This is a genomic window from Streptomyces sp. WM6372 (genome assembly GCF_001279655.1).
GTDB lineage: Bacteria > Actinomycetota > Actinomycetes > Streptomycetales > Streptomycetaceae > Streptomyces.
In genome coordinates this window covers 113,429-154,795 of record NZ_LGDB01000215.1, presented here as the reverse complement: position 1 = coordinate 154,795, position 41,367 = coordinate 113,429, and the positions used below count along the sequence as shown (strand labels likewise).

The window sequence follows — 41,367 nt, the reverse complement described above, 5'->3', positions numbered from 1 at the left end:
GTGCCAGGGGGTGCGGGGGGTGGGGGTGTTGGGCGGGGTCGTCGTGATGTGGAGTTCGGCGTCCAGGCCCAGGACCGCCGTCGTCGTCGCGCCCGCCGGTTCGAGGATGCCGGCCGGGGCGCCCGCGTAGAGCATCTGCGACTCCGCCCACGCCGGCGGGCCCCCGAGGCCCGTCGTGCCGACCGTGCCCGTGTCCGCGCGGCCCGACAGGAGGCGGCCCGCGACGCCGACCGCGCCGTAGCCCGCCCGGCCGCCGGTCTCCGTGACGCTGGAGACCTGCGGCTTGCCGGTGCCCGCGGTGACCAGGGCCGTACGGACGACCCCCGAGTCGGGGCGCCGGAAGTAGAGCCGGACGCCCGCGCCCTCCGGAGCCGCCGACAGCGGGACCGTGGTGGCCGGCAGGCCCGTCGGGAACGGCCCCTGGAGCGGGGCGCCCGGGTCGGGCTGGGTCCAGGCCAGGACCGACTTGGTGGTGGTGGCGTACACCTGGCGCCGCCCGGCGGCGTCGACCGCCGTCACCGGGTCGCTCTGGAGGTCCTCGCCGCCCAGGTGCTGCCAGGCGCCGAAGACGCCGTCCGGCTGCTGCTCGCGGGCGCGCAGGGTGCGGCGGGAGTCGCGGACGTAGACGGTCAGCCGGCCGTCCGGGGCCACGGCCGCCGAGGGCGCGCTGATCGACGAGGTGCCCTCCTCGTCGGCTCCCTCGGGGGTGCCGAGCGACTGCCACGGCCCGAACGGGCCGTCGGGCGCGGACTGGACGGCGTACACGATCTCGCGCCGGTAGTCCGCGGGCCCCGTGCCGAGGACCGTACGGGTGGCGAGGACCGCGACGCGGCCGTCGGGGAGGCGGGCGGTGCTCGCGCCCGGGTCGATGCCGCTGCCGGGGAGCAGCTCGGGGCCGGTCCAGGCGGCGCCCGCGCCGCCCGTGCCCGGCCGGGTCCAGACGGCCATCTGACCGTCCAGGGCGGCGAAGGCGTACAGCCGGCCGCTGGTCCCGGCCGCCACCCAGGAGGTGTTGTCGGCACGGGCGTAGCGCAGCGACTGGGCCCAGTTGCGGCCGGTGGGGCTGCTCGCCACCTTGCGGTCGCCGCAACCCGAGGGGCTGCCGCAGTAGTTCTCGTGGTCGAGCCAGGCGTACGTCTTGAGGAAGCCGATCTTCGTCTCGGCCGTCTGCGGGTCCAGCGCGTGCGGGAGGGTGCCGTTGTGGTAGCCGAGGTAGTTCTGCACCGAGAACCGCGGGCGGTCCTTGACCTGGGCGGCGTACGCGGCGGTGGCGGCCTGCACGAAGCGGGCGCCGTACAGGTGGTCCTGGTGGTCGGTGTACTTGCCGGTGTCGTGGTAGCGGCCCGGCGTCGGGTCCTGCATGCGTATCGTCGTCGGCTTGTACAGCGCGAGCAGCCCGGCTATCGACTGGACCACCTGGTCCTTGGTGTACGTGGACTGCTGCTTGACCGGGGTTCCGGAGGTCAACTGGGCGCCGAGCGCGGGTATCTTGCCGTTCCACAGCCCGCGCAGGCTGTCCGGGTTCTCGGCGGTGGGGTTGCGGGCCTCGCGCATCTGCAGCCAGACCAGGTTGACCTGCGGCCGGGCTATGAGCACGTCGAGCTCGGCCTGGCCGCCGCCCGCGGTGGGCATGACCGTGCGCTTCCAGGCGCTGGTGCGGTCCCCGGTGACCATCTGGGCGTACGCGCAGCGGATGCCGTTCTGCCGGGCCTCGGCGTAGTGGGCGCGGTCGGCGGGCTGCTCGGGGTCCTTGGCGCCGGCCCCGTTGGCCTCGTTGCGGCCGTCGGCCTCGCCGGAGGTCAGGTACACGGTGGTGAGCTGGAGGCCGGCGGTCAGCGAGCGGCTGAGGTCCGGGTTCATGAAGAACAGGTCGTCGTCGGGGTGGGCGACGACCTGGACGACCGATCCGGAGGTGGTGCTCGCGGTCAGCGCGACGTCCGGGCTCCGGTCCTGGGTGGCGGTGGCCTCTGCCGACGTCTGCTGGCCGGTGGCGACGGCGAGCACGCCGGTGGCACCGACGGTGAGTACGGGAAGGAGGGCAGCGAGGAGGAAGCGGCGACGGGCAATCGGCATCGGTCACGCCTTGGGGTCGTTCCGGGCGGGAAGAACGGCAGTTCAGTCAGCTCATCCACTGAGAGGCCAAATCGGGGGACTTGGTTCACCGTTGTGCCCGATCGCTCCCGCTTTTCGGAAATGCCGTCCGGCCGGTTTCGGACATGCCGTCCCGCCGGAGGGAGTCAGCGGCCCGCGTTGCGCGGGCCCACCGGCAGCCAGGGCGCCAGGTGCGCGTCAGCGTCGTCCGCCGACGAGGTCACGTACAGCCGCGCGTCGAGCCCCACCACCGCCAGGCTGACCGTGTTCCTGCCGGTCATCGTGGACGACGGCGCCCCGACGAACATCAGCGGCGACCGCTCCCACGGCCGCCCCGGGCCGAGGCCCGAGCCCAGCAGCCCGCCCGCCGAGCGGCCGGCCAGCACGTGCCCGCTCGCCGTCACCGAGCCGAAGCCCTGGAGCCCGCCGAGGTCGGTGAGGTGGTTCACCTTCAGCCCGCCGTCGCCCGTCACCAGGGCGGTACGGACATTGCCCGACCCCGGCTTGCGGAACCACAGCCGCACCCCGCCCTCGCGCCCCTCCGCGGTGAGCGGGAGCGTGGTGTCCGGCAGCCCGGTGGGGGTGGCCGGCCCCAGCGGGGCGCCCGGCTTCGGTTGGGTCCAGCCCACGACCGATTTGGTGGTCGCCGCGAACACCATGCGCCGCCCGGCGCCGTCGGTGGCGGTGACCGGGGTGCCGTGCAGGTCGGCGCCGCCGTACGGGGTCCACGGGCCCCAGCCGCCGTTCGCCGCCTGCACCCGACCGCGCAGGGAGCCCGCGCCGTCGCGGACGTACGCCGCCAACTGCCCGGCGCCGTCGACCGCGACGGCGGGGGCGCTGATGTCGGAGGTCCAGTTCTCGTCGGCGGCTTCGGGCGTGCCGAGCGACTGCCAGTCGCCGAACTCCTGCGTGCCCGGGCCCTTCTGGACGGCGTACACGACCTCGCGCCGGTAGTCCGCGGGCCGCGCGCCGAAGGAGGTACGGGTGCCGAAGGCGGCGATCCGCCCGTCCGCCAGGGTGACGGTGGCCACGCCCGGGTCCATGCCGGTGCCGGGCAGCAGGCGCGGGCCGCTCCAGGCGCCGATGGGGCCGGACCGGTGCCAGAGCGCGACCTGGCCGTCGAGCACCTTGAAGGCCCACAGGCCGTGTTCCTTGTCGGAGGTCAGCCAGGACGTGCCGGTGCCGCGGGCGTAGTTGACGGTCGAGGTCCAGCCGTTGCCGGCGGGGTGGTCGGCGACCTTGAGGTCTCCGCAGCCGGCGTCGCTGCCGCAGTGGTTCTGCTTGTCGAGCCAGGCGTAGGTGTCCAGGATGTCGAGCTTCTCCTTGGCCTCGTCCGGGTCCAGGGCGCTGGGCAGGGAGCCGTTGAAGTAGCCGACGTAGTTCTGCACCGCGAAGTGCGGGCGGTCCTTCGCGTCCACGTCCTTCGCGTACGCGGTGAGGGCGGCCTGCACGAAGCGGGCGCCGTAGAAGTGGTCCTGGTGGTCGGTGTACTTCTTGGTGTCCGGGAAGCGGCCGGGGGTGGGGTCCTGGGCGCGGACGGTGGTCGGCTTGTACTGCTCCAGGACGCCGACGAGGGTGCGGACGACCTGGTCCTTGGAGTACGCGAAGCGCTGCTTGACGGGGGTGCGGGAGGCGAGCTGGGAGCCGAGCGCGGTTATCTTGCCGTCCCACAGGCCGTGCAGGCTGTCGGGGGCGCTGTCGTAGACGGTGCCGGCCTCGCGCAGCTGCAACCAGACGAGGTTGACCTCGGGCTTGGCGACGAGGACGTCGACCTCGGCCTGGCCGCCGCCCTTGGTGGGGACGACGGTGCGCTTCCAGGCGCTGCCGCGGTCGCCGGTGGCCATCTTGGCGTAGGCGGCGCGGATGCCGTTCTGGCGGGCTTCGGCGTAGGCGGGCTTGTTGGCGGGGGTGGAGGCCTGCTTGCCTTCGGTGGCGTTGATGCCGTCCGCCTCGCCGGCGGTGAGGTAGACGGTGGTGACGGGATGGCCGGCGGCTATGGAGTACCGCAGGTCCGGGTTCATGAAGTACAGGTCGTCGTCGGGGTGGGCGACGATCTGGAGCACCCGGCCGGGGTCGGGCGCGTCGACGGCGGCCGGGGGTACGGGGCCGTGGCGGTCGCCGATGCCGCTGAGGGCCTCGTTCCCGCGGAGCACGAGCATGCAGGCCGCCGCGACGGCGGCAACGGCGGCGACCCCCTTGACGATCCGGCCCCGACCTCGGCCCCGGCCCCGTGCGCCCCGGCGCCCCGAGGCCTCGGCGGTACGGGCGCGCCGCGCGGCGCGGCGGCCGCCGGGTGCCGGTGCCGCTACGGATGCGGGTGCCGGTGCCGGTGCCTGTGCCTGGGCCGGGTCCTGGACGCCGCCGCGACGGCGGGCGGCGCGTCCGCCGCCCGTGCCCGCTTCGCCGCGCCGCGGCTGCTGTGACGGGGCCCCGCCCGGGCCGCCCGGCCACGGCCGGTCCGGCGGCGTGGGGTGTCCTTCGGGCATGCGGGTCCTTCGGGCCGTGGGGCGGGAGCGGCCCGGAGGGAGGGCACAGGGTCCGAATGTATACAGATAATCCGATAAGCGGGATCATGGTACGCGCTCGGTCACGCCGTGAGTCGAACGCCTGCTCCGGATAGGCTCACCCCAGGCACGCTCCGCCAGTGGCGGCGACGGCGACGTACGCGGGAGGCGGCGGGATGACAGTCCCGGGACGCAGGAGCAGTACCTTCATGCGGCTGCTGCGCAGCGGCTTCACCGATCCCTCGGCGGCCGCCCGGCTGCTCGATTCCGACGCGCTGGCCTCCGTACGCACCGATCCGGTGCTCCTCGACGCCCTCGGGGCCACCGCCGATCCCGATCTCGCCCTCCTCGGGCTCGTCCGGCTCGCCGAGGCGCAGAGCGAGGACGAGCGGCCCGTACTCCTCGACACCCTGGTCAGCGCCAAGCCGCTGCGCGACCGCCTCCTCGGCGTGCTCGGCGCCTCCGAGGCGCTCGCCGACCACCTCGCCCGCCACCCCCGCGACTGGCACGCGCTGGTGACGTACGAGGCCGCCGATCTGCACCCCGGGCTCGCCGAGTTCGAGCAGGGGCTCGCGCAGGCCCACGATCCCATCGCCCTGCGCGTCGCCTACCGCCGCTGCCTGCTCTCCATCGCCGCCCGCGACGTCTGCGGCACCATCGACGTCGCCCAGACGGCCGCCGAGCTCGCCGACCTGGCCACCGCCACCCTCCGCGCCGCCCTGCGGATCGCGTCCGCCGCCGCCCCCGAGGACGCCGCCGCCTGCCGGCTCGCCGTCATTGCCATGGGCAAGTGCGGCGGCAACGAGCTCAATTACGTCTCCGACGTCGACGTCATCTTCGTCGGGGACGCACCGGCCGGCGCCGACGAGGGCAAGGCCGTCCAGGCCGCCACCCGCCTCGCCTCCCACCTGATGCGGATCTGCTCCGAGACCACCATCGAGGGCACCATCTGGCCCGTCGACGCCAACCTGCGCCCCGAGGGCCGCAACGGCCCCCTCGTCCGCACCCTCGCCTCCCACCTCGCCTACTACCAGCGCTGGGCCAAGACCTGGGAGTTCCAGGCCCTCCTCAAGGCCCGCGCCGTCGCCGGCGACGCGGACCTCGGCGCCCAGTACATCGACGCCATAACGCCGTTGGTCTGGCACGCCGCCGAACGCGAGAACTTCGTCGCCGACGTCCAGAAGATGCGCCGCCGCGTCGTCGACAACATCCCCGCCGCCCAGGTCGACCGCGAGCTCAAGCTCGGCCCCGGCGGCCTGCGCGACGTCGAGTTCGCCGTCCAGCTGCTCCAGCTCGTCCACGGCCGCAGCGACGCCGGCCTGCACTCCGGCAGCACCCTCGACGCCCTGCACGCCCTCGCCGCCGGCGGCTACGTCGGCCGCACCGACGCCGCCCAGCTGAACGACGCGTACCGGTTCCTGCGCGCCATGGAGCACCGCATCCAGCTCCACCGGCTGCGCCGCACCCACCTCGTCCCCGAGGACGAGGCCGACCTGCGCCGCCTCGGCCGCTCCCTCGGCCTGCGCACCGAACCCGTCGCCGAGCTCAACAAGGCCTGGCGCCGCCACGCCTCCGTCGTCCGGCGCCTGCACGAGAAGCTCTTCTACCGGCCGCTGCTCGACGCCGTCGCCCAGCTCGCCCCCGGCGAGGCCCGGCTCTCCCCGCGCGCCGCCGGCCAGCGCCTCGAAGCCCTCGGCTACGCCGACCCGGTCTCGGCCCTGCGCCACCTCGAAGCCCTCGCCTCCGGCGTCACCCGCAAGGCCGCCATCCAGCGCACCCTGCTCCCCGTCATGCTCGGCTGGTTCGCCGACTCCGCCGACCCGGACGCCGGCCTGCTCAACTTCCGCAAGGTCTCCGACGCCCTCGGCAAGACCCCCTGGTACCTGCGCCTCCTGCGCGACGAGGGCGCCGCCGCCGAGAACCTGGCCCGCGTCCTGTCCGCCGGCCGGCTCGCCCCCGACCTGCTCATGCGCGCCCCCGAGGCCGTCGCCCTGCTCGGCGACCCCGGCGGGCTCGGACCCCGTACCCACGAGGCCCTGGAACAGGAGGTGCTCGCCGCCGTCGGGCGCGCCGACAGCCCCGAGGCCGGCGTCGCCGCCGCCCGCGGGGTCCGCCGCCGCGAGCTCTTCCGTACGGCCGCCGCCGACATCATCCGCTCCTACGGTACGGAGGACAGCCCGGCCGAGGAGGACCCCGGGGCCCTCGTGGACCGGGTCGGCAGCGCCGTCTCCGAACTCACCGCCGCCACCATCGCCGGGGCCCTGCGCGCCGCCGTCCGCGACCACTGGGGCGAGACCCTGCCCACCCGCTTCGCGATCATCGGCGTCGGCCGCTTCGGCGGCCACGAGCTCGGCTACGGATCCGACGCCGACGTCCTGTTCGTCCACGAACCCCGCGAGGGCGTCGACGAACAGGAGGCCGCGAAGGCCGCCCAGACCGTCATCGCCGAAATGCGCAGGCTGCTCCAACTCCCCACCGCCGACCCGCCGCTGCTCATCGACGCCGACCTGCGCCCGGAAGGCCGCTCCGGCCCCCTGGTCCGTACGTTGTCCTCGTACGCCGCGTACTACCGGCGCTGGTCCCTGACCTGGGAGAGCCAGGCCCTGCTGCGCGCCGAACCGGTCGCGGGCGACACCGAGCTCGGCGCCCGCTTCATCGAGCTGATCGACCCGCTGCGCTACCCGATGGAGGGTCTCGGCGAGGACGCGGTCCGCGAGATCCGCCGCCTCAAGGCCCGCATGGAGTCCGAGCGCCTCCCGCGCGGCGCCGACCCCACGCTCCACACCAAGCTGGGCCGCGGCGGCCTCAGCGACGTCGAGTGGACCGTCCAGCTGATCCAGATGCGGCACGCCTGGTCGGAGCCCGGCCTGCGCACCACCCGGACCCGCGAGGCCCTGGCCGCCGCCCACGCGGCCGGGCTGATCCCGACCGAGGAGGCACAGATCCTGGACGAGGCCTGGGTACTGGCCACCCGGGTCCGCAACGCGGTGATGCTGGTCCGCGGCCGCGCCGGGGACACCTTCCCCTCGGAGGCCCGCGAACTGGCTGCCGTCGGCCGCTACCTCGGCTACGCGGAGGGCACGGTCGGCGAACTCCTCGACGACTACCGCCGCATCACGCGCAGGGCCCGGGCGGTGGTGGACGACCTCTTCTACGGGGCGTAGCGCCAGGGGCTAGGCACTGTCCGGCGGATCATGCGTCGGGGTCGAGGGTCCGGAGGTCGTAGAGGTAGGAGCGGTCGTTTTTGAAGCTGCGCCAGACGGTGGCGGGCGGTTCGGGTTCGTCGGCGTGGCTGTTGAGGGGATGGGCGGTGACGAGGCCGTCAGCGATCTCACAGTGCCAGCCGTCGGTCGGCGACCAGACACACCACACGTTCCCGTCCGTTCGGCGGTAGGCGGGGCGGCCGTTGCGCTCGCCGTCGCGTTCGAAGTGGTAGCGGAGCCCGTCGATGTGACGCACGAAGGTGAAGGATGAAAGTGCCGTCATGGCTTCCGCACTGTATGGGACGACGCTGCCGGCGGCTGAGGAGTCCTGGGCGTGACCAGGTGCTGGGCCTATGACCGGGCGTGACCAGGAAGGCCATGGGCCGGCATCCACACATGCTCCGGTCAATCCGGCCCGCGAAGTCGGCGTCCGCCTGGACGGCACGCAGAATCCGGTCCCCGTGCCGTCCGCGGACCAACGCCGGTGCCGCTCGTAGACGGTCTTCCAGCTGCCGAAACGCTCCGGAAGGCCCCGCCACGGTATGCCCGTTCGCACCCTGAACAGGATCCCGTTGATCACCCTGCGGTGATCGCTCCACCGGCCGCCACGCTGCCCCGACGCTGGCAACTACGGCTCCAACCGGTCCAACTCGGCATTCGTCAGATCACCCCGCCCCCATGCCGGGATCAACGCGCCAGAAATCCGACAGTCACATGATCCGCCGGACGGTGCCTAGTGGACCGGCGGGTAGTACGGCTCGGGCTGCGGCTGGCTGGCGCAGGAGTGGTTGTTCCATTCGCGCTGGTAGGCCCTGTCGTACCCGGTCTTGTAGCCACGGTCCCTGGACTGCTGCACGTCGCTCGGGTTGGGCCACCACAGCGGATAGTTCTTCTGGCGGCACTGCCGACCGTCGTCCGCCCCACGGGCCTCGCCCTGCCTCAGCCCCTCGCAGTAGGCCCGGGCCTTCTGATTCGTGGAAACGTGTCCCGTGGCGTAGTCCCAGACCGTGCCGTCCAGTCTGCAGAGTGTCGTGGTCGGCGCGATGGAGACCTGGCCGGACGGGGGTTCCGCCGCGACGGCGCCCGGTCCGAGGGTGAGCGAGGCCGAGAGCGCAAGTCCTGTCAACGCGAGTAGTGGTGAGTAACGCATGACGTGCCTCCCTCTCCAGTTCACTCCTGCGGGCAGGGTCTCGCCACTCGGCTACGCCGCCTGCGCGTCCGCGGGCGGGCAGTCGCGGCAGCGGCCCGGGACGGGGGAGCGGAAGGCGCGGTCGCAGCCGTCGCACGTGCGGAGGGGATGGACCTCGCGGTCGGGCGCTACGGGGCGTGCCGTGCCGGGGTCCGGCAGCCGGGGCGGGAGCAGTTCCCGCAGGCGGTGGGCGAGCAGCGCGGCGGGGGAGTGGATCGCCGTCGGCGGGAGGGAGCGCGTCAGGGCCGCCGCGACGGCGCTCGGCGGCAGCCCGCGCTCCAGCCACACGGCCGCGGCGGGCGCCAGCCGTACGGTGTCCCGCGCGGACAGCACGAGCCGGGGATCCCGCAGCCGGAGCCTGGCCAGCAGCTCGCGGGCCTGGACGATGACTTCCGGCTCGGGGGTCGGATCCGTGATGTCGGCTTGCTCCGGATCCGGATCCGGACCCGGACCCGGACCCGGCTCCGGCTCTGGCGCGGGTGCGACGGGTGTCGGGGCGTGCGGCTCGCGGATTTCCTGCGCCGACCTCGCGGGCGGGTTGTTGTACGAGACCGTGCAGGTCACGATCTGACCGGTGGGGAGCCTCTCGCGGTAGCGGGCCAGGTAGCCGTGTTCCTCCAGCTCACGCAGGGCGGCGGCGATGCGGACCTCGCCCTCGGGGAAGCGATCGGCGAGGGCCTTGATGGTGACCCTCGTGCCCGTCGGGAGGGACTGGATGTGCGTGGCCAGACCGATCGCGCTCATGCTCAGCTCGCGGTGCTGGGCGAGATGGTTGCCGATCTTGACGTAGCCGCGGCGGTGATCGTGGTTGATGTGCCGGATGCCCGACGAGGCGCGCGAGGGCGCGCTAAACTGCTGGTCAGCCATGGAAGGGTCGTTGCCTTCTCTTGGTCAGGCCCTCGGCGGGATTGGCGTCCCGCACGAGGGCCGAATTGCGTTTATGGGGTTGTCGGGGGTTAGCGTGCCGGACGGATTGGCATATGCGCCAGCCGGGTTGGGGTGATTCACCCGTCCGAGTGAGAGGGGAGGGGGAGGTGAGGAGAGGTCATTTCCCCCGGTTGTTTGTCTTTAGGCGTCGAGCGTCACCGGCTATCGCCCCACCGGACCGTGGAAACCTCGATCCGGTGAAATCGGACTTTCCGATTCCCGTGCCTCGGTGTGTGCATCCGTGCATAGCCTGAAGGGAGTTGCAGGCCAACGGAGGTGGCAGTGAGCGCAGAGGGCACCGACGAGTCGAGCTGGGCACTCGACCCGGAGGACGAATCCGGGGCGGTCGTCGCGGCGGTGGGGCGCCAGTTGAAAATGTGGCGGGAGGCGGCCGGATTCGACCGATCCGCTTTCGCTGAACAGATGGGCTACGGGGCGGACCTGACCCGCAAGATCGAGAGCGGCACCCGCATTCCGCGCCCCGAGTTCCTGGACAAGGCGGACGCGGTTCTCGGTGCGGGCGGGAAGATCGCCGCGATGAAGGTGGACGTCGAAAAGGCCCGATACCCCAAGAAGGTTCGGGATCTGGCCAAGTTGGAATCCCAATCGGTGGAGATCGGGTCGTACGACAACGGCGTGGTCCCGGGCTTGCTTCAGACCGAGGAGTACATCCGTGCCCTCTACGCGGTGAGGCGCCCGGCCTACTCGGAGGATCAGACCGAGCGTCTGGTCGCGGCGAGGGTGGCCCGCCAGGACATCCTCCGGCGGCATCCGGCCCCATTGCTGACCGTCGTGCAGGAAGAGGCTGTCCTCCGGCGGCCTATCGGGGGCAAGATGGTGCTGCGCCGCCAACTGGAGCACCTGCTGGAGGTCGGCCAGTTGCGCAACGTGGAGATCCAGGTGATGCCCACTGCGGTGGAGGAGCACGCCGGTCTCGCGGGATCGCTGAAGATCATGCGCCTTATGGACGGAACGACCCTGGGACACAACGAAGTTCAGCTGGTCAGCCGCTTGATCACTGAACCCAAAGAGGTCCAGATCCTGGACATGCGCTATGGCATGATCCGAGCACAGGCTCTGACGCCTCGCGAGTCTTTGACGTTCATCGAGAAGGTACTAGGGGAGACATGAGCATTAAGCCGTCGGCCGAGGACCTCTCCACGCTGACGTGGGTCAAGAGCAGCTACAGCACCAACGACGGCCCCGACTGCATCGAGGTCGCCTGGACCAAGAGCAGCTACAGCGCGAGCGACAGCAACGACTGCATCGAGGTCGCCCGGACTCCCGGGACCGTCCTCGTCCGGGACTCCAAGCGGCCCGACGACGGCCGGCTGGCCGTCGCCCCCGCCGCCTGGGACGGGTTCGTCGCCTACGCCACCGCGTGAGAAGCCCGGGTTCGGCCGTCAAGGCCGTCATCCGCCACCGGCGGCCGGATCCGGAGTGCTGGGAAGTCGTCGTCAGGGCGGCCTGCAATCCCCTAGGCGGCAGCTGGGACGCGGCCAAGACGGTGGCCCAGGCCGGTTCCGCCGTCTCCGGGCACGCCGACCGGCTGGCCAAGGCCCTCGCCACGCGGCTCGGCAACGTCGAGGAGCTCGCGCTCGCCCTCGCCGGGATGGGGGACCTCCGGGCGCTGTCGGCGCTGGAGCGCATCGCGAAGGACGGCCGACTCCCGTACGCCCGCCCCTGGGCCCCCCACCTCGCCGCGCTGCCCGCTGCGGAGCTGCTCCCCGCGATCCTGCCCGGCCTGCGGAGCGAACCACCCCCGTACCAGGCGGGGTTCATGCTCGAACTCCTCGCGCTCTGGGGCACGGCCGCCGCGCCCGCCGTGCCCGAGGTGGTCCGGTACCTGGAGACCCCCTACGCCTACGACGCCCTGCGCGTCCTCGGCCGGATCGGACCCCCGGCCGCCGTGGCCGCGGACGGGCTGGCCGCGTACGCCACCGGCCACGCCCCACGGACGAGCCGCCTCCACCAGCGGCGGGCCGCGTGGGCGCACTGGCGGGTCACCGGCGACCCGACGCTCGCCCTCGACGTGTGCGGCGCGGCCGTGGGATCCGGGACCGCCGGCCACGGCCTGCCCTTCCTCGCCGATCTCGGCCCGCTGGCCGCCGAACACGCGGACACCGTGCGCGGCCTGATGGAATCGCCCGGGGCATGGACCCGGGTCGCCGCCGCGCACGCGTACTGGCGGATCACCGGGGATCCGGGACCCGCCGTGCCGGTGCTGCTGGCGGAGGTGGACCCGGACTGGACGGGCCAGCCGGCCTTCCCGACCCGGGAAGCCATCCGCCGTCTCGGCGCGATCGGCGCCCCGGCCGCCGCGTCGGCGCCCCTGCTGCGCCGGATCCTGGCAGCGGAGAAACGTCTCAGTCACCCCTACGACGGCGTGCGGATCCTCGTCGACGAGGCGTACGTCCGCACCCTCACCGAGGCGTTGGCGCGGATCGGCGCGGGCGCGGACGCCCCGGCAGCGGCCCCGGAGCCCGCGCCGGAGTCAGTGCCGGAGCCCGCGCCGCAGCCCTCGCCCGGGCCCCGGCGCGGGGTGCTGGGGCGATGGCTGGGCCCGCGCGGAGCGCGCACCAGCTGACCGCTCCCGTACGCGCCCCGCACGGTGCGGGCGTACGCCGCGAACGCGGCACACACCCGCCGGCCCCGCGCCGCAGGCCTCAGGCCGCTTCGCCCCGCAGGGAGCGGGCGTACGTCAGGAACGCGGCCAGGCCCAGGTCGAAGGCGGCGTCCGCGCGGCCCGGGCCGACGGCCGTCAGGGCGTCCGCGAGCAGCGGCGTGTCGGGCGACGGCTCCCACATGGCCTCGGGGGCGGTCAGGTCCAGGGCCGAGCCGAGGACCAGGTTCTCCAGTGCCGTCAACAGCGGCATCACCCGGCCGCGGGTGAACCCCGCCGCCAGCAGCATGCCGACCGCGCGCTCGTACTGCGCCAGCACCCGCGGGGCCCGCACCGGCGTGGTCATGAGCAGCGGGATGGCCCGCGGCGAGGCCGCGAAGGCGGCCCGGTACGAGCGCGCCCAGGCCTCCAGGGCCCGGTCCCACGGCTCCAGGTCCAGGGTTTCGCCGGCGATCCGGTCGCATACGAGCTCCCGCACCAGCTCCACCACCCCCGCCCGGCCGTCCACGTGGTGGTACACCGACCCGGTCTGCACACCGAGCGCCCGGGCGATCTGAGGGACGCTGAACTCGCCCTGCTCCTCGACCAGTTGCAGTGCGGTCGCGGCGATCCGCTCCCGGTCGAGGAGGGGGGTGCGCGGCCGTGCCATCGGTTTCTCCCGCCGTGAGGTCTTCCCGTACGCCAAAACCGGAGGCTACATTGCCGCGAACCGAAGAACCGAAAGCCTTTAGGTTTTGGTCTCCCCGAAGGGTGCCTCCGCATGCCCGAAACGCCGGAACCGCCGACCGACAGACCCGCCCTGCGCCGCGCGGCGCTCGGCACCGCCGACATCTCCTTCTTCGTCGTCTCCGCCGCCGCCCCGCTCACCGTCATGGCCGGCGTGGCCCCCGTCGCGATCCTGCTCGGCGGGATCGGCGCCCCCGCCGGGTACCTGCTCGCCGGGCTCACCCTCGCCGTCTTCGCCGTCGGGTTCACGACCATGAGCCGCCACGTCCGCAGTGCCGGCGCCTTCTACGCGTACATCACCCGCGGGCTCGGCAAGCGCGTCGGCATCGGCGCCGCCCTGCTCGCCCTCGTCGGCTACAACGGCATGGAGATCGGGGTCTACGGCCTCCTCGGCACCACCACCGCCGACACCGCCCACGCCCTCGGCGGCCTCGACGTCCCCTGGCTGCCCGTCTCCCTGGCCGGCCTCGCCCTCATCTGGTACGGCGGCTTCCGCTCCATCGACTTCGGTGCCAAAGTGCTCGGCGTCCTGCTCGTCGCCGAGACCGGGATACTCGTCCTCCTCGCGGGAGGCGTCCTCCTCCAGGGCGGCGCCCACGGGCTCTCCGCCGGCTCCTTCGCCCCCGGGGCCGTCCTCGTCCCCGGCACCGCCGCCGTCCTGGCCTTCGCCTTCGCCGCGTTCACCGGCTTCGAGTCCACCGTCATCTACCGCCGCGAGGCCCGAGACCCCGACCGGACCATCCCGCGCGCCACCTACATCGCCGTCGCCTTCCTCGGCCTCTTCTACGCCTTCATCGTCTGGACCGTCATCCAGGCCTTCGGCGCCGAGGAAGTGGTCGCGGCCGCCGGCGCGGACCCCGGCGGCCTCTTCTTCGCCGCGATCACCACGTACGTCGGTCCCTGGGCGGCCGACCTCATGCACGTCTTCATCGTCACCAGCGTCATCGCCTCCCTCCTCGCCTTCCACAACGCCATCAACCGCTACGCGCTCGCCCTGGCCGAGGAGGGCGTACTGCCCGCCGCCCTCGGCCGGGTCCACCCGCGCCACCGCTCCCCGTACCTCGCCGGGCTCGCCCAGACCGCCCTCGGCTCGGCGATCGTCCTCGCCTTCGCGCTGGCCGGGGCCGACCCGTACCAGCAGCTGCTGCTCTGGGTGAACACGCCCGGCATGATCGGGCTCATGGCGCTGATGCTGCTCGCCGCGATCGCCGTACCCGTCTACTTCCGGCGCACCGCGCACGCCGAGGGACCCTGGCGGACCGTGGTCGCGCCCGTGGCCGCCGCCGTCCTGCTGGCCGTCGCGATCTGCCTCGTCGTCTCCAAGGTGGACCTGTTCACCATGGCCTCCACCACCGTGAACACCGTCCTCGTCGCCCTCGTCCCCGCCGTGTTCCTGGCCGGGCTCGGGCTCGCGCAGCGCCTGAAGACCCGCCGCCCCGAGACCTACGCCCGGTTCGCCGCCGAGCCGGCCGAGCCGACCAAGCCGGCCGAGCCCGCCGAAGCCGCTCAAGGACCCGCCGAAGCCCCTCAAGGAGAAGAGCCGTGCCCGCTGCCGACACCGTCCTCACCGCAGTCCGCGTCCGTACCCTCGACCCTGCCCGCCCCGAGGCCCGCGCGGTAGCCGTCCGCGGCGGCGAGATCCTCGCCGTGGGCGACGAGGCCGACGTACGCGACTGGCGCGGCCCCGCCACCGAGGTGCTCGACCTCGGCGGCGCCACCCTCACCCCCGGCCTGACCGACGCCCACAGCCACCCCGTCTGGGGCATCGAGATGGCCACCGGAACCGACCTCTCGGCCGTCCGGGACCTCGACCAGCTCCGGGCCGCCCTGCGCACCGCACCGCGCCCGGCCGGCTGGGTCATCGGCCACGGCCTCGACCACAACGCCTTCGGCGGCCGCCCCGTCGACAAGGCGCTGATCGAGGAGGCCCTGGCCGGAGCCCCCGCCTTCCTGCGCCTGTACGACGGCCACTCCGCCCTCGCCTCCGGCGCGGCCCTGGACGCCGCGGGCATCACCGGCCCGCGTACGTTCGACCAGCGCTCGGAGATCGTCTGCGGTCCGGACGGCCGCCCGACCGGCCACCTCGTCGAGCACGCGGCGATGGCCCTGGTCGGCGCCCTCGCCCCGAAGCCCTCGCCGTCCGAGCGGCGCGGCCGGCTCACCGCCCTGCTCGGCGAGATGGCCGCCACCGGCCTCACCGGAGCCCACGTCATGGACCTCGGCGACGGCGACGTACCGGCCCTGCTCGCCGGCGTCGAGTACGAGGGCGACCTGCCGCTGCGGCTGAACCTGGCGCCCTGGTGCATGCCGGGCGCCACACCGCGGGAGCTGGCGGAGCTGATCGAGATCCAGGGGCTGCGCGGCCGCCACTGGCAGGTGGGCGGCGTGAAGTTCTTCATGGACGGCACCGTCGAGGGCGGCACCGCCTGGCTGGAGCACGCCGACTGCCACGGCCGGGGCACGGACGCCTTCTGGCCCGACCCCGAGGCCTACTCGGCGGCCGTACGGACCCTCGACGCGGCCGGGGTGCGCACCGCGACCCACGCCATCGGGGACGCGGCGGTCCGCCACGTCCTGGACACGGTGGCCTCGCTGGGCGCCCGCGCCCGGATGCGGCACCGGATCGAGCACATCGAGACCGTCCCCGACGACCAGTTGAAGCGGTTCGCGGAGCTCGGGGTGATCGCCTCGATGCAGCCGCCGCACACCGCGTACACCCGTGCCGACCACAGGGACGAGTGGTCGAAGCGGCTGGGCGCGGACCGGGCCGCCCGGGCCTGGCGCTGCCGGGACCTGCGCGACGCGGGGGCCGTACTGGCCCTGGGCTCCGACTGGCCCATCGCCCACCACGACGCCCGCCGGGTCCTGGCCATCGCCCGCAGCCCGCTGGGCGCGGCCGCCGCCGGACCCGCCCTGACGGGGCTGATGGCCCTGGAGGGCATGACCTCGCACGCCGCGCTCGCGGCGGGGGAGCAGCGGGTGGCGGGCCGGATCGCCGCCGGCTTCCGGGCGGACCTGACCGCCTTCGCGCTGGACCCGGTGGACACGGCCCCGGACGAGCTGGCCGAGGCCCCGATCCGGCTCACGATGTCGGGCGGCCGGATCACGCACGGCAGGGAGTTCTAGGCCTTGCGGAACCGGTTCAGCAGGGCGGCCGAGGCCGGATGCGGGCCCGTCTCCTCGGGCTCGCGCGGCAGCCGGTGCGGCATCGCGCCGTACCAGCCGCGCGAGACCGTGTAGCCGAACGCGAGGCAGAGCATGCCGCCCGCGGCGTCCAGCCAGAAGTGGTTGGCGGTGGCCACGATGACCACGAGGGTGGCCACCGGGTAGAGCAGGCCCAGGATCCGGGCCCAGGGGGCGGAGGCGACCGCGAAGATCGTCAGTCCGCACCAGAGCGACCACCCTATGTGCATGGAGGGCATGGCCGCGTACTGGTTCGACATGTGCTTGAGGTTGCCGGAGGCCATGGAGCCCCAGGTGTGGTGGACCAGCACGGTGTCCACGAAGCTCTGCCCGTTCATCAGCCGGGGCGGCGCGAGCGGGAAGAAGTAGTAGCCGAGCAGGGCCACGCCCGTGGTGGCGAAGAGGACCATCCGCGTGGCCGCGTAACGCCCCGGATGGAAGCGGTAGATCCACACCAGGACGCCGATGGTCACGATGAAGTGGAGCGTGGCGTAGTAGTAGTTCATGCCGACGATCAGCCACGTCACCGAGTTGACGGCGTGGTTGACCGACTGCTCCACCGCGATGCCGAGGGTCCGTTCGAGGTCCCACAGCCAGTCGGCGTTCGCGAGGGCGGCCGCCTTCTGCTCGGGCACCGCGTTGCGGATGAGCGAGTAGGTCCAGTAACTGACCCCGATGAGCAGGATCTCGAACCAGATCCGCGGCCGGCGCGGGGCGCGCAGCCGGGGCAGGAGAGCGCGCTGAGCCCCCGGACGGGCCTCACTCCCGGTCACGTGGGGTGACGAGACTTCCGTCCGGGTTTCCAGTGTCTTCACGCTCGATTCACCCATGGGGAAAGAGTCTGCCAGATGCGTTCTCGCCTTCGATCATCCCTCGGGAGGGTCTCGGGCGCAGCCGCTCACCCCTGGGGTGTAGACGGTCCCCTACGTTGCCGCGGACCGGAGGCGGTGGATCCGCGGACCACCAGCTCGGGCAGGAAGACGAACTCGCTGTGCGGGGCCGGCGTACCGCCGATCTCCTCCAGGAGCGTACGGACCGCCGCCTGCCCCATGGCCTGCACCGGCTGCCGGATGGTGGTGAGCGGCGGATCGGTGAACGCTATGAGAGGGGAGTCGTCGAAGCCGACGACCGAGACGTCCTGCGGCACGCGCAGCCCCTGCTGCCGGGCCGCCCGGATCGCCCCGAGCGCCATCATGTCGCTGGCGCACACGATGGCGGTGCAGCCGCGCGCGATGAGCGCGGTCGCCGCGGCCTGCCCGCCCTCCAGGGTGTACAGCGAGTGCTGGATGAGTTCCTCGACCTCGGCCTCGTCGAGGCCGAGCCGCTCCTTCATCCCGAGCCGGAAGCCCTCGATCTTCCGCAGGACGGGCACGAACCGCTTGGGTCCGACCGCGAGCCCGATCCGGGTGTGCCCGAGCGCGGTCAGGTGGGTCACGGCGAGCTGCATCGCGGCGCGGTCGTCGGGGGAGACGAAGGGAGCCTGCACCTTGTCGGAGAACCCGTTGATGAGGACGTACGGGACGCCCTGCCCGCGGAGTTGGTCGTAGCGGCCCATGTCGGCGGTGGTGTCGGCGTGCAGCCCCGAGACGAAGATGATGCCGGAGACCCCGCGGTCGACCAGCATCTCGGTGAGCTCGTCCTCGGTGGACCCGCCGGGCGTCTGCGTGGCCAGCACCGGGGTGTACCCCTGCCGGGTCAGCGCCTGGCCGATGACCTGCGCGAGCGCCGGGAAGATGGGGTTGTCCAGCTCGGGGGTTATCAGACCGACGAGTCCCGCGCTGCGCTGGCGCAGCCGCACCGGGCGTTCGTAGCCGAGCACGTCGAGGGCGGCCAGCACCGATTCACGGGTGCCCGCGGCCACACCGGGCTTGCCGTTGAGCACGCGGCTGACTGTGGCTTCGCTGACCCCCGCCTGGGCTGCGATGTCGGCTAGCCGTGCGGTCACGGGATTGGACTGTACCGGTCCCCGGCTCACAACGCCCACCACGTGCACGCATCGGGCGGCAGAAGCACGGTCCGGCCGTCCGTCTCGACCGGGGCACTGGAGAGTACGGGGCGGCCCGGCGAGGGGAGTTCGAGCGGCTCGGAGCGACTGTTGAGGGTGCAGGCGAACCCGGGCCGGGTGAAGAGGAGCACGCCCTCGGGCGCGGACAGCCAGGTCAGCGGGCCCGCGTCGGGGGAACCGAGGCCGGGCAGCGCGCGGCGCAGCTCCAGGGCGGCCCGGTACAGCTCCAGGGTGGAGTGGGGATCGCCGGTCTGGGCGGCGACGCTGAGGGGGGCCCAGTCGGCGGGCTGCGGGAGCCAGCTGCCGGCCGGCCCGAAACCGTACGGGGGCTGCTCGCCGGACCAGGGCAGCGGGATCCGGCACCCGTCGCGCAGCCCCTCCTGCCCGGCGGAGCGGAGGAAGGCGGGGTCCTGGCGCACGGCGTCGGGGAGGTCGGCGACCTCGGGCAGGCCGAGCTCCTCGCCCTGGTAGACGTACGCGGACCCGGGCAGGGCGAGCATCAGCAGCGCGGCGGCCCGGGCGCGGGCCAGGCCCTGGGCGCCGCCGCCGTACCGCGTGACGTGGCGTACGACGTCGTGGTTGGACAGCACCCAGGTGGTGGGGGCTCCGACGGAGGCGGTGGCGGCCAGGGACTCGTCGATGACGGTCCGCATCGCGCGGGTGTCCCACGGACAGTTCAGGAAGCGGAAATTGAAGGCCTGGTGCAGCTCGTCGGGCCGGACGTAGAGCGCGAGCCGCTCGGAGGTCGGCGCCCAGGCCTCGGCGACGCCGATGCGGGGGCCCTCGTAGGAGTCGAGCAGCCGCCGCCAGGAGCGGTGGATCGCGTGCACGCCGTCCTGGTCGAAGAAGGGGAGCGGCTCGGTGCCGATCAGGGTGGCCTGGGCGCCGCGGCCGATGTCGGGCATGCCGGCGGCCTTGACCATGCCGTGGGCGACGTCGATGCGGAACCCGTCGACGCCGAGGTCGAGCCAGAAGCGCAGGACGGAGGCGAACTCCTCCGCGACCTCGGGGTGCTCCCAGTTCAGATCGGGCTGCTCGGGTGCGAAGAGGTGCAGGTACCAGGCGCCGTCGGGGGTGCGGGTCCAGGCGGGGCCGCCGAAGACGGACTCCCAGTCGTTGGGCGGGCGCTCCCCGCCGGGTCCGCGGCCGGGGCGGAAGTGGTAGCGGGCCCGGGCCTCGGCCCCGGGGTGGGCGAGGGCCTCCCGGAACCAGGCGTGCCGGTCGGAGGTGTGGTTGGGCACCACGTCCACGATGACCCGCAGGCCCAGCGCGTGGGCGGCCCGGACGAGCTCGTCGGCGTCGGAGAGGTCCCCGAAGAGCGGGTCGACGGCGCGGTAGTCGGCGACGTCGTAGCCGCCGTCGGCCTGGGGGGAGACGTAGAAGGGGGTGAGCCAGACGGCGTCGACCCCGAGCCGGGCCAGGTGGGGCAGGCGCGAGCGCACCCCGCGGAGGTCGCCGACGCCGTCGCCGTCGCTGTCCGCGAAGGACCTCACGTACACCTGGTAGATGACGGCATCGCGCCACCAGTGGCCGCTTGCGGTGGTCTTGCTGGAAGCGCTTGCAAGCCGTGAGGCGGTCAGCTCATGGGTCATATCGGGGTCAACGCGCGTACATGCCCCCTGGTTGCGGCCTGGTTCCGGGCCCGCACACCCGAAGGACGTTCGAACGAACAGCAAGCTGCGGCAACCGTCAGGACACACGGATGTAACGATCAGCGTCTCTTGCAGAAAATTGCCGCAAGCTCTTTCGGTCGGCTTTCAGGCTTGTTACGTTCCCTGCAACTCGGGACCGCGAGGGCGCGGCCGGGATCATCGAAGGAGTTCATATGCGGCGTGGCATAGCGGCCACCGCGCTGGTCGCGACCCTGGCGCTCGCGGCGACGGCTTGCGGCGGTGACACCAAGGACGGCGGCGGCGAGACCAAGGCCGGCGGGGAGCTCTCCGGCACGGTCACGTGGTGGGACACCTCGAACGACGCCGAGAAGGCCAGCTTCCAGAAGATCGCCGAGGCGTTCACCGCGAAGCACCCGAAGGTCACCGTCAAGTACGTCAACGTCCCGTACGGCGACGCGCAGAACAAGGTCAAGAACGCCTTCAGCAGCGGTTCCGAAGCCCCTGACGTGATCCGTGCCGACGTCGGCTGGGTCGCCGACTTCGCCTCGCTCGGCTACCTCGACGAGGTCCCGGCCGAGACGGCCAAGAAGGTCGACGCCGAGTTCCTGCCGCAGGCCGCGGCCAGCGGCAAGTACGAGGGCAAGACCTACGCCGTCCCGCAGGTCATCGACACCCTCGGCCTCTTCTACAACAAGAAGATGCTCGCCGACGCCGGCGTCCAGCCCCCCAAGACCCTGGAGGAGCTGAAGACCGCCTCCGCCGCGATCAAGGCGAAGAGCGGCAAGGCCGGCCTCTACCTGCGCGGCGACGACTCGTACTGGTTCCTGCCGCTCATCTACGGCGAGGGCGGCGACCTCGTCGACGCGAAGAACAAGACGGTCACCGTCGACAACCCGGCCGGCGTCAAGGCGTTCAAGACCGCCCGCGACCTGGTCACCTCCGGTGCGGCGATCACCAACGCCACCGACGGCTGGACCAACATGCAGACCGCCTTCAAGTCGGGCGAAGCCGCGATGATGATCAACGGTCCGTGGGCCGTCGCCGACACCTACGCCGGCGACCAGTTCAAGGACAAGGCCAACCTCGGCGTCGCCGCCGTCCCGGCCGGCTCCGCCAAGGCCGGCGCCCCGCAGGGCGGCCACGACCTCGCCGTCTACGCCGGGTCCAAGAACCGCGCCGCCGCGCACGCCTTCGTCGAGTACATGACCTCGCAGGACGTGCAGGTGCAGTCCACCAAGGAGCTCAGCCTGCTCCCGACCCGGACCGCCGCGTACGAGCAGCCGGACGTCAAGTCCAGCGAGATGGTCCAGTTCTTCAAGCCGGCCGTGGACAAGGCCGTCGAGCGCGCCTGGATCCCGGAGAACGGCTCCCTCTTCGAGCCGCTGAAGGTCGAATACACCAAGGCGATCACCGGGGCCTCCAGCCCGGAGGACGCGGCCAAGGCGGCCGGCGTCGAGTTCCGCAAGATCCTCAAGGGCTGGAAGTAGACAAGAAGATGGCTGCTCACACCAGCCAGTCGGTGGCGAAGGCCGCGGGCGGCGACGGGGAAGACTCCGTCGCGGCCCGCGGCCGGAGCCGCAGGACTGACAGCGCGAAGCAGGGTGGACTGGGGCGCGCCCTCGCCACCCACTGGTACGCCTGGGCCATGATCGCCCCGGTGGTGCTCGTCCTCGGCGTGATCATCGGCTGGCCGCTCGCCCGCGGCATCTACCTGTCGCTGACCGACGCCAACGAGCGCAACGTCGCCCGTACGATCGGCGCCAATCACATCGAGGCCACGTACACGTTCGTCGGGCTCGACAACTACGCCGACGTCCTGGCCGACCCGGTGTTCCTGCAGCGGCTGGTGTGGACGGTGGTGTGGACCGTCCTGTGCGTGTCGATCACCTTCACGCTCGGACTGGCCCTGGCCACCATGCTGAACCGGGAGTTCCGGGGCCGCGCCGCCTACCGGATGGCGCTCATCCTGCCCTGGGCCGTCCCCGGCTTCGTCTCCGTCTTCGCCTGGCGGTTCCTGTTCAACCGCGACAGCGGCATCCTGAACAAGATCCTCGACGGCGGGGGCATTTCGGCGATTCCGTGGCTGGACGACCCGACGTGGGCGAAGTTCTCGGTCGTCGCCGTCAACGTCTGGCTCGGCGTCCCCTTCATGATGGTCGCCCTGCTCGGCGGACTGCAGTCGATCCCGGCGGAGCTGTACGAGGCCGCCGAGATGGACGGCGCCACGGCCTGGCAGCGGTTCCGGCACATCACCCTGCCCGGGCTGCGGTCGGTGAGCATGACGGTGATCCTGCTCTCCACCATCTGGACCTTCAACATGTTCCCGGTGATCTTCCTGCTGACGCGGGGCGGACCGGGCGACTCCACCGAGATCCTGGTGACCCAGGCATTCCGGGAGGCCTTCGTGGCCAGCCCGCGCGATTTCGCGGGCTCCGCCACCTGGGGCGTGCTCATCCTCGCCCTGCTCATGATCTTCGCGCTGGTCTACCGGCGCTCGCTGCGCAAGCAGGGAGAGGTGTGGTGACCGTGGCGACGACCAACGTTTCCGTACGCAAGCGGGGCGAGCGCTCCCCGCTCGCCTCCGCCGGACTGCACGTCACCCTGATCGTGGCGTCCGTGATCGCCGTCTTCCCGGTGCTGTGGGTCCTGCTGACCTCGATCAAGCCCGCGAAGCACGCCATCTCCACGGACTTCGTGAAGGAACCGACCCTGGAGAACTACCGCTACCTGGTGGAGTCGAGCTCCTTCTTCACCTGGTTCGGCAACTCCGTGCTCGTGGCGGGCATCACCACCGTCCTCGGCGTGTTCATCGCCGCCACGACCGGCTACGCCGTCAGCCGGTTCAAGTTCCCGGGCATGAAGCCGCTGATGTGGACCCTGCTCATCACGCAGATGTTCCCGATGGCCATCCTGATCGTCCCGCTCTACAACCTCATGGGACAGCTCGGACTGCTCAACCAGCCGCTCGGGCTGATCATCACGTACCTCACCATCGCCGTGCCGTTCTGCGCCTGGATGATGAAGGGGTTCTTCGACACCATCCCGATCGAGATCGACGAATCCGGCCGCGTCGACGGGCTGAACCCCTTCGGCACCTTCTGGCGCCTGATCCTGCCGCTGGCCAAGCCCGGCCTCGCCGTCACCGGCTTCTACTCGTTCATCACCGCCTGGGGCGAGGTCGCGTACGCCTCCGCCTTCATGGTCGGCGACGAACACCTCACCCTCGCCGGCGGCCTGCAGACCTTCGTCACGCAGTACACCTCCAACTGGGGTGCGATGAGCGCCGCTTCCGTGCTCATCGCCATTCCGGCGGCCATCTTCTTCCTCTTCGCCCAGCGTCACCTCGTCGCCGGGATGACGGCAGGCGCGACCAAGGGCTGACGCCCCTCCCGCGACCCAGGGCTGACCTCCCTGCCTGCCCCCTCTCACCCCCGGCCCGATCTCTCCAAGGACGACATGACCCAGCACCTCGCCGACGCACTGACTTCGGACAGTGGCCTTCCCACCACCACCGGCACCCGGCCCGGCTGGTGGAGAGAAGCGGTGATCTACCAGGTCTATCCGCGCAGCTTCGCCGACTCCAACGGGGACGGCATGGGGGACCTCGAAGGCATCCGCAGCCGTCTGCCCTACCTCAAGGAGCTGGGCGTCGACGCCGTCTGGCTCAGCCCCTTCTACGCCTCCCCGCAGGCCGACGCCGGCTACGACGTCGCCGACTACCGGGCCATCGACCCCATGTTCGGCACCCTGCACGACGCCGACGCCGTGATCCGCGAGGCGCACGGGCTGGGCCTGCGCATCATCGTGGACCTCGTCCCGAACCACTGCTCCGACCAGCACGAATGGTTCAAGCAGGCACTGCGGGAAGGGCCCGGCACCCCGCTGCGCGAGCGCTTCCACTTCCGCCCGGGGCAGGGGGCCGACGGCTCGGAGCCGCCGAACGACTGGGAGTCGATCTTCGGCGGCCCGGCGTGGACCCGGGTGCCGGACGGGGAGTGGTACCTGCACCTCTTCGCCCCCGAGCAGCCCGACTTCAACTGGGAACACCCCGCCGTCCAGGACGAGTTCCGCTCGATCCTGCGCTTCTGGCTCGACCTCGGGGCGGACGGCTTCCGGATCGACGTCGCCCACGGCCTGGTCAAGGCCCCCGGGCTGCCCGACCTCGGCCGCGACGAGCAGCTCAAGCTGCTCGGCAACCAGGTGCTGCCCTTCTTCGACCAGGACGGGGTCCACGAGATCTACCGCTCCTGGCGCAAGGTGCTGGACGAGTACGCCGGCGACCGCATCGGCGTCGCCGAGGCCTGGACCCCGAGCGCGGACCGCACGGCCCTGTACCTGCGCCCCGACGAGCTGCACCAGGCCTTCAACTTCCACTACCTGAGCACGGGATGGGACGCGGTCGCGCTGCGCGCCACCATCGACGACTCGCTCGACTCGATGCGGCCGGTGGGGGCGCCGACGACGTGGGTGCTGTCCAACCACGACGTCGTACGCCACCGCACGCGCTTCGGCAGCCTGGAGCGGGCGCGGGCCGCCGCGCTGCTGATGCTGGCGCTGCCGGGGTCGGCGTACGTCTACCAGGGCGAGGAGCTCGGCCTGCCGGAGGTGACCGACCTCCCGGACGAGGTGCGCCAGGACCCCTCCTTCTTCAAGGAGAACGGCCAGGAGGGTCTCCGCGACGGCTGCCGCGTGCCGATCCCGTGGTCGGGCGACCAGGCCCCGTACGGCTTCGGTGACGGCGGCAGCTGGCTGCCGCAGCCGGCCGAGTGGGCGGGGCTGAGCGTCGAGGCCCAGACGGGCGACCCGGCCTCCACCCTGGAGCTGTACCGGGCGGCGCTGCGGATCCGCCGGGAGCGCGGGGACCTGGGCGCGGGCGACGCGGTGGAGTGGCTGGAGGCGCCGGAGGGCGTACTGGCGTTCCGGCGCGGCGACTTCGTCTGCACCGTCAACACGACGGGGGAGCCCGTACGGATGACCCCGCCCGGGACGGTGCTGCTGGCCAGCGGCGACGCGGCGGACCCGGCGGACCCGGGGGTCCTGGGCGCCGACACGGCGGTGTGGTGGCAGGGGTGACCTCCCCGCTCCGGCTGACGGACATCGCCGCGCAGGCCCAGGTCAGCGAGGCGACGGTCAGCCGCGTGCTCAACGGCAAGGCGGGCGTGGCGGCCGGTACCCGGCACAAGGTGCTGGCCGCCATGGACCTGCTCGGCTACGAGCGGCCCGTACGGCTGCGCCGCCGCAGCAACGGGCTGGTGGGGCTGCTGATCCCGGAGCTGACCAACCCCATCTTCCCGGCGTTCGCGCAGGTCATCGAGCAGGCGCTGGCCGGTCACGGGTACACGCCGGTGCTGTGCACGCAGACGCCGGGCGGGGCCACCGAGGACGAGCTGGTGGAGCAGCTGGAGGAGCGGGGGGTCACGGGGATCGTCTTCCTGTCGGGCCTGCACGCGGACTCCTCGCTGGACCCCTCCCGCTACCAGCGGCTGTCGTCGCGGGGCATCCCCTTCGTCCTGATCAACGGCTTCAACGAGCACATCAACGCGCCCTTCATCTCACCGGACGACCGGGCGGCGGCGGACATGGCGGTACGCCACCTGGCGGACCTGGGTCACCGGCGGATCGGCCTGGCCATAGGGCCGACGCGCTACGTCCCGTCGGCCCGCAAGGAGGCGGGGTTCGTCGCCGCGGTGCCGGAGGCCCTCGCCGAAGGCCGGGTCCAGCGGACGCTGTTCACGGTGGAGGGCGGCCACGCGGCGGGCGGCGCCCTGCTGGACCGCGGCTGCACGGGCATCGTGTGCGGCAGCGACCCGATGGCGCTCGGCGTGATCCGCGCGGTCCGCGAGCGGGGCCTGCGCGTCCCCGAGGACGTCTCGGTGGTCGGCTTCGACGACTCTCCGCTGATCGCCTTCACGGACCCCCCGCTGACGACGATCCGCCAGCCGGTCCGGGCCATGGCCACGGCGGCGGTGGGAGCCCTCCTGGAGGCGGTCGCCGGCACCCCGGTCCAGCGCACGGAGTACGTCTTCCAACCGGAACTGGTGGTGAGGGGCTCGACGGCCCAGGTCCCGCAGGAGCAGGGGCGGTAGGGGGACCTGCCACCGAGACGCCGCGGGGGGCGGCCGACGTTGCCGTCGGGCCGCCCCCCGCGGCGCGTGGCGCGGCGCGGGATCAGGCGCCGATGTGCTGCCCCGTCAGCCACTCCTTCTCGCCGTTCTTCTCGCAGGACGAGTTGTAGACCGGGCCGGCGAACGCCGGGAGGTTGTGCGGCACTGCGGCGAACGTGGAGCAGTTCGACGCGTGGCCCGCACGGCCGCCGGTGAAGTAGTCGACGTCGACCCCGTCGGCCAGGGCGCCACCGGCCCCGCCGAGCAGGATGCCGGCGGCCAGGACGGACGCGGTGACAGCAGAACGAACGCGCATGATTCCCCTAAGGATCAATGGAAGGACGCGCTGTTCGATCCGCGCGTCGGCCGGTCCAACCGTCCGTGAGCGCTCCCCGGAACGGGCGTTCACTCCGATGCCCGCAGCAGTATCGTTTCGCCACTTCACGGCCCCCCGCGCCCCTGTGAACGACCAGCCGTCGTTCGGTCCATCGATCACGCGCAGGAGCATGCCACGCCCAACCGGTCAGCTCACGACCGGGCCGTGTCCGCTGACGGAGCGGGCGAGAAGGCAGATCGAGAATTCCTGCCGCACCTCGCCGTCGTCGTACGCGATCCCCGAGGCGTCGCCGACGGCGCCGCCGAGGCGGCCGCCTTTCTGAACAGCCGACCTCAAATGGGGCATGAGCGACCCCTGGCGAGCCGCGTGGCCGGGGTCGCTCATGCCCGCACGGCTACGCCGCGACCTTGCCGACGCCGCCCATGGGCTGGGTGTCGCGTTGGGTGATCTGCCAGAGCTGGGACTCGCGGTTGCTGACGTAGATCTGGCCGCCCGCGGTGTCCAGTGCGAGGCCTTCGCAGTTCGCCAGGCCGCTGGCCACCACGCGCTGCGAGCCGTCGGCCAGGGTGATCTCGTACAGGCGGCCGTTCACGTGGTCGATGGTGAACGCCTTGCCGTCGCCGGTGAGTTCCACGCGGATGGTGCTCGCCGTGGGGAGGGTGGTCACGAGGCGCTTCGCGCCGTCGGCCAGGTTGACCTCGTACAGGTTGTAGCCGTGGTCCTTCTGGCCGACGTACGCCTTGCCCTTGCCGTCCAGCGCCACCGCGGAGACGCCGACCGGCAGACCGGTGGCGACCGTGGTCTTCTGCCCGTTCTGCAGGTCGACCGCTGTCAGCTTCCCCTCGCTGTGGCTGACGACGTAGGCCTTGCCCGCCCCGTCCAGCGCGAGCCCGTACGCACCCGGGACACCGGCGACCGTGCTGAAGGTGCCGGTGGACAGGTCCACCGCGATCAGGCGCCCGTTGGCGTAGTCGGCGGCGTAGAGCTTGCCCTTCCGGTCCAGCTTCACATCGCAGATGTCGCCCAGGCCGCTCGCGACCACGCGCTGCGCGCCGGTGGCGAGCTTCACCGCGGACAGCTTCTGGCCGCCCCGGTCGGCGACGTACGCCGTGTTCTGCGACGGGTCCACCGCGAGGCCCTCGGAATTGCCCAGACCCGTCGCGATGAGGGCGAAGCTCCGCCGGGTCGCCATGAGCTTCGACAGGTCCTCCAGCTTCGGCATGTCGTCCTCGCCGATGCTCACCTTCGGCGGTCCGGCCGCCTTCAGGGTCGACGAGGCCATGGCGGAGGTCGAGGCGGGGTTCTCGGAGACCTGACGCTGATCGGCGGACGCGTCGTGGAATTTCTGGAAGAGGGGATTGAGGAAACCCATGACGTCGAACGCCCCGTGCGCCGTCTGGCGCACGAGCCACGGGTCGCGCTCGCTCTCCATTTTGCGGACGGCGTCCGAGACGTCGCCGGCCCCGGGGGTGTCCTTGTCGAGCGCTTCAGCGGATTGTTTGGCGGAGTCGGCTCCGCTGCCGCCGCCGTCGAAGATGTTTCCGAATGACACGAGAGTTCCTCCTGATGTGGCTGTTCTGGCCTGCCCGGTGGGTGGTCGCCTTTTCAGAGAGGCTGTTTCTGGCTCTCGTAGTCGAGTGTCTCGGGCTGGAAGACCCGGTGTTCCCCGGTGCGGACGGCCACGATTTCGGCCGACCCCTTCTGCAGGAACCTCTTGCCTTCATCGGCCAGATCGAAATTGCTGCGGTCCTCGACGGAGTCGCCGAGTTTCCACGCCACGACCCGGGAGTACTTCGGTTCCTTGGCCTGCGGGGGAGTTCCCCTGACCTCCACCGGCTTCGGGTAGTACAGGGCGACCCATCCACCGAAGGTGACCGGGAATTCGTAGTCGAACTGCCTCACCTGGCGGCGGGTCGTGGCCATGACGTCCGCCCGGCTCATCACTTCCAGGCTGACCGACGACTGGTGTTTCCATTCGGTGGTCAGCGAACCGCTGACGGAGGCGGTGACGCCGAGCAGCAGGTCCGCCCACAGCTCACCGGTGCCCGTGGCGGTGGTCGTGGCCGTCGTCGTGCTCGTGGCCTCCGTCTGGGACTCCTGGTCGACGCCCTGATTGTCCTTGCTGTTCTTCAGGGTGGTCTTCTGGTACTGCTGCATCGCCATGCTCTTCTGCATCTCCTGCTGAAGCGATGCGATGGACTTCGCCCCGAAGGTGAGCTTCACCTCGCCTTGGAGCGACCAGCTGACGGTGTTCGAGATGGAGAACTCGACCGTGTCCGTCACGGTTATTTTGACGGGGTCGGTTCCGTTGATGTACGTCTGCTTGGAGATCATGTCGGGCGGGGGCTGCGTGATGTCGCTCCGCTCCTCGACGACCGGCACGCCCATGTTCATGAAGGCGCGCCACCCGCGCTCCTGCGCTGTCTTCTCGTCCTCGGGAAACCCGCCGTAGCGCTTCTTGTTCAACGAGAACCCGATGGGGCTGATCGGCTCTCCCCCTCCTTCGGGGGTCCTCTTCAGCGCGCCCCGCTGCTTGTTCCGCTCCAGGATGGCTTCGGCCTTGGCCGGTATTTCGAGCTCGTCCTGGTTCCGCGTGGTGAGCGGGTGGCGCATGAACACGTCGTTGATATAGGCCTTGCCCACATCACTCTTCGCGCTTTTCTCCGACATGTACCTGAGGTCTCCCTGAGTCGCGGAAATGAATGATCTTTCCGGTGCATGGTGAAACTACGCGGCCGGTGCGCGATGATCATCGAGCGGAAATGGTCATGGGGTGAGAACCGGACAACCCCCTTTCCACCTGCGGGTTCACCCTTTCCGGCGCGGGCCGGAGCGGCCCGTCCCCCGGCGGCGCGGGACGTCCCGTGTGGCCGGATCCGCGGTCCCGGACCGCGTACGGTGCCCGGGGCGGCCGGGAAGTGGCGGGGATGCGCCCTTGCCGGGGATGCGCGGCCCTCGCGGGTGTGCGCCGGTGCGAGCCGGCGGCGCGCCGTGCCGGACGCGCGCGGGCCGGGCCGGAGTTGGCGGACCGGAGCGGGCCGGGTCGTCCGCGCGTAGCCGTCCCACCTGTCCGGCAGGACACGCCCCGGAAACAATTCTGCAATCTCTTGCGCAAACTCTTGCAGCGCTCTTACCTGGCCCCTACGGTCGCTGCAATCCCCACCTCTCCCGCCAGGAGGCCCCCCGCATGCCTGCCAGAGCCGTCAGAGCTGCAACTCTTTTCGCCACCACCGCACTTGCCGCCGCCGCCCTCACCGGCCCGGCACCGCGGGCCGCCGCGGCGACGCCCGGCGACAAGGACGTCACCGCCGTGCTCTTCGAGTGGCGCTTCGAGTCCGTCGCCAGGGCCTGCACCGATGCGCTCGGGCCCGCCGGGTACGGGTACGTCCAGGTCTCGCCGCCCCAGGAGCACATCCAGGGCCCCCAGTGGTGGACCTCGTACCAGCCCGTCAGCTACAAGATCGCCGGGCGGCTCGGCGACCGCGCCGCGTTCAAGGCCATGGTCGACACCTGCCACGCCGCCGGGGTGAAGGTCGTCGCCGACTCCGTGATCAACCACATGGCCGCCGGCGACGGCGTGGGGACCGGGGGGTCTTCGTACACGAAGTACGGGTACCCGGGGATCTACTCGGGTTCCGACATGGACGACTGCCGGGCCACCATCTCCAACTACCAGGACCGGGCCAACGTCCAGAACTGCGAGCTCGTGCAGCTCGCCGACCTGGACACCGGTGAGGACTACGTACGCGGGCGGATCGCCGGGTACCTGAACGACCTGCTGTCCCTCGGCGTCGACGGCTTCCGGATCGACGCCGCCAAGCACATGCCCGCCGCCGACCTCGCCAACATCAAGTCCCGCCTGACGAACCCCTCCGCCTACTGGAAGCAGGAGGCGATATACGGCGCCGGCGAGGCCGTCTCGCCCTCCGAGTACCTCGGCAACGGCGACGTGCAGGAGTTCCGCTACGCCCGGGACCTCAAGCGGGTCTTCCAGAACGAGAACCTCGCCTACCTCAAGAACTTCGGCGAGGCCTGGGGGTACATGCCGAGCGGCCAGTCCGCCGTCTTCGTCGACAACCACGACACCGAGCGGGTCGGCGACACCCTCACCTACAAGGACGGCTCCGCCTACACCCTCGCGAGCGTCTTCATGCTGGCCTGGCCGTACGGATCCCCCGACGTGCACTCCGGGTACGAGTGGACCGACAAGGACGCCGGTCCGCCGAACGGCGGTTCGGTGAGCGCCTGTTACTCCGACGGGTGGAAGTGCCAGCACGCCTGGCGGGAGATCTCCTCCATGGTCGGCTTCCGCAACGCGGCCCGCGGCCAGGCCGTCACCAACTGGTGGGACAACGGCGCCGACCAGATCGCCTTCGGGCGCGGGGCCAAGGCGTACGTCGCCATCAACCACGAGGGAGCGGCCCTCACCCGGACCTTCCAGAGCTCGCTCCCGGCCGGCGGCTACTGCGACGTCCAGAGCGGGCGCACCGTCAACGTGAACTCCGCCGGGCAGTTCACCGCCACCCTGGGAGCCGGTACCGCCCTCGCCCTGCACGTCAACGCCCGTACCTGTACCGGCGGTGGGAGCACGCCCCCGCCGGTGGCCGCGGGCGCCTCGTTCGCCGTCAACGCCACCACCGTCCCCGGGCAGGACGTCTACGTCACCGGGGACCGCGCCGAGCTCGGCGGCTGGAACACCGCCGGCGCCCTCAAGCTCGACCCGGCGGCCTACCCCGTCTGGAAGCTGGACGTGTCGCTCCCGGCCGGGACCGCGTTCTCGTACAAGTACGTACGCAAGGACGCCGCCGGGAACGTCACCTGGGAGAGCGGCGCCAACCGCACCGCGACCGTCCCGGCGAGCGGCAAGGCCGTGCTCAACGACACCTGGCGCAACTGACCCCGCACACCCGCCCCGGACACTCACCCCGCACACCCGTCCCGCACACCCGCCCCCACCGACCAGGGCCGCCCGGCGTTCACGAACCCCGCCATCCGCCGGGCGGCCCTCATCCACGCGACACGTAACCAAGGAGACCCGCCTTGATACGCCCCGCCGCAGGAGTGCTCGCCGCCGCCCTGGCCGTGACGCTCCTGCCCGCCCTCCCGGCCGCGGCCGCCGCGCCGCCCGCCCCGCCCTCGGACGCGAAGCTGGCCGCCGAGCCCGCGCGGCACGACCTGACCCGGGAGCAGTTCTACTTCGTCCTCCCGGACCGGTTCGCGAACGGCGATCCGCGCAACGACACCGGCGGCCTGACCGGCAGCCGGCTGGAGACCGGGCTGGACCCGACGGACAAGGGCTTCTACCAGGGCGGCGACCTCAAGGGGCTGACCGACCGGCTCGACTACATCAAGGGGCTCGGGACCACCGCCATCTGGATGGCGCCGATCTTCAAGAACCAGCCGGTGCAGGGCAAGGGGGCCGACGTCTCCGCCGGGTACCACGGGTACTGGATCACCGACTTCACGCAGGTCGACCCGCACTTCGGCACCAACGCCGACCTGGAGCGGCTGATCGACAAGGCGCACGCGAAGGGGATGAAGGTCTTCTTCGACGTCATCACCAACCACACCGCCGACGTCGTCGACTACCGGGAGCAGTCCTACTCCTACCTCTCCAAAGGCGCCTTCCCCTATCTGACGAAGGACGGGGTGCCGTTCGAGGACTCCGACTACGCGGACGGGAAGCGGAAGTTCCCCGCCGTCGACGCCGAGTCCTTCCCGCGGACCCCCTTCGTGCCCGACGCGAAGAAGAACCTGAAGGCTCCCGCCTGGCTCAACGACCCGGCGATGTACCACGACCGGGGCGACTCCACCTTCGCCGGGGAATCCTCCGACCAGGGCGACTTCTTCGGCCTCGACGACCTGTGGACCGAGCGGCCAGAGGTCGTCAGCGGGATGGAGAAGATCTACGAGAAGTGGGTCAAGGACTTCTCGATCGACGGCTTCCGGATCGACACGGTCAAGCACGTCAACACCGGGTTCTGGACGCAGTGGGCCACCGCCCTCGACAAGTACGCCGCCCAGCGCGGCCGGAAGAACTTCTTCATGTTCGGCGAGGTCTACTCCGCCGACACCGCCGTCACCTCCCCCTACGTGACGCAGGGCCGCCTCGACGCCACGCTCGACTTCCCGCTCCAGGACGCGATCCGCGCGTACGCCTCCCAGGGCGCGGGGGCCTCGCGGCTGGGCTCCGTCCTGGCCGACGACTACCGGTACACCACGGACAAGGCGAACGCGTACGAGCAGGTCACCTTCCTCGGCAACCACGACATGGGCCGCTTCGGGAGCTTCCTGAAGCAGGACCGGCCGGGGGCGGGGGAGCAGGAGCTCCTGGACCGCTACCGGCTCGCCAACGAGCTGATGTTCTTCTCCCGGGGCAACCCGGTGGTCTACTCCGGCGACGAGCAGGGCTTCACGGGCGCGGGCGGCGACAAGGACGCCCGGCAGCCGCTGTTCGGCACGCGGGTCGCCGACTACCTGGACGACGACCAGCTCGGAACGGCGCGCACCCATGCGAGCGATGCCTATGATCCCGCCCATCCGCTGTACCGCCAGATCGCCGCGCTGTCCCGGCTGACCAAGGCCCACCCGGCGCTGCGCGACGGCGTCCAGACCGAGCGGCTCGCCCGCGACTCCGTCTATGCGTTCACGCGCACCGACGCCCGCTCCAAGACGGAGTACGCGGTCGCGGTGAACAACGCGTCCGAGCCGGTCACCATCGACATGCCGGTCGGCAGCGTGCCGGGTACCGAGTTCAGTGCCCTGTACGGGGGTTCGGGTTCGATGCGGGCCACGGCCGCCGGTATCCGTGTGGTCGTCCCGGCCCTCGGTTCCGTCGTACTGCGCGCGGGCGCGCCGCTCGCCAGACCCGCCGCGGCTCCGGGCATCACCCTCAAGGCCCCGGCGGCAGCAGCCACCGGCACCGTCGAGCTCTCCGCCGACGTCACCGGCGGCGGCCTGAACCGGGTGGTCTTCGCCGCCCAGACCGGCACCGGGAAGTGGCAGGTCCTCGGCTCAGCCGACCACGCCCCGTACAAGGTCACCCAGCACATCACGGCCCCGGCCGGCACCGCCCTCCGCTACAAGGCGGTCGCCGTGGACGCCTCCGGCCGCACCGCGAGCGCCCTCGCCGAGTCCGTCTCCGGCCAGGTCCCGCCCACCCCGGTCCCCACCGCCACCCAGCGCGACTACGCCGTCGTCCACTACCGCCGTCCCGACGGCGACTACGCGAACTGGCGGCTCTACGCCTGGGGCGACCTCGCGGACGGCGAGGCCACGCCGTGGCCCGCCGGGCACGACTTCACCGGCCGCGACGCGTACGGGGCCTTCGCCTACGTCCGCCTCAAGCCCGGCGCCTCCTCTATCGGCTACCTCGTCATCGACAAGGACGGCAACAAGGACGTCGCCACCGACCGCACCCTCGACGTGACGAAGAGCGGCGAGGTCTGGCTGGAGCAGGGCAAGGAAGCGGCCACCACCGACCGCCCCGCCTACCCGCCCCAGGACCAGGCCAAGGCCGTCCTCCACTACCAGCGCGCCGACGGCGCCCATGACGGCTGGGGCCTGCACGTCTGGACCGGCGCTGCGGCCCCCACCGACTGGTCCAAGCCGCTGATGCCCGCCCGCACCGACTCCTACGGCGCCGTCTACGAGGTCCCGCTCGCGGCCGGGGCGACCAGCCTCAGCTACATCCTCCACAAGGGCGACGAGAAGGACCTCCCCACCGACCAGTCCCTCGACCTGAAGGCCACCGGCCACGAGGTCTGGATGCTGGGCGGCCGGGCCCCCTACCTCCTCCCGCAGCCCGCCGGCTCCTCCGCCGCCCTCGACCTCACCAAGTCCGAGGCCGTCTGGATCGACCGAGACACCCTCGCCTGGAACGCCCCCGCGGCCGCCGCCTCCGTCCAGCTCCTCGCCTCCCGCGAAGGCACCGTCACCGCGGAGAACGGGGCCCTGCACGCGGAGGGCGCGCAGTGGCTGCGCCTGGCCAGGACCGAACTCACCGCCGCCCAGAAGCAGAAGTTCCCGCACCTGGCCGCGTACGCCGCCTACTCCGTCGACCCCCGCGACCGCGACCGCGTACGCGAAGCCCTGCGCGGCCAGCTCGTCGCGAGCGCCCGCGCCGCCAACGGCGCCGTCCTGGCCGCGACCGGGGTCCAGCTCGCCGGGGTGCTCGACGACCTGTACGCGAACACCGCGGCCCTCGGGCCGGTCTTCAAGGACGGCCGCCCCACCCTCTCCGTCTGGGCCCCCACCGCCCGCCAGGTCGCCCTCGAACTCGACGGCCGCACCGTCCCCATGCGCCGCGACGACACCACCGGCGTCTGGTCGGTGCGCGGCGAGCGCGGCTGGACCGGCAAGCCCTACCGCTACGACGTGACCGTGTGGGCCCCGAGCGCCCGCAAGATGGTCCGCAACCTCGTCACCGACCCGTACTCCACCGCTCTGACCACGGACTCCACGTACAGCCTGGCCGTCGACCTGGCCGACCCGAAGCTGGCCCCGCCCGGCTGGCGCGGCCTGCGCAAGCCCGCGGCCGTCCCCTTCACCTCGGCGCAGATCCAGGAGCTCCACATCCGCGACTTCTCGGTCGCGGACCCCACGAGCGCCCACCCCGGCCAGTACCTGGCCTTCACGGACACCGGCTCGGCGGGCATGCGGCACCTGCGCGAACTGGCCGCGTCCGGCACCTCGTACGTCCACCTGCTGCCCTCCTTCGACATCGGCACGATCCCGGAGAAGGCCTCCGACCGCACCGAACCCGCCTGCGACCTGAAGGTGTACGCGCCGGACTCGCCCGAGCAGCAGGCCTGCGTGGCCGCGGCGGCCGCGAAGGACGCCTACAACTGGGGCTACGACCCGCTGCACTACACCGTGCCGGAGGGCTCGTACGCGAGCGACCCGAACGGCACGGCCCGCACCGTCGAGTTCCGCAGGATGGTCCAGTCGCTGAACGGCGCCGGCCTGCGGACCGTCATGGACGTGGTCTACAACCACACCGTGGCGTCGGGACAGGCCGACAAGTCGGTCCTCGACCGCATCGTGCCGGGCTACTACCAGCGGCTGCTGGCGGACGGCTCGGTCGCCAACTCCAGCTGCTGCGCCAACACGGCCCCCGAGAACGCCATGATGGGCCGGCTCGTCGTGGACTCGATCGTCACCTGGGCGAAGGAGTACAAGGTCGACGGCTTCCGCTTCGACCTGATGGGCCACCACCCGAAGGCGAACATCCTCGCCGTCCGCAAGGCCCTCGACGCGCTGACCGTAGCCAAGGACGGCGTCGACGGAAAGAAGATCATCCTGTACGGAGAGGGCTGGAACTTCGGCGAGGTCGCGGACGACGCCCGCTTCGTCCAGGCCACGCAGAAGAACATGGCCGGCACCGGCATCGCCACCTTCTCGGACCGCTCGCGCGACGCGGTCCGCGGCGGCGGCCCCTTCGACGAGGACCCGCGCGTCCAGGGCTTCGCCTCCGGCCTGTTCACGGCACCGAACGCCTCGCCCGCGAACGGCACCGCGGACCAGCAGCGGGCGCGGCTGCTGCACGCCCAGGACCTGATCAAGGTCGGGCTGTCCGGCAACCTCGCCTCGTACGCCTTCACGGACAGCGCGGGCAAGCGCACCAAGGGCTCCGACGTGGACTACAACGGCTCCCCGGCCGGCTACGCGGCGGCTCCGGGCGACGCCCTCGCCTACGCGGACGCCCACGACAACGAGACCCTGGCCGACGCCCTGGCCTACAAGCTGCCGCAGGGCACTTCGGCCGCGGACCAGGCCCGGATGCAGGTCCTGGCGATGGCCGTGGGCACCCTCTCGCAGGGCCCCTCGCTGTCCCAGGCCGGTACGGACCTGCTCCGCTCGAAGTCGCTGGACCGCAACTCGTACGACAGCGGAGACTGGTTCAACGCCATCCACTGGGACTGCCGCGAGGGCAACGGCTTCGGGCGCGGCCTGCCCCCGGCCGCCGACAACGGCTCCAAGTGGCTCTACGCGAAGCCGCTGCTGGCCGGCGCCAAGGCACCGGGCTGCGCCGAGATCACCGGCGCGTCCGCCGCCTACCGCGACCTGCTGCGGATCCGTACGACGGAACCGGCCTTCGCCCTCACCACGCCCGAGGCGGTCCAGGCGGCGCTCGCCTTCCCGCTCTCCGGCACGGACGAGACCCCGGGGGTGATCACCATGACCCTCGGCGACCTGGTGGTGGTCTTCAACGCCACCCCCGCCGCCCGGTCCCAGCGCATCCCGGCCCTCGCGGGCACCGGCTACGCCCTGCACCCGGTCCAGGCGGCCGGCTCCGACCCCGCGGTCAAGCAGGCCGCGTACGACGCGAAGACGGGAGAGTTCACCACCCCGCCCCGCACCGTCGCGGTCTTCACCCGGAACCGGTGACTCACACGACGGTGAGCTGATCCAGCCGCTTCTCCAGCAGGATCACCCCGTACACCTGGCCGTCCTTGCCCTCCTTGTGGGGGAACTCCCCGACCACCCGGTAGCCCGCACCCCGGTAGTACGTGAGCAGCCGGGGGTTGGTGGAGACGCAGTCCAGCCGCGCCCGCGGCAGTCCGGAACCGGCGATCCGGCGCTCGGCATGTTCGAGTATCCGCCGTCCGGCCCCCGCGGGCGCGGTTTCGCGTTCCACCATCAGCCGGTGCACGTAGCCCGCGACCGGCGGCTGCACGCCCCAGGCTTCCTCGTCGGACCACCACAGCTCGTACGCGCCGACGATCCGCCCGTCGGCGTCCCCGGCGAGCCACACCTCGCCCTCGCGCATCTTCGCCAGGAAGTGCGCGGCGTCCTTGTCCCCGGGCTTCCACTGGTCGATCCCGTGCTTGCGCATCCACCGGGCGGCCTGGTCGTACAGGGCCACCAGAGTGGCGGCGTCCTTCTCCACGGCACGCCGGAACAAGATCTCGTCATTAATGATCACGGGCGCATTATCACGCGGATGATCAGCGGGCGTTGGGAACGACGGGCTCCACCGTCGGGGGCACGAGCCCCACGAGCCGCCCGACCAGCTCCCCGAACGGCCCGTCGGCCGGCTCGTCCGCGAGGATCCGGCCGAGGATGGCGGCCATCTCCGCGTCGTAGGCGGCGCTCACGGCGGCCAGCGCGGCGAAGTCGTGCACGAGCTGGAGCTCCAGCTCGGCCCGCGGGATCTTCCGCCCCTCCAGCCAGATCAGCGCGGTGGATTCGGCGAGCGACACCCAGGACCGCACCACGAGTTCCAGCCGCGCGGGCGGGTTCTCGATGCCGATGTGCGTGACGATCTGCTCGTACGCGGCCTGCCGGACCTCGTCGATCATCGCGTTGGTCCGGTTGCTCCCGACGGCCGGGCCGCCGCGCATCAGCGCCGAGAACCCGGGCCCGTGGTCGTCGACGAACGCGAAGAACCGGCCCATGACGCGCAGCAACCGCGCCCCGAGCGGCCCCTCCCGAGGCTCCACGAACCGCTGCGCGAGCTCGTCGGCGGCCCGCCGCAGCGCGGCCTCGTACAGGCTCAACTTGCCCGGAAAGTAGTGGTAGACGAGCGGCCGCGATATGCCCGCGGCCGCCGCGATCTCGTCGATCGACACGTCGTCGGGCGACCTGAGGCTGAACAGCTCCAGGGCCACCCCGATCAGCTGCTGCCGCCGCTCCTCGACACCCATCCTGCGCCGCGTCCCGGTAGTCATGCGCCACACCCTACTGGGCCTGCGGCAACGCTCAGAGGTCGAGGACCAGGTGATTGTCCTGGGCGCGCGAGACGCACAGGAGCATCGAGTCCTCGCGCTCCTGGTCCGTGAGGAGGGTGTCGCGGTGGTCGACCCCGCCCGCGAGGACCCGGTGTTGGCAGGTTCCGCAGAAGCCCTGCTCGCAGGAGTACGGGGTGTCGGGGAGCTCCCGGCGGACCGCGGCCAGGGTGGATTCGTCCGCCGCGACCTCGATGGTGCGGCCCGAGCGGTGGAGTTCGACCGTGAACGGGCGGGAGGTCCCGGTCGCGGGGGTCGCGGTGAAGCGCTCCAGGTGGACCCGGGTGGTGGGTGGGGCCGCCTCTTGGACCGCCGCCATCAGGGGGGCCGGGCCGCAGCAGTAGATCAGGGTGTCCGGGCCCGCCGCGGCGAGGGCGGCCAGGTCGGGGAGGCCCGCCTCGTCCTGCGGGGTGACGGTGACCCGGGAGCCGTACGGCTCCAGTTCGGCGAGGAACGGCATGGAGGCCCTCGTACGGCCGCCGTACAGGAGGGTCCAGTCCGCGCCCGCCGCCGTGGCCGCCCGCAGCATCGGCAGGATCGGCGTGATGCCGATTCCGCCCGCCACGAAGAGGTACGAGGAGGAGGGCTCCAGCTCGAAGCGGTTGCGGGGCGGGCGTACGGGGAGTTCCGCGCCCTCCAGCAGCTGCGCGTGCGCCTCGCGCGAGCCGCCCCGGCCGTCCTCGACCAGCCGGACCGCGATCGTGTAGCGGCCCGCGTCGGCCGGGTCGCCGCAGAGGCTGTACTGGCGGACCAGGCCCGAGGGGAGCTGTACGTCCACGTGCGCGCCCGGGCTCCACGGCGGGAGCTCCGCCGATTCGAGGGTCAGCGTCAGGACCCCGTCGGCGGGCTCCGTACGGGACACGATCAGGGCGGGCAGCCAACGGCGCGGGGAGTGGCCCGAGACCGGGGTCTCCAGCGCCGGCAGGGGCCACAGGGGGGAGCGGGCGATGCGCCCCCGCAGGGCGCGCCGGGTCAGCAGCGCCGCGCCCGCGACCGCCGCCAGCTTCAGGGCGCGGCTCATGCGGTGGCACCGCCGTTCGCGCCGGGGGAGGAGGCCAGGTAGGCCACGGCCTGGGCCGTCGACCCCTCCTGGGAGGGGTGGTACGTACGGGAGAGGTACGTCGGGATCGACTTGAGCATCGCGCCCGCCGAGGGCAGCGTGCCCTGCCGGCCCGCCCGGAAGAACTGGCCGAGGGACGCCTTGGCGGCGGTCGGCTCCGGGTCGTTCTCCATGAAGAAGCGGGCGCCCCGCTGCCACAGGAAGACGAGCGCCGTGAACGCGGTGGCCCAGGTCCGGGCCCGCCGGTGGTAGCCGCCGTCCACGTGCATGAAGAGGTCGAAGGCCACCGAGCGGTGCTCCACCTCCTCCGCACCGTGCCAGCGCAGCAGGTCCAGCATCACGGGGTCCGCGCCCCGGCGGTCCAGTTCGTCCGCGTTGAGCACCCAGTTCCCGAGGAACGCCGTGTAGTGCTCGATCGCCGCGATCAGCGCCACCCGCTCCATGAGCCACCAGTGGCGGGCCCTGCCCGGGGGCAGCGTCCGGTCGCCGAGCAGCTTCTCGAAGAGCCAGTCCACCTGCGCCGTGTAGGGGGTCGGGTCCAGGCCGAGGCGCTTCAGGTGGGGGAGCACGTCGTCGTGCGCGGCGGCGTGCATGGCCTCCTGGCCGATGAACCCGACGACGTCCGCGCGCAGTTGCTCGTCCTTGATGTACGGGAGCACCTGCTTGTAGACGTGCACGAACCAGCGCTCGCCCGCGGGCAGCAGCAGGTGCAGCACGTTGATGGTGTGCGTGGCGAACGGGTCGCCGGGCAGCCAGTGGAGCGGGGTGTCCTCCCAGCCGAAGGACACGTTCCGCGCCTTGAGCTCGATGTGCTCCGACGCCACGGGGGCGGGCGCGTGCGGCGTATTAGACATGGCGTCAATGTACTGAGGGGTAGGGGAGAGGAAAACCCCTCTGCGCCCATCAAGTTCCGGCCCGAGGGCCCCGGGCATGCGGAAGTCCCCCGGGCGCGCCGCGCCCGGGGGACTTCAGGGTCCTCAGGTCCGGTTACCGCCCGGCGTGCCCGCTTGCGAGCGCCCACTCGCGGTTGAGGGCGCCCAGCGGGATCTTGCGCTCGAAGAGCGGCGTGCCGAACAGGGACAGCTGGAGGTGCAGGTTCCCGCTCAGGTCGAAGCCTCCGTACAGCGCCCACGCGCCGCTGAGGGAGGTCTTGCCGTCGCTGGACGCGCTCGCCTTGACGTCGGCCTCGCCGCGCAGGTACGGGGCGAAGTCCGCGCTGACGCCGACGGCCCCGTACAGGCCGACGGAGGCCTCGGCGCCGAGCGCGCCCTTGACCTTGCCGGCGGCGGTGACGGTCGCGGTGACCGGCGTGCTCTTGACGTTGGACTGGCTGACCGGCGTCCAGCCCTTGCCCAGCGCGTAGCTGCCGCCGATCTTGAAGTCGCCCTTGACGTCCTGCTGGACGTCGAGGGTCACGTGGCCGTCGGCCTCCACCTGGACGTAGCAGGTCAGGTCGAGGTTGACCACGACCGGCACCGGGCCGACCTGGATGACCGGGGCGCTGTGCAGCTTGGCGAACGGGATCCGCTTGGGCGCTCCGGTGCTCGCGGCGGCGCGGCCCTGGAGCTTCCACTGCGAGGACCAGTCGCCGCTCATGCCGAGGAAGGCGCCGTGCGGGCCGGAGCCGCCGCCCGGGGTGCCGTCGTACGAGAACTCCACCTGGGGGGCGAGCTGGACGAATCCGGAGACCGAGGCGCCGGCCGAGGCCGGGGCGTCCGGGGCGGTGTCCACGGCGGCGTTCACGTCGAGCCGCAGGTTGCCGAGCGGCAGCTTCGCGCCCTCGGGGCCGAACTTCACGCCCCCGGTCTTGGCCCAGGAGAAGGTGACGCCCTTCATCAGGGGCTCGACGGTGACCGAGGACGGGTCGACGGGGACCTTGCCGTCGGCCTTGTCGTCGTTCAGGACGGAGGCCAGCGTCGTGGAGGCGGTCTTGACCTCGGTGCCGCGGTCGGTCTTCCCGATGACCTCGGTGACCTTGGCCAGCAGGCCGTTGGGGGCGCCGGGCGCCGGTGCGCTGGCGATGACGTCGCCGACCGCGACGGGCTTGTCGGCCTCGGGGGACTTGCCCGGGTC

31 protein-coding genes and 1 pseudogene (1 of these 32 running past the window's edge) are annotated in these 41,367 nt (G+C 72.0%); 13 read left to right on the top strand and 19 right to left on the bottom strand.

All coding sequences use genetic code 11. From position 1 onward, the window contains the following. Both ADK52_RS30165 and ADK52_RS30160 read right to left on the bottom strand, forming a co-directional pair. Positions 1-2,073 (bottom strand): PIG-L family deacetylase (locus ADK52_RS30165; protein ID WP_053693016.1); only part of this gene is annotated, 2,073 nt, incomplete at its 3' end. A 164-nt stretch (positions 2,074-2,237) separates the two neighbouring features. Continuing rightward, positions 2,238-4,577, bottom strand: a complete 2,340-nt coding sequence (locus tag ADK52_RS30160; protein ID WP_053693015.1) for a PIG-L family deacetylase — start codon at positions 4,575-4,577, stop codon at positions 2,238-2,240. Positions 4,578-4,771: 194 nt separating this feature from the next. Here ADK52_RS30160 and ADK52_RS30155 point away from each other — a divergent pair, with 194 nt between their 5' ends. Beyond that, the gene (locus ADK52_RS30155; RefSeq protein WP_053693014.1) at positions 4,772-7,759 is read left to right on the top strand and encodes a bifunctional [glutamine synthetase] adenylyltransferase/[glutamine synthetase]-adenylyl-L-tyrosine phosphorylase; all 2,988 of its coding nucleotides are present in this window, start codon (positions 4,772-4,774) and stop codon (positions 7,757-7,759) included. 28 nt (positions 7,760-7,787) lie between these two features. Here the strand turns inward: ADK52_RS30155 and ADK52_RS30150 are convergent, their stop codons facing one another. The 4 genes and pseudogenes from ADK52_RS30150 to ADK52_RS30140 form a co-directional block, all read right to left on the bottom strand. Beyond that, positions 7,788-8,081 (bottom strand): hypothetical protein, encoded by a 294-nt coding sequence (locus tag ADK52_RS30150; protein WP_053693013.1) that lies wholly within the window; start codon positions 8,079-8,081, stop codon positions 7,788-7,790. A 112-nt stretch (positions 8,082-8,193) separates the two neighbouring features. Continuing rightward, a pseudogene (locus ADK52_RS40655) lies at positions 8,194-8,426 on the bottom strand (transposase); the annotation flags it as partial. A gap of 105 nt (positions 8,427-8,531) precedes the next feature. Further along, positions 8,532-8,948: a hypothetical protein gene (locus ADK52_RS30145; protein WP_159046059.1), complete on the bottom strand. Its 417-nt coding sequence runs from the start codon at positions 8,946-8,948 to the stop codon at positions 8,532-8,534. Positions 8,949-8,999: 51 nt separating this feature from the next. Continuing rightward, positions 9,000-9,854 carry a hypothetical protein gene (locus tag ADK52_RS30140; RefSeq protein WP_053693011.1) on the bottom strand — a complete coding sequence of 285 codons (855 nt, stop codon included), beginning with the start codon at positions 9,852-9,854 and terminating at the stop codon, positions 9,000-9,002. 342 nt (positions 9,855-10,196) lie between these two features. Here ADK52_RS30140 and ADK52_RS30135 point away from each other — a divergent pair, with 342 nt between their 5' ends. The 3 genes from ADK52_RS30135 to ADK52_RS30125 are packed head-to-tail and all read left to right on the top strand — an operon-like array spanning position 10,197 to position 12,501. Further along, positions 10,197-11,045: a helix-turn-helix domain-containing protein gene (locus ADK52_RS30135; RefSeq protein ID WP_053693010.1), complete on the top strand. Its 849-nt coding sequence runs from the start codon at positions 10,197-10,199 to the stop codon at positions 11,043-11,045. Further along, positions 11,042-11,299, top strand: coding sequence for a DUF397 domain-containing protein (locus ADK52_RS30130; RefSeq protein WP_053693009.1), 258 nt, complete (start codon positions 11,042-11,044; stop codon positions 11,297-11,299). The genes ADK52_RS30135 and ADK52_RS30130 overlap by 4 nt, the downstream gene beginning before the upstream one ends. After that, positions 11,296-12,501, top strand: a complete 1,206-nt coding sequence (locus ADK52_RS30125; RefSeq protein ID WP_053693008.1) for a hypothetical protein — start codon at positions 11,296-11,298, stop codon at positions 12,499-12,501. Before ADK52_RS30130 ends, ADK52_RS30125 begins: the two co-directional genes overlap by 4 nt. A 79-nt stretch (positions 12,502-12,580) precedes the next feature. Here ADK52_RS30125 and ADK52_RS30120 read toward each other — a convergent pair whose 3' ends face one another. Beyond that, on the bottom strand, positions 12,581-13,186 hold the full coding sequence (locus ADK52_RS30120; protein WP_053693007.1) for a TetR/AcrR family transcriptional regulator: 606 nt from the start codon (positions 13,184-13,186) through the stop codon (positions 12,581-12,583). A 111-nt stretch (positions 13,187-13,297) separates the two neighbouring features. Here ADK52_RS30120 and ADK52_RS30115 point away from each other — a divergent pair, with 111 nt between their 5' ends. Then, on the top strand, positions 13,298-14,884 hold the full coding sequence (locus tag ADK52_RS30115; protein ID WP_078988706.1) for an APC family permease: 1,587 nt from the start codon (positions 13,298-13,300) through the stop codon (positions 14,882-14,884). Further along, entirely contained in the window at positions 14,806-16,389 is a 1,584-nt protein-coding gene (locus tag ADK52_RS30110) for an amidohydrolase (RefSeq protein ID WP_053693006.1), read from the top strand. The genes ADK52_RS30115 and ADK52_RS30110 overlap by 79 nt, the downstream gene beginning before the upstream one ends. Here the strand turns inward: ADK52_RS30110 and ADK52_RS30105 are convergent. The 3 genes from ADK52_RS30105 to ADK52_RS30095 all read right to left on the bottom strand — a co-directional run bounded on the left by ADK52_RS30105 (position 16,386) and on the right by ADK52_RS30095 (position 20,043). Further along, a complete protein-coding gene (locus tag ADK52_RS30105; protein WP_053693005.1) occupies positions 16,386-17,276 on the bottom strand; it encodes a phosphatase PAP2 family protein in 891 nt (296 codons plus the stop codon). The two genes, ADK52_RS30110 and ADK52_RS30105, sit on opposite strands and share 4 nt — an antisense overlap. A 68-nt stretch (positions 17,277-17,344) precedes the next feature. Beyond that, on the bottom strand, positions 17,345-18,391 hold the full coding sequence (locus ADK52_RS30100) for a LacI family DNA-binding transcriptional regulator (RefSeq protein WP_053693004.1): 1,047 nt from the start codon (positions 18,389-18,391) through the stop codon (positions 17,345-17,347). 26 nt (positions 18,392-18,417) lie between these two features. Then, the gene (locus ADK52_RS30095) at positions 18,418-20,043 is read right to left on the bottom strand and encodes a glycoside hydrolase family 13 protein (protein WP_053693003.1); all 1,626 of its coding nucleotides are present in this window, start codon (positions 20,041-20,043) and stop codon (positions 18,418-18,420) included. 233 nt (positions 20,044-20,276) lie between these two features. Between ADK52_RS30095 and ADK52_RS30090 the strand changes: the two genes are divergently transcribed. The 5 genes from ADK52_RS30090 to ADK52_RS30070 all read left to right on the top strand — a co-directional run bounded on the left by ADK52_RS30090 (position 20,277) and on the right by ADK52_RS30070 (position 26,150). Continuing rightward, entirely contained in the window at positions 20,277-21,551 is a 1,275-nt protein-coding gene (locus tag ADK52_RS30090) for an extracellular solute-binding protein (protein ID WP_030156237.1), read from the top strand. Between the two features lie 8 nt (positions 21,552-21,559). Further along, on the top strand, positions 21,560-22,588 hold the full coding sequence (locus tag ADK52_RS30085; protein ID WP_053693002.1) for a carbohydrate ABC transporter permease: 1,029 nt from the start codon (positions 21,560-21,562) through the stop codon (positions 22,586-22,588). After that, positions 22,582-23,445: a carbohydrate ABC transporter permease gene (locus ADK52_RS30080; protein ID WP_107090209.1), complete on the top strand. Its 864-nt coding sequence runs from the start codon at positions 22,582-22,584 to the stop codon at positions 23,443-23,445. Before ADK52_RS30085 ends, ADK52_RS30080 begins: the two co-directional genes overlap by 7 nt. Positions 23,446-23,520: 75 nt before the next feature. Next, positions 23,521-25,137, top strand: coding sequence for a glycoside hydrolase family 13 protein (locus ADK52_RS30075; protein WP_053693000.1), 1,617 nt, complete (start codon positions 23,521-23,523; stop codon positions 25,135-25,137). After that, the gene (locus ADK52_RS30070) at positions 25,125-26,150 is read left to right on the top strand and encodes a LacI family DNA-binding transcriptional regulator (protein WP_234344311.1); all 1,026 of its coding nucleotides are present in this window, start codon (positions 25,125-25,127) and stop codon (positions 26,148-26,150) included. The genes ADK52_RS30075 and ADK52_RS30070 overlap by 13 nt, the downstream gene beginning before the upstream one ends. An 82-nt stretch (positions 26,151-26,232) precedes the next feature. On the opposite strand, the gene ADK52_RS30065 is transcribed toward ADK52_RS30070, so the two are convergent. The 4 genes from ADK52_RS30065 to ADK52_RS30050 form a co-directional block, all read right to left on the bottom strand. After that, positions 26,233-26,484: a hypothetical protein gene (locus ADK52_RS30065; protein ID WP_234344310.1), complete on the bottom strand. Its 252-nt coding sequence runs from the start codon at positions 26,482-26,484 to the stop codon at positions 26,233-26,235. Positions 26,485-26,691: 207 nt separating this feature from the next. Continuing rightward, a complete protein-coding gene (locus tag ADK52_RS43120; protein ID WP_199828567.1) occupies positions 26,692-26,850 on the bottom strand; it encodes a hypothetical protein in 159 nt (52 codons plus the stop codon). Between the two features lie 49 nt (positions 26,851-26,899). Further along, complete coding sequence (locus ADK52_RS30055) at positions 26,900-28,057, bottom strand: PQQ-binding-like beta-propeller repeat protein (RefSeq protein WP_053692996.1); 1,158 nt, start codon at positions 28,055-28,057, stop codon at positions 26,900-26,902. Between the two features lie 53 nt (positions 28,058-28,110). Then, entirely contained in the window at positions 28,111-29,175 is a 1,065-nt protein-coding gene (locus ADK52_RS30050; protein WP_053692995.1) for a hypothetical protein, read from the bottom strand. Positions 29,176-29,692: 517 nt separating this feature from the next. Between ADK52_RS30050 and ADK52_RS30045 the strand changes: the two genes are divergently transcribed. Continuing rightward, positions 29,693-31,402 (top strand): carbohydrate-binding module family 20 domain-containing protein, encoded by a 1,710-nt coding sequence (locus ADK52_RS30045; RefSeq protein ID WP_053692994.1) that lies wholly within the window; start codon positions 29,693-29,695, stop codon positions 31,400-31,402. 143 nt (positions 31,403-31,545) lie between these two features. Continuing rightward, a complete protein-coding gene (gene pulA, locus ADK52_RS30040; RefSeq protein WP_053692993.1) occupies positions 31,546-36,894 on the top strand; it encodes a pullulanase-type alpha-1,6-glucosidase in 5,349 nt (1,782 codons plus the stop codon). Position 36,895: 1 nt separating this feature from the next. Here the strand turns inward: pulA and ADK52_RS30035 are convergent, their stop codons facing one another. The 5 genes from ADK52_RS30035 to ADK52_RS30015 form a co-directional block, all read right to left on the bottom strand. Continuing rightward, on the bottom strand, positions 36,896-37,432 hold the full coding sequence (locus ADK52_RS30035) for a GNAT family N-acetyltransferase (protein ID WP_053692992.1): 537 nt from the start codon (positions 37,430-37,432) through the stop codon (positions 36,896-36,898). Between the two features lie 22 nt (positions 37,433-37,454). Further along, entirely contained in the window at positions 37,455-38,177 is a 723-nt protein-coding gene (locus ADK52_RS30030; RefSeq protein WP_053692991.1) for a TetR/AcrR family transcriptional regulator, read from the bottom strand. Positions 38,178-38,208: 31 nt separating this feature from the next. After that, the gene (locus tag ADK52_RS30025; protein WP_053692990.1) at positions 38,209-39,255 is read right to left on the bottom strand and encodes a PDR/VanB family oxidoreductase; all 1,047 of its coding nucleotides are present in this window, start codon (positions 39,253-39,255) and stop codon (positions 38,209-38,211) included. After that, positions 39,252-40,148 carry a metal-dependent hydrolase gene (locus ADK52_RS30020; RefSeq protein WP_053692989.1) on the bottom strand — a complete coding sequence of 299 codons (897 nt, stop codon included), beginning with the start codon at positions 40,146-40,148 and terminating at the stop codon, positions 39,252-39,254. The genes ADK52_RS30025 and ADK52_RS30020 overlap by 4 nt, the downstream gene beginning before the upstream one ends. A 133-nt stretch (positions 40,149-40,281) precedes the next feature. Beyond that, positions 40,282-41,367: the 3' portion of a hypothetical protein gene (locus ADK52_RS30015; protein ID WP_053692988.1), read on the bottom strand. Its footprint extends 351 nt past the window's final position; only the last 1,086 of its 1,437 coding nucleotides appear in the window; its start codon lies off the right edge, out of view; the stop codon is at positions 40,282-40,284.

Excerpts from the sequence above, each read along its gene's own strand:
- ADK52_RS30160 (WP_053693015.1), bottom strand. The coding sequence starts at position 4,577 with ATGCCCGAAGGACACCCCACGCCGCCGGACCGGCCGTGGCCGGGCGGC.
- ADK52_RS30155 (WP_053693014.1), top strand. The coding sequence starts at position 4,772 with ATGACAGTCCCGGGACGCAGGAGCAGTACCTTCATGCGGCTGCTGCGC.
- ADK52_RS30150 (WP_053693013.1), bottom strand. The coding sequence starts at position 8,081 with ATGACGGCACTTTCATCCTTCACCTTCGTGCGTCACATCGACGGGCTC.
- ADK52_RS30145 (WP_159046059.1), bottom strand. The coding sequence starts at position 8,948 with ATGCGTTACTCACCACTACTCGCGTTGACAGGACTTGCGCTCTCGGCC.
- ADK52_RS30140 (WP_053693011.1), bottom strand. The coding sequence starts at position 9,854 with ATGGCTGACCAGCAGTTTAGCGCGCCCTCGCGCGCCTCGTCGGGCATC.
- ADK52_RS30130 (WP_053693009.1), top strand. The coding sequence starts at position 11,042 with ATGAGCATTAAGCCGTCGGCCGAGGACCTCTCCACGCTGACGTGGGTC.
- ADK52_RS30120 (WP_053693007.1), bottom strand. The coding sequence starts at position 13,186 with ATGGCACGGCCGCGCACCCCCCTCCTCGACCGGGAGCGGATCGCCGCG.
- ADK52_RS30115 (WP_078988706.1), top strand. The coding sequence starts at position 13,298 with ATGCCCGAAACGCCGGAACCGCCGACCGACAGACCCGCCCTGCGCCGC.
- ADK52_RS30105 (WP_053693005.1), bottom strand. The coding sequence starts at position 17,276 with ATGGGTGAATCGAGCGTGAAGACACTGGAAACCCGGACGGAAGTCTCG.
- ADK52_RS30095 (WP_053693003.1), bottom strand. The coding sequence starts at position 20,043 with ATGACCCATGAGCTGACCGCCTCACGGCTTGCAAGCGCTTCCAGCAAG.
- ADK52_RS30090 (WP_030156237.1), top strand. The coding sequence starts at position 20,277 with ATGCGGCGTGGCATAGCGGCCACCGCGCTGGTCGCGACCCTGGCGCTC.
- ADK52_RS30085 (WP_053693002.1), top strand. The coding sequence starts at position 21,560 with ATGGCTGCTCACACCAGCCAGTCGGTGGCGAAGGCCGCGGGCGGCGAC.
- ADK52_RS30075 (WP_053693000.1), top strand. The coding sequence starts at position 23,521 with ATGACCCAGCACCTCGCCGACGCACTGACTTCGGACAGTGGCCTTCCC.
- ADK52_RS30065 (WP_234344310.1), bottom strand. The coding sequence starts at position 26,484 with ATGCGCGTTCGTTCTGCTGTCACCGCGTCCGTCCTGGCCGCCGGCATC.
- ADK52_RS43120 (WP_199828567.1), bottom strand. The coding sequence starts at position 26,850 with ATGCCCCATTTGAGGTCGGCTGTTCAGAAAGGCGGCCGCCTCGGCGGC.
- ADK52_RS30050 (WP_053692995.1), bottom strand. The coding sequence starts at position 29,175 with ATGTCGGAGAAAAGCGCGAAGAGTGATGTGGGCAAGGCCTATATCAAC.
- ADK52_RS30045 (WP_053692994.1), top strand. The coding sequence starts at position 29,693 with ATGCCTGCCAGAGCCGTCAGAGCTGCAACTCTTTTCGCCACCACCGCA.
- ADK52_RS30030 (WP_053692991.1), bottom strand. The coding sequence starts at position 38,177 with ATGACTACCGGGACGCGGCGCAGGATGGGTGTCGAGGAGCGGCGGCAG.
- ADK52_RS30025 (WP_053692990.1), bottom strand. The coding sequence starts at position 39,255 with ATGAGCCGCGCCCTGAAGCTGGCGGCGGTCGCGGGCGCGGCGCTGCTG.
- ADK52_RS30020 (WP_053692989.1), bottom strand. The coding sequence starts at position 40,148 with ATGTCTAATACGCCGCACGCGCCCGCCCCCGTGGCGTCGGAGCACATC.